Genomic DNA, 56,893 nt, shown 5'->3' on the forward strand with positions numbered 1-56,893 from the left:
TCTTAAGTGGTGCCGTGCTAAATGGGGACAATTGGAGCTGTTTAACCATGGTAGTCATGATCCTTATTACCCTAATTCTGTTTATGGTTCTTTGCAACACAAATACACTGCGAATTAGAATTCTAGGAGGTGTAATACTATGTCTAAGAAAAAAATGTATATTTCGCTAGGAACTTTACTTTTATTGGTTCTATTTGTATTTACTGGAATTTTTATTATTGGAAATAATCCAGCATCAAAGAATAGTGGGAATATAGCTAATAAATTGATGCCAGTAAACGTAGCTTATGCTGAAACGTTAGATGATATAAAGGGATCCATGAATAAGTTGATGGTGGAATTAGAAACTGAGACGAAGACTAATCCACAAGTGGCTATGCAGGCACATCCAGGAAAGTTTATTAGGAATTCTAAAAACTATCAAAGAATATTGAAACTGGGACTGAAGGCAATTAAACCTCTTTACGATGCTATTTATGATAGTAGAGATGCTGGATGCTATGAATATATTCTAGCTATGGCTATTGAAGACATAACTGGCGAAAAGTTTGTTTACAATTCTGACTATGGTTGGAAAAATTCGTTAGAGTTTAGGATGGCTTATGACGAAAAAGTAAACAATACAAGGTTTAATGTTGAAAGAATCAGTAATAATGAAACTTTGAATGATCATGACCGAACTCAGAAATTTAAGGAATTAGGGATTTTTGCAGTTTCTGATTTAATTAAAGAGTATAGGAAAAGTGATTCCAAAGTTTCTAAACCATCGATATTAGAAGCTGTTAAGGGAATTACTAGTAAGTATAAAGAACTTGCAATAACGGAAAGAACTCCAACTGAGAGTATTCTAGATGAAACACAATTATTTGATTCTCTAGTTTCCTTAAATGGAAGAGCATACAAGTAAGGTGGATTATCTAACTGTAAAGCTAGTTCTTTAGGTATTATATGAGTGTTATACGAACATGAAGCGACCAAGAAAATCTTGGTCGCTTCTTTATATAAGAGAGGAGGAAAAAGGTAATGAGGAAGTTTTGGCAGTGGAAAAACCAAAAGGAAAACAATGAGACTAATGAGAATAATGAGATTTTTGAGAGGACACTGTTTCTTAACGGTACGATTGCTGAAGAATCATGGTTTGATGATGATATTACACCACAACTTTTTAAAGACGAGTTAAACGCTGGTAGTGGAAATATTACCGTGTGGATTAACTCGCCTGGCGGCGATTGTGTGGCTGCGGCACAAATCTATAACATGCTCATGGATTACAAGGGTTGTGTGACGGTCAAGATTGATGGGATTGCAGCGTCGGCGGCATCGGTTATTGCGATGGCTGGCACAAAGGTTTATATGAGCCCGGTGTCAATGCTTATGATTCATAATCCTATGACTGTTGCTTTCGGCAACAGAGGCGAAATGGAAAAAGCAATATCAATGCTTGATGAGGTCAAAGAGTCCATTATTAACGCTTACGAGATTAAAACAGGGCTTAACCGTGTGAAACTGTCGCATTTAATGGATTCGGAAACATGGATGGATGCTAACAAGGCGGTAGAACTCGGGTTTGCGGACGGTGTTTTAACTAGAGGTGAAACCGCTGATATTGGCATACCACAGGTTTCAACATTGTATTCGAAAGCAAGCGTGCAAAACACGTTATTGGAAAAAATATGTAAAGCCTGCCGGATAAGCGGTAAGGAAACAAACAATATTAGTGCAGACGATCTTATGGATCGTCTTTTTTTAATCAAAAATTGGAGGTAAATATGATGAACAGTATTTCAAACATGGTTGAGAAACGTAATAAGGCTTGGCAGGGTGCGAAAGCTTTCCTTGAGTCTAAACGTGACAAGGACGGGCTTATTTCAGAAGAAGACGCGAAAACTTACGATGAGATGGAAGCGAAAGTGAAAGCTTACAGTATGGAAATTGATCGTTTAGAGCAGATGGAAGTAATGGATAAGGAGCTTTCAAAACCAACATCTGAGGCGATTGTTGCAAAACCTATGAAAACAGGTGTGAAACTTGAAAAACAAGGGCGTGCGCGTGACGAGTATAAGCAGGCAATGCTTACAGCTCTTAGAAGTAATTTTAAACGAGTCGATAACGTGTTGCAGGAAGGCGTGGACGCTGACGGCGGGTATCTTGTGCCGGAAGAATACGATAATCGTCTGATTGAAACGTTGAAAGAAGAAAACATTATTCGCTCTCTTGCTACCACTATTACTACTAGTGGAGAGCATAAGATTAATGTTGCGATGAGTGATCCTGCGGCGGCTTGGATTGAAGAAGGCGCAAGCCTTAACTTTGGGGATTCCAAGTTTGCTCAAATCCTGCTTGACGCTCATAAGCTTCACGTTGCGGTAAAAGTTACTGAAGAACTCTTGTATGATAATGCGTTTAACCTCGAGAATCATCTTCTCACATCCTTCGGCATGGCGTTGGCTAACGCTGAGGAAGACGCTTTTCTTAACGGGGATGGCGTGGGAAAACCGACTGGTATTTTCAACAAGAAAGACGGCGGCACGTTCCTTAAAGAAACTACCAGTATTAAAACTGATGATCTGATTGATCTTATTCACGCTTTGAGGCGACCATACCGTAAAAACGCGAGTTTTATTATGAACGATAAAACAGTCGCGAGCATACGAAAACTTAAAGACAATAACGGTGCGTACGTTTGGCAGCCTTCATACCAGGATGATGAGCCGAACAGGATTCTCGGATACCCGGTATACACGTCTGCTTACGCGCCTGAAAACATGGTGGCTTTTGGTGACTACTCGTACTACAACATTGGCGACCGTGGTTCACGCTCGTTTAAAGAGCTTACTGAGCTTTTCGCTGGAAACGGCATGATAGGTTTTGTTGCTAAAGAGCGTGTAGACGGCAAACTCGTGCTTAAAGAAGCAGTACAGATTCTGCCTGTTAAAACAAGCGTAGCAGCTTAAAAGACGGTTAAAAGTTAAGGAGGGGTGTTGATGATAGTTACAGTTGAGGAAGCAAAAAACTATCTTAGGGTGGATAGTCGAGAAGATGATGAGCTTATCAACACCCTTATTCGTTCTGCTGAAAAACTCTGCCAGGGAGTAGCTCGTAAAAACGATACTAGTTTGATTAGTGAAAACTTTGACGAGTATCGGCTCGCAGTCTTATACGCTACAGGCTACTTGTATGAGCATCGGGAAGAAGCCGACCACCACGCGCTTATGCTTACCTTACGTTCGATGCTTTTTACTGTTAGAAAAACGGGGTTTTAAATGAGAATAAGTTTATTAAATGAGCGTATTGTGCTGCTTAAAAACAGTGTTGAAGTTGATGAGGTTGGTAATCATAAGATTAAGTGGAGTAAATATTACGAGTGTTACGCTACGGTGAGTGCTGAAAGCCCAATGGAGCAGACTTCGGCAGGAAACGTGTGGGATGAGTCAAAAATAGATTTTACTATCCGCTATTCGAAAGAAACCGCCGTAGTCTCATCTCTTGGTTACAGGATTATTTTCCGTGATACGGTTTACGAGATTTTAGGTGTTGACCACATGAATTATAAGAAGAAAACCCTGAAACTTCACTGTAAGAGGTGTAAAAAGTGAGCAAAGTAAGTATTGGCAGCCTCTCTAAAGAAGTTATTAGAGAGCTTAAAACTTACGCGAAAGTTACAACCGGGAAAGTAAAAGAAGCAGTAAAAAACGCTGGTAAAACCGTTAAAGAAGATATAGAAAACACTGCTCCGAAACACACAGGTAAGTATGCGAAAAGTTGGACGCTGAAAACTGTTAAAGAAACAGAAAACGCTCTCACACTGGTAGTTCACTCAAAAAACAAGTATCAGCTTACACACTTGTTAGAGTACGGTCACGCTAAACGAGGCGGAGGACGTGTGGAAGCAAGAGCACACATTAAGCTTGCGGAAGAAAAAGCGGTTAAAAGCTTCGAAGAAAAAATAAGGGAGGCGATAGAACATGACTAAACTTTTAAACATTATGCAAGAGATAGGTTTTCCTTTCGCTTACCATCATTTTGCTGAAGGAGAATCACCTTCCCCACCGTTTCTTGTGTTTCTTACGCCTGCGAGCAGTAATTTTTCTGCAGACGGGAAAGTGTATTTTAAAGTAAACGAAGTTCATATTGAACTATACACAGATTATAAGAATCCTAGTGTGGAAGAAAAAGTTGAAGCCGTGCTTGATAGGCACGGCATTTTTTATAACAAAACAGAGACGTTCATAGAGTCGGAAAAGCTTTATGAAACACTCTACATTTTTGAAATGGAGGTAACAGAAAATGGGTAACAAGGTTAAATACAATCTTAAAAACGTGTACGCGGCAAAACTTAAAAAAGACGCAGGCGGAAGTTTTAACTATGATGCGCCTAAACCTATTCCGGGAGCTGTGAGCATAAGCCTTGATGCGGAAGGTGAATCCTCACCGTTTTACGCTGACGGGATTGTCTACTTCAGGTCGACTGCGAACAACGGTTACAGTGGCGACTTGGAAATGGCTCTTATACCTGAATGGTTTAGAACGGAAATATTAAAAGAAAAACTTGATAAAAACGGTGTGCTGGTAGAAAAAGCAACTACCGGTGAAGCAGAAAAGTTCGCGCTTCTTTTTGAGTTTGACGGTGATGTTAAAGCAATCCGCCACGTGCTTTATAACTGCTCGGCTTCCAGACCTTCTATCGCTTCGGAAACCAAGGAAGACACGATAGAACCGGGTACTGAAACACTCTCGCTCACGGCTGATCCTAGAGAAGATGGGCTTGTGAAATCCCGTAGCGGGGATACGACATCTGATGAAATTTACGCTAACTGGTATAAGAGCGTGTACGTTCCTCAAAACATGACAGAGGTTAAACCTAAGTAAAAGGAGTGGTGAATATGATTGAAAAAACAGTAAAAATCGGTGGCAAAGACGTGAAGTTTCGTTCTTCCGCCACTATTCCAAGACTGTATCGTATCAAATTCAAGCGTGATATTTTTCAGGATCTTTCTAAACTCGAAAAATCGTATAAGACTAAAAGCACCGGGTTTGAGATTGATGATCTGGAGATTTTTGAAAACGTAGCTTATATCATGGCCTACCATGCGGATAACACGATTCCTGAAACGATTGAAAAATGGCTCGATGAGTTTGAAATGTTTTCTATCTACGAGGTGCTGCCTGAAATTTTGGAGCTTTGGGGTGCGAATTTACAAACACAGGTTCAATCTAAAAAAAACTTACGTCAACTACAAGAGAAATGACAACCGCGTTATTTCTTCTTAGATGCACAGAGATTGGGATAAGTATTCGTGAGCTGGATCTTTTAACTATCGGCATGATTTTAGACATGTGGACGGAGAAAGCAAACGATAGTGTGAAATACGATAGGCTCGCAAGCCAGGCAGAATTCGACAGGTTCTAGACGAGAGCCAAGCATTCTTATGCAAGGCGTTAAAATACCTGAATTTTTTTATTCCTAAATTAAGAGAAAAGGAGGTGAAGTTATGGCAAACAGGATTAAAGGTATTACCGTTGAAATCGGTGGAGATACGACAGGCTTGGATAAGGCGTTAAAAGACGTGAATACGACTATCCGATCCACGCAAGCTCAGCTTCGTGACGTAAACAGGCTGTTAAAACTCGATCCGTCCAACGCTAAACTTTTAGCACAAAAACAGCAGTTGTTGCAGCAGGAAATAGCAAACACTTCCGAGAAACTTAACGCTTTAAAACAGGCGGATAAGCAAGCTAAAGTACAGCTTGAAAACGGGGATCTCGGTAAAGACAAGTATGATGCGCTGCAGCGTGAGATTATTGAAACCGAGCAGAATCTTAAAAATTTAGAACAGCAGGCAAAGAAAGTCCCTTCAGCATTAGCAGTTTCCATGAAAGAAACCGGGGATAAAATTAAAAGTGTCGGTGAGAAAACAGCCCAAGTCGGCACAAGCCTATCCACGCATGTTACCGCACCGATTGTGGGGCTTGGAGCTGCGTCTTTAGCCGCGTTTAACGAAGTTGATGCCGGCATGGACACAATTGTTACTAAAACAGGCGCAACAGGAAAAGCACTGGAGGGTATGCAAGATAGCATGAAAAATCTTGCTACCAGTATTCCTACTGATTTTCAAACCGCTGGTGCTGCTATCGGCGAGGTGAACACCCGATTCGGTTTAACAGGTAAAAGCCTTGAAGACCTGTCAGGCAGGTTTATTAAATTTGCTCAAATTAACAACATGGACGTTTCCACGGCTGTTGATAACACGCAGAAAGTTGTGGCTGCTTTTGGGCTTAAAGCACAAGACGCCGGAGCTTTACTTGATACGATGAACGCTGTAGGTCAGCGTACCGGTGTCAGCATGGATACGCTTGCTAAAACCATGGTGACTAACAGTGCCTCCTTACAGCAGCTTGGGTTTAGCGCATCGGATGCCGCTAATTTCTTAGGCAATGTTGAAATGTCGGGTGCTGACACGTCACAGGTTATGACTGCTCTAACTAAAGCACTAGCTGCTGCTACTGCTAAAGGCACGCCTATGAAACAGGCTTTAGAAGATATTCAAAACAGTATGGTGAATGCGAAAAGCGACACTGAAGGTTTAAAAGTAGCTTATGAGCTGTTTGGTAAGCGTGCAGGCGCGGCTATTTATCAGGCGTGTAAAAACGGTTCGCTGTCTTTTGCTGAGCTTGGTACTTCCCTTAAAGATAATGCTGGCAGCGTGGAGAAAACGTTTAACGAAACGCTTGATCCGATAGATAAGTTTAAGACTTCGATGAATAGTCTGAAAATCGTGGGAGCAGATCTTGGCAGTTCTCTTGCAACGGTTTTACAGCCTATGCTTGAAAAGTTCGCTTCCTGTATGAAATCTTTAAGTGAAGCTTGGAACGGATTGTCTCCGGGAATGAAGGATGCGATAGTAAAAATCACGCTTATTGCTGCAACAGTCGGTCCTGTGCTCATTGTGATCGGGAAAATTATTAGTGCTGTTGGAGCAATCACTTCTGCTCTGGGAGGTCTTATCGGACTTCTTGGAGGAACAGCCACAGCCACTACTGCGGTAGGTGTGGCAGGAGGAGCAAGTGCTGCAGGAACAGCGGCGGCAGGGACAGCAGCAGGAACAGCGGCTGTAGGGTTTGGAGCGTTAAACGTTTCACTTCTTCCTATTATCGGTATTATTGCGGCGATTATTGCCGCGGTTGTGGCGATTATTGCGATTATTAAAAACTGGGGTGCTATAAGCGAATGGTTTAAAAACCTGTGGCAGGGTGTTTGCCAGAGTGTGAGCAGTATTTGGCAAAACATCTCGGAGTTTTTCCAAAACGTGTGGCAAGGCTTAGTTCAGGTTTTTACCGGCGTGTGGGATACGATTAAAAACGTGCTCACGGTAGCTCTCATGTTTATCGTAGAGCTTATAAAAGGCTATTTTTCGCTTATCACACTACCGTTTAGGTTTATTTGGGAAAACTGTAAAGACGTGATTATAGGCGCATGGGATGCGATTAAAACCACGGTAAGTAGCGTGCTTGAAGCCATAAACAGTGTAATAACAAGTGTTATGAACACGATTATGTCGTTTATAACAAGCGTGCTAAACACTATAAGCAGTGTGTTTACGAGCGTGTTCAATGCGATTTTAAGTGTTGTAACCTCTGTTTTTAACAGTATAAAATCGGTGGCTGAAACGATATGGAATGGAATGTGCAGTGTTATAACCAACGTGGTAAACACGGTTAAAAATACGGTTTCTACGGTGTTTAACGCGGTGGCAGGGGTTGTAGGCAACGTTTTTAACGGTATTAAAAACACGGCCGTATCAATTTGGAATGGTATTAAAAACGCTATCATCACTCCGATTGAAGCGGCGAAAAACAAGGTTAAGGCAGTAGTTGACGCTATAACAGGCTTTTTTGCAGGTATTAGACTTAGTCTTCCTCATATTAAGCTTCCTCATTTTAGTATTAGAGGACACTTCTCACTCGCACCACCGTCTGTACCGTATCTTGCTATCGACTGGTATAAGAAGGCAATGGATAAGCCGATGCTGTTAAACGGGGCGACTATCTTCGGTGAGAAAAATGGGCATTTGCTTGGCGGCGGCGAAAAAGGGCCTGAGGTGATTATGGGGCTTGATGCTTTGCAGAATATGAGCGCGGGAGCAAACACGCAAATGCTTAGTGTTATGAACCAGATTCTAGCGATTATGGACTCGTATTTCCCACAGTTTTCCAACCAGAGTATTGTGCTTGACTCAGGCGAGCTTGTGGGCGGTATTGCAAACAAGATGGACAGTGAGCTTTTTAAGCTTCAAACAAGAAAAACAAGGGGGTGGTAAAAGTGTATGGCATGACAATAAACGGGTTGCATAGTTTTAAGGATTTAGGCTTAGTTCCAACACTTAAGCCACATGTTAATCTACCATCCCCAAGGTTTAGCTATCTGGAAGTGCCGGGAAGATTGGGAAGTTTTGATCTTACGGAAAGTTTAGCAGGTGAAGTTTTATACGAAATGCGTGAAGGCAGTTTTGAGTTCATTGTCGCAGATAAAGGCGTGTGGCAGAAAGCTTACGAGAGGCTTAAACGCGATGTTCACGGGCTTAAAACAACACTTGTGCTGGACGCCGAATCTTCCTTTTACTATCAGGGTCGAGTGTGGGTAAGTGATTTTAAATCGGATAAAAACTATGAAACGATTACGCTTAACTACAGGCTAAATCCTTATAAGCACAGTGTTTTAGACATTAAAACAGGTGGCGTGTACACGTTAAAAAACGTGCAGGTTAAAGACAAAAAAGAAATCAGGCTTACCCGTGATTTTGATATGACGCTTATACCTGAATTTACTAATAAAACACTAAATACACTAAGTGTTGATTTTAACGGAAAAACCTACAGTCTAAAACAAGGCATATCTCGTTTCCCTGAACTTAGAACACGCGAAAATAATATGACGCTTACGTTTCAAGGCACAGGCACGCTTGATATTTCCTACCTAAGGGGGTGGTTATAAATTGTACAGAATAACTCTTGATGAAACAGCCTTGTATTATCTGGGCGACACTAAGAATGTTCTTCTTGACGCGACGCTTAACGTGGAGCTTAACACTGCAGGCACGCTCGTGTTTACCTGCCCGAAAGAAAATCCCTGCTATGAGAAGTTTTTTAACAGAAAATCAGTAGTGAGCGTGTATCGCGATGAGAAAGAAATTTTTACCGGAGAGGTAAGAGAACAGGAGAAAGACTTAAATCAAAACAAGAAAGTAGTGTGCGTAGGTCTTTTAACGTATCTTGCAGACAGTATTCAGCCGCAGAGAGAATACCATGATCACACACCTTACCAACTGTTGGAAAAATTCCTAAACATTCATAACGAGCAGGTGGATGACAGGAAGAAGATTCATATCGGAAAAGTCAGCGTGACAGATCCCAATAATTCCCTGTACAGGTTCACCAATTTTGAAACAACGCTTGAAGCGATTATGGGAAAAATGGTTGATAAGCTGGGCGGATACTTAAAACTAAGACGAGAAAAAGACGGGATGTACCTTGATTATCTTCGCTTGGAAGAAATGGGTAAAATGGCGAAACAGCCGGTTGAGTTTGGTCTTAATATGCTTGATTATACTGAAAACTTATCGGCAGAAGATGTTACTACAGCACTTATCCCTTTAGGTAAAGAACTGGAAAGTGAAAACAGCAAAAACGAGGTTCTTAAAAAATACACGGATATTACAAGCGTTAATAATGGGAAAAATTATCTTGTTTCCACTCAGGCAAAGAGCGCGTTTGGTTGGGTTTGTAAAGTCGTTAGATGGGATGATGTCGCTGTTCCTGAAAATCTGTTACGTAAAGCCTCTCTTTGGCTTAAAGATAATCAGTTCGAACAGACAGAGCTTAACTTAAGCGCGGTTGACTTATCAGAGTTTGACCTTGATTTTGAAACTATTGAGTGTGGAGACAGAGTTAGGTGCATAGCATCGCCTTTTGGCATGGATCGGGTATTTCCCGTTATGAGACAGTCTATTCCATTGCAAAAACCCGGTGAGATGAAAGTCGTCCTGGGCAGTCAAACCAGACGAAGCTACGTGCAAAGCTCACATAATTCTGTGCAAAGCCTGCGTGAAGAAAGCCTTGCAACAAGAAAAATAGATAACGAGCGTGTGCAAAGTGAAATCAACAATATTAAAGCACAGATGAACATCACCTCAGGCGGTTACAAGGTAACAGAATATGATGATTCAGGCAGGTGGCTAAGAGACCTTTACATGGATACGCCTGATAAGAATACTGCTACAAAAGTATTACAGGTTAATATGAACGGGATTGGCGGAAGCCATAACGGTTTTGCAGGACCTTACAATACCGCGATGACTCTTGACGGCATGGTGTATGGTGACAGGATTATCGGACATTCGATTGATGCTGAGAAACTTTCAGTTTCTTACACTTCGCAGGTGGAAAAGCAGATTAGTAACGCAAAACAGGAAGCCATTTCTGATAGTGATGAGAAACTTAAAAGCTACTATACGATAAACGAGGTTAACACCAAGTTTTCTGTAACGGATCGAAAGATTGAATCAAGTGTTGAAACAGTTAATCAAAAACTGGAGCAGAAAAACGGCAACTATTACGGCACGTATACTCCCTACTCTTCTAATGCTCCGGCTAACTCTTGGACAAGCAGAAGTGAGAAGTTAAACCACGTGGGAGATTTTTTCTTCGACACTCAAACAGGCTACGCCTACAGGTATCGGGTTAAAAGAGACTGCTTAGAGATCAAGTTTAACAGTAATTGCCGTACGGAAAGCGCAAACTATGATTGGGTGGAAGTTTTCTATGAGTCTGAGGGTAAGATTCACGTTTTACCGAAACTCGGCGGTGCGGACATAGCAGGTAAAAGCATCTTTGTACCAAGTGATACGTTTTGGCTTTATTTTAGAAGCGATGGCTCAAGCCATGATTATTACGGTTTTAAGATTGATGCGATAAGAAAAAGCAGTTCAAGAAAAGAAGTTGAAGATAGTTTAGCGGTTTTACCTAACGATGCCGGAAACATAATAGAACTGTCAGGCAGCAATTATCCTGAGTCAGAGCATGATCCGTATCAGGATAATACGAGAAAACTATGGCGGTATACGTCAAATGAGAGTCTTGACAGCTACCTGGAGTTTGACTGGGTTAGAGTTAGTGATAAAGACATTCAGGCTGCTAAAGAAACAGCTGACAGAGCTATATCTAAAGTTTCTATTGTTGAAGACTCGATTACTTCCATGGTGAAAAAGGGTGAGTTCGGTTCGTTTATGCGGCAAAACTACAACAGTTTTCTGATTGGATTTAACGAGTCAAGCAACTATGTTCAAATCACTGCAGGACAAATAGGTCTTTACAACGGGTCGATTGACCAGTATCACAAGCGTGCAGTCTTTGATGAAAGCGGTAACCGTTTCTATCGTGAAGGCTCATATGTCGGCATGATCGGCACGAATCACAAACGTTACGTTGAAGAGTGTAAGGGTCTTGAGTTTGATTTGAGTTACGAGGGTCAATACATGGCTTTCGCACAACAAAAATCATCAAATCATGACGAGCTGAACACCATGCTTTGTTTTTCACGCTCAAACGGTATGTATGACGAGTATGGCTTGCATTTAGGCTGCAACTTTTATGCCCACGGTTTCAAGGTTATAAAACCGCAGTGGGAAGAAGGATTTGGAACTACAGCAACCATTCATTATGTGCAGGTGCTTGATGTGGATGAGTACGGCAAAGTAAGAAGATGGGGTGAAAACGGGCGCATGGTATTTAAAAACGGTATCCTCATGGACCTGACTTTCTACAGCTAAGGAGATGAATATGGCAGAACTTATTATTAACACAAACGAGGTTGTGATAAACAAAGGTACTAAAAACAGTGACATAAAAGTCGCTAAAACTGTTGATGAGAGTATGGAACTAGAGCAGTTTATCAGCAACAGTAAGTACGCAAAGATGATAGAAGACATCAATCACAAACTTGACATTCTAATCGAAGAAAAGGAGGTGGAAGATGGAAAAGCCGACCATTAACTATGCGATAGCTACACAAAAGTTTAGAGCGAAGTTAAGCGATGAGATAGTGTCTTTGCAAAAAAGTATCCCTATCCCGACCTACATGGTTGAAGGGATAATCGCATCAATTTTAGCTGACATACGCTCAGCAGTGATAGCTGAAAACACGATGGAACATGTTGCTTTTAGTGAGGAAAACACAAAGTATTACGAAGAACAGTTAGAAAAACTAAACGAGGAAATCCTAAAACTTAAAGCAGAAAAAGAAGAAAAACCATAAGGAGGAAAGCCTTATGTATAGAGGAACAACACCTACAAACGTGTTCAGGACAGATGTGGATTTAGAAAACGCATCTGTCCTTTTTGTTAGCTATAAGCAAAACGGAAAAGTTGTTTTAGAAAAAAGCTTAGAGGATGTGAGTGTTAAAAAGACACTTGTAACAGTCAATCTCACGCAGAAAGAAACACTTTTGTTTCAAGACGGTATTGTCACGATTCAAATCAGAGCCAAGTTTCCCGACAACACGGCTATCGCTTCAAATCTGATACGAACAACAGCTGAAGAAATAGTAAAGGACGGTGAGATTTAATGGCAGAACTACAGGCAAGTTTTAAACACAATACAGATATGAGCGCATCTTTTGAAAGCATCATAAAAGTAACAGACGAAGAAACAACAGATTACAACAGGCTTACTAACCTGCCGAAAATTAACCAAGTAAAGCTTATAGGCAATAAAACGCTTTTAGAGCTGGGACTTTGCTCTATCAGCAATATCGAACTCGAAGAACTACTTAAATAAGGAAGGAAATTATTATGCAAACCAAATTTTTAGACAACAACGGACTTTTATACGTTTGGAAGAAAATCAAGGAAAGCTTTGTGAAAAAAGAAGAGCTGACAAAAGCCTTGGAAACCGTGCCGAAGAAAGTCACGGATTTAAGCGATGCGGCAAACTATGCACAAGTATCTTCAGTACCAACCAAGGTGGAAAACCTGACAGATGCGTCAGAATACGCGAAGAAAACCGACATTGTGACAAACGTAGAAAATCTTCAAGGCATTGACGCGTATGCGAAAACAAGCGCATTACCGACAAAAGTAGAACAGCTGGAAGACGCAGCGAATTATGTGAAAAAGACAGACCTTACTGAAGAGGTAAAGCATCTTGTCGGCAACATTCAATCAATTGATTTTAAGGTGGTTGATAGCCTGCCTCAGACAGGTGATAAGGCAACAATCTATCTTATAAGCGATAACAAGGGCGAAAACGATGCGTATGATGAATACATTTATGTAAACGACAGGTTTGAAAAAATCGGTACAACATCAGTTGATTTAAGCGACTATGTGAAAAAAGAAGATGTTAAAAGTATCAGCAATGAAGAAATTGATGCACTGTTTGTGTAGGTGAAGCTTATGGCAGATAAGTTTTTAGGCAAAGAAGGTTTGTTTAGGCTGATAGAAAAATTGAAAGGAAAATTTGCCACACTGGACAGTCCTGCTTTTACGGGAAAACCGACTGTTCAAACACCAACCTATATACCGGACACCAGAGGAAAAGAAATCGTTAACCGTGAATACGTGGATTTTGTAACAAAGCTGCTGATACATCAGGACATGCCTAAGCTCCCTAAGCAGTTCAAATGGGTTATTACACCTGATTCTTGGCAGGAAGTACTAGATGGTTATGTGTATGGCTTTTTTTACGAAAAATATTACAAGCCACATAAAGAACAGTACCCCAACAATGCACAGGAACAGAATGTAGCACTTGATATAAAAATCGACTTTGAAAGACTTCCGTCTATGAGGTTTTATGGCACGGGAGATATTAAGGAGGTTTGCAAACTAACTATGGCAATCGGCAGTGATTGGAGGATTTACTGTTATGGGGATAAACCTTCAAACGAAATACCGGTAATTATTACATTTATGCAGGTAGAAGATGTAACTGATCTTATTAAGGAGGCGGTAGAATGAAAGAATTTTGGAATACACTACAGCTGGCTTTCACAGTAGTAGGCGGCTGGCTGGGATACTTTTTAGGCGGGTGCGATGGTTTAATCCTCGCACTTCTTTTATTTGTGGTAACTGATTACATCACAGGCGTGATGTGTGCGGCGATTGATAAAAAGCTTTCAAGCAGCGTGGGTTTTAAGGGCATCTTCAGAAAGGTGCTCATTTTTATGCTTGTTGGCATAGCAAACATTATAGATTTTCAGGTTATTAAGCAAGGAAGCGTGATTAGAACCGCGGTAATTTTCTTCTACCTATCTAACGAAGGACTTTCACTCATCGAAAACGCGGCTCACCTGGGGCTTCCCGTGCCTGAGAAATTAAAAAACGTTTTAGAACAATTACACGACAAAGACAGAAAGGACAATACTCATGAGTAAAAAAGGAATAGACGTATCAGTATGGCAGGGTGACATTGATTTCAACGCGGTGAAAGCATCCGGTGTTGAGTTTGTGATCATTCGAGCAGGATACGGTATCGGACACAAAGACAAGTGGTTTGAGGAAAACTATCGTAAAGCAAAAACAGCCGGTCTTGATGTTGGAGCTTACTGGTATTCGTACGCAAGCTCTGCAGGTGAGGCGGCTGAGGAAGCTCAAAGCTGCGTGAACATACTCTCAGGTAAGAGTTTTGAGTATCCTATTTACTTTGATTTAGAAGAAAAAAGCCAGCTTAACCGTGGACGAGCTTTCTGCGATTCGCTGATTACAAGTTTTTGTAATAAGCTTGAAACTTACGGGTATTATGCAGGTTTTTACACTTCGCTTTCAGTAGCTAATAACCTTGTGTCCGCTCATATTAGAGACCGTTACGCTTTGTGGATCGCACAGTGGAACACGCACTGTAGCTATGAGGGTTCGTATGGTCTTTGGCAATACTCGTCAAGTGGCAGTGTGGATGGAATAGCCGGCAGAGTTGACATGGATTATGCTTACGTTGATTATCCAAGCGTGATAAAAAACGCTGGGTTAAACGGATATAGAAATGGTGGCTCTTACACTGCTCCTCAAACATCAAGCATTGATGAAGTGGCAAGAGAAGTTATTAACGGTGATTGGGGTAACGGAAATGAGCGTAAAAACCGTTTAACTTCTGCCGGATACGATTATGCAAGCGTGCAAAATAAGGTTAATGAACTTCTTGGTGTTAAAGCCTATAGAAAGTCGGTTGATGAGCTTGCATGTGAAGTAATCCGAGGCACTTGGGGTAACGGCAACACACGAAAACAGCGTCTAACTCAAGCTGGATACGATTATGATACGGTACAAAAACGAGTAAACGAACTCTTGTAAAACAGTTTGAAACATGTAAAGCCCGAGGCTTGTTCCTACATTGGAGCAATCCTCGGGCTTTTTTTATTTTTGAAAACTTTTTTTAGAAAAACCGTCAGATTATCACCTTTCCCAAGGCTACCCCATAGAAGGGCACAAAGTCCTTTTAGAAAGGAGGCGGCACATGAAACAAAAACTTGTCGTAAGTGTTTCAAAAAAGCCTAAAGAAGATGGGCTTGCAAGTTGTAAACCTATCGGGCTGAGAGAAAAAATCATCCGATTCTTCCTTGGAAAGAAAGAAGACATTATGGTCTTTATTCCAAGTAACAGGATCGATGAGGTTGTGGTTCAAAACAAGAAAGGTGAATAAGAATGAACGAAAACACGGTAAAAAAGATAATTGGCGATCTTGAATCACTGATTGGTCACCTGAAAGAGATCACGGGTGAAACAACACATAAGACATTACCAAAACAAACGCCTGAAACTAAAAAGGTGAGTTTGGAGGATGTGCGAGCGGTTTTAGCAAAACTTAGCCAGCTGGGAAAGACAGCTGAGGTGAAGAAACTCATCGTAAAACATGGTGCGCAAAAGCTCTCGGATATCCCTGAAAGCGAGTATGCGAGCCTGTTGCATGAAGCGGAGGGAATTAAAGGTGACTAAGCATGCTTTACTTTCCCCATCTTCTGCTCACAGGTGGATTAAGTGTACTCCGAGTGCTGTTTTAGAAGAAAAGTTTGAAAACACTACTTCTGTGGCAGCTGAGGAAGGAACGGCGGCACACGCGTGGTGTGAGTACAAGCTAAATAAGCTTCTTAACCGTCCGTGCGAAAAACCGTCAACAGAGTATGACTCAAACGAGATGCAGGAATGCTCGGATGCTTACGTGGATTTCGTAATGGAAAAATACGAACAGGCAAAGCATGCTTGTGCTGATCCTATTCTTCTCATCGAGCAGAAGGTTGATTTTTCAGCTTACGTGCCGGACGGGTTTGGTACAGCGGACTGCATTATTGTAGGCGAAAAAACGCTGCAGGTTATCGACTTTAAGTACGGTCAAGGCGTGCTGGTGGACGCTTACGAGAATCCGCAGATGAAATGCTACGCTCTTGGAGCTTTAACGCTTTTCGACAGCTTGTACGAGATACAAAGCGTTGAGATGAGTATTTTTCAGCCAAGACGTGACAACGTATCCACTTTCACACTACCTGTCACGGATCTTATCTCTTGGGCTGAAAAAGTGCTTAAACCAAAAGCAGAGCTTGCTAACAAAGGCGAAGGCGAATTTGAAGCCGGAGACTGGTGCAGGTTTTGCAGAGCAAAAGCAGTATGCCGTAAACGAGCGGAAGAAAACCTTAAACTCGCAGAACTTGAGTTTAAACCGCCATCTGTTTTAACAGATAGTGAAATTGAAGAAATACTCACGCTTATCCCACAGTTAACAAAGTGGGCTGATGACGTTTTAGCGTACGCCACAGATTCCGCTATAAACCACGGTAAAGAGTGGAGCGGTTTCAAACTCGTAGAAGGACGTTCAGTTCGTAAGTTTAAGGATGAGACAGCGGTTATTGAGAAAGCGAAAGCCGCAGGCTTTACCGACATTTTCAAAACTAGTCTTATCGGTTTAACAGAAATGCAAAAGCTGATGGGCAAGAAAAAATTTGAGGATATTCTGGGCGACCTCATTATAAAACCGTCCGGAAAACTTACGCTCGTACCGGACTCGGATAAGCGGGCAAAAGTCAATGTTTCAAACGCAAATAACGAATTCAAAAAGGAGAATTAGTACTATGTCTAAATTAAATAACACGAAGGTTATCACCGGTAAAAACACGCGTCTTTCCTATTTCAACGGTTGGGAGCCAAAGTCTATTAACGGCGGCCCTGAAAAATACAGTGTTTCACTGCTTATCCCTAAAGATGATGTTGAAACAGTAAACGCTATTGAGAAAGCTATTGATGCTGCGATTGAGGAAGGTGTCGGCAAGTTCGGCGGTAAAAAACCAAACAAGCAAGCAATTAAACTCCCGCTCAGGGACGGTGACATTGAGCGTGATGATGAAGCGTATAAAGGACACTATTTCATTAACGCAAACTCTACTACTCCTCCGCAGATTGTAGACAAGCAGGTAAAACCAATCATGGACCGCAGTGAAGTGTATTCAGGCTGCTATGCGAGAGTTTCCATCAACTTCTACGCTTTTAACTCTAACGGTAATAAGGGTGTTGCTTGCGGTCTTGGCAATATTCAAAAAATTCGAGACGGTGAGCCACTCGGCGGACGTAGCCTCGCAACCGATGATTTTACGACCTTAGAAGATGATGACTTTCTAGCATAAGGAGCATATGAAGATGATTAGCTGGTTTGTTGGAATATTTGCTGGCGTATTGCTTCTTGATTTCGTGGTAAGAAAACTTGTCAGTCTTTATATCGAAGTCAAAAACATGCTGAACAGAAAGTAAGAAAGCCAAGGAGGTGGCAGGTTTTCTGTCACCTCTTTTATTAACTTGGAGGTGATGTAATTTGGAAAATTTGAGTATAGATTTAGAAACGTTTTCCTCCGTTGACCTTAAAAAATGTGGTGTGTACAAGTACGCAGAATCGGATGATTTTGAGATACTGCTCTTTGGCTACAGTGTGGACGGTAGTGAGGTTCAGGTCGTTGATTTAGCACAAGGTGAAACCATACCCGAGGTTGTGCTTTCCGCTTTAACAGATGAAACAGTAACCAAGTGGGCGTTTAACGCTCAGTTTGAAAGAGTCTGCTTATCACGCTACCTGCGAGATAAAGGCATCAATGTTAACCCTAGTCAGACAGTGAAAAGTGAAAGCTTGTTTTTAAACCCAAGATCCTGGCATTGCACAATGATCTGGTCAGCCACACTGGGACTTCCCATGTCTTTGGAAAGCGTGGGAGCAGTATTGGGGCTTGATAAGCAGAAACTCACTGAGGGTAAGAATCTTATTAAATATTTCTGCCTACCGTGTAATCCTACGAAAGTAAACGGTGGAAGAACAAGAAACAAGTATTTTCACGATAAGGAAAAGTGGGAGCTGTTTAAATCGTATAACAAGCGTGATGTGGAAGTTGAGATGAGTATTCAAGAAAAACTCTCACGCTTTCCCGTGCCAGACTTTTTATGGCAGGAGTTTTATCTCGACCAAACCATAAACGACCGTGGGATAGAAATAGATCCTCTTTTCGTTAAATCAGCCATAAAACTCGACCAGGAGGTGAAAACGCATCTCATGAGTGAGCTTAAGCATATTACCGGTTTAGAAAACCCGAACTCCGTGTTACAAATGCGCTCCTGGCTTAAAGAGCATGGTCTTGAAATGGAGTCGCTTGGTAAAAAAGAAGTCGCTAAAGAGCTTAAAACAGTGGGTAAAGAGTTGGCGGAAGTTTTACAGCTTCGACAGCAGCTTGCCAAATCATCGGTGAAAAAGTATACGGCGATGAAAAACGCTGCCTGCATGGATGACCGGGAGCGTGGCATGTTTCGCTTCTATGGTGCAAATCGAACAGGAAGATTCGCAGGAAGGCTCGTGCAATTACAAAACCTACCACAAAACCATCTGCCTGATCTAGCTGAGGCTAGAAGTCTTGTTAAACAAGGAAATGTTGAAGCTTTGGAAATGCTTTATGAGGATATTCCGGATACCTTATCCCAGCTTATCCGCACCTCTTTTATCCCACGCACGGGATTTAAGTTTATTGTCGCAGACTTTTCAGCAATCGAAGCGAGAGTCCTTGCCTGGCTTGCAGGTGAAAAATGGCGTATGCGAGTATTCGCGGAAGGTAAAGACATCTACTGCTCGTCAGCCTCTCAAATGTTTGGCGTACCTGTTGAAAAACACGGAGTAAACGGGCACCTGCGGCAGAAAGGTAAGATAGCGGAACTCGCTCTTGGATACGGCGGCTCTGTTGGAGCGTTAAAAGCCATGGGAGCACTCGACATGGGTCTTACCGAAGAGGAGCTTCAACCTCTTGTTGACGCGTGGAGATCATCTAACCCGATGGTGACAACACTGTGGTGGGATGTGGACAGAGCGGTAAAACAGTGCGTACACGAACACGCATCTGTTCGAACACACAATATCGTGTTCACTTACAAAAGTGGGTTTCTTATCATCAAACTGCCTTCGAAAAGATGCCTTTACTATGTAAAACCGCGTGTGGAAGAAAACAAGTACGGTGGCAAATCAGTCACCTATGAGGGTGTGGGAACTACTAAAAAATGGGAGCGGCTGGAAAGCTACGGGCCTAAATTCGTGGAAAACATTACGCAAGCTATAGCTCGTGACATTCTACTTTACGCCATGCAAACGCTGAAAGAATATCGCATCGTCGCTCACGTGCATGATGAAGCCATTATCGAAACCGATAAAAGCGTGAGTGTTCAAAGCGTGTGTGAACTCATGGGAAGAACACCACCTTGGGCAGAAGGGCTTCTTTTACGAGCTGACGGCTACGAGTGCGAGTTTTACAAAAAAGATTAAAAAACCGTCAGATTTTATTCTTTCCCAAGGCTACCTCATAGGAGGTGGCCTTTTTATGAATATGGAAGAACAACGCAAGGTCAAATTGCTAAGAGATGAAGGCCTTAGCTATACGCAGATTGCAAAGCGAATGGATATTTCCGTTAATACGATTAAAAGCTACTGCAAACGTAACAGCCTGGGCGTAATCCAGTCTACGAAAACACAGACGGAATTATGTGAATCTTGTTCAAAACCAATCAAACAAAACAAAGGAAGAAAAGTTAAACGTTTCTGCTCTGATGCGTGTAGAAACACGTGGTGGAACAAGCATACACAGTTGGTAAAAAGACAGGCAAACTATGAGTGCACTTGTCTTAACTGCAAAAATTCTTTTATCTCTTACGGTAATAAAACCAGAAAATACTGCTGCCACGCCTGCTATATAGAACATCGTTTTGGAGGTGAGCATCATGCAAATAAGTAATGATGCTCACGGGCTAACGGATGTTAAAGCGAGGGCTTGGACAAAAGAGAGTATGCAGGCGGATTTTCGTTTTGAAATAGCCGAAAAACTTACCGCTTCACTCTTTAAAAAAGGGCTTATCAACGAGCAAGAAAAAGGGGAAATAAGCCGTCTTAACAGGGAAAAATTTCACCCGTTTTACAAGGAATTATTGGGTTAAAAGCTTGATAAACACTGCTTTTAGAGTGATGTATATGACTGTAAGAAAGTGAGGTGAGACGATGAAAATGATAACAAAACTGGAAGCCAAACAGCCGGATAATTCTCTTAGCAAAATACGGGTTGCAGCGTATGCGAGAGTTTCTACCGACAGTGATGAACAGCTTCTCAGTCTAGAAGTGCAAAAGGAGCATTACGAAAACTATATTAAGTCTAATCCCTGCTGGGAGTATGCGGGGCTTTACTTTGACGAGGGTATTAGCGGCACGAAAATCGATAAGCGTGAAAGTCTTAAACAACTGCTTAAGGACTGTGAGAGTGGTCAGATAGACAGGGTTATTACAAAGTCTATTAGTAGGCTTGCAAGAAACACGGTTGACTGTCTTGAAATAGTTAGAAAACTTACCGGTCTTGGTATTTATTTGTATTTTGAGAAAGAAAACATTGATACCGAGCATATGAGTTCGGAGCTTATGCTTTCTATCTTAAGTTCCATCGCACAAAGCGAGTCAAGATCTATCTCAGAAAACAGCATGTGGTCAATTCAAAAAGGTTCGAAAACGGAAGCTATATCATTTCTTCCCCATCGTATGGCTATAAAAACGAGAACGGGAAAATGATTATCGTTCCAAAGGAAGCTGAGGTTATAAAAGACATCTTTAGTATGGCACTTTTAGGTAAAGGCGGGCATGTGATAGCTAATGAGCTGACTGCTAAAAAGATTCCTGCGAAAAGAGGAGCTAAATGGTCTTCGACTACCGTGAACGCTATTTTGAACAATAAAACATACACAGGGGATGTGATTTTTCAAAAGACATTTACAGACGATAATTTTAACCGCCATAAAAACTGTGGCGAGAAAAAACAGTATGTTATTGAAAACCATCACGAGGCTATCATCAGCCATGAAACTTTTAATCTTGTGCATGAGCTGAGACAGAAGAGAAAATTAAAACTAAATATTACCGGCGGTAGTAATAAATACCTTGCTAGATATGTGTTTTCAGGGAAACTTTACTGCGGTAATTGCCATAGTAGGTTAAAGAAACACGACCGGTATAAAAAAGATGGAGCCTATGTTGTTTGGTGTTGTACCAAGCATATACGTGAAATTAAATGCTGCCCTATGAAAGCTGTAAAAGAGGAGTATGTTAAATTAGCTTTTCTTCAAATGCTTAACAAGCTCAAAGCAACATACGCTCAAATATTAACGCCTTTCATAAAAAGCTTAAGAAACGTGAATAGTAAAGACGGTTTGAACAAAGTTATCGAACTCGAAGAAAAAATAGCTAAATTGCAAGAACAAGAGCAAGTACTCAGTAAGCTTTTCGCCGGTGGTTACATTGAGATGGATTCCTACTATCTGGAAAGTAATCAGCTTAAAACGGAAATGGATACTTGTCTTAAGGAAAAACTTCAGCTTTCTAACAGTTTAAACGGTAACTTAACGCACTTAAACGAGGCGCAAAAACTTCAACGGTTCGTAAGCGTCACAGAAGTATTTAGCGAGTTTAAGGATGAGGATTTTCTGGATTTTGTAGACGGCATAGTGGTAAAAAGCAGAACAAGATTTCTTTTTATTTTGAAATGCGGATTGGAATTAGAAGAAGAGGTGAAAGAAACATGGCACGCATCCCGTATGGTTACAGAATAGTAGACGGTAAAGCGGTTATAGATGAAGTAAAAGCTCAAGAAGTAAGAGAGTTTTTTCGTTTCTATCTTGAATTTAAAAATATTTCTCAAGCTGCTAAAAAATCAGGTATAAAAAGGGCTTGGCCAGTCACGGGCAAAATTCTTAGCAAGAAATTGTATTTAGGAACAGAGTTTTATCCTCAGATTATCGATGAGGATATGTTTAGACAAGTGCAACAAATAAGGCATGAGAATGCTATCAGGAATCATCGTTATAAAGAGCCTAAGCCAATAAAGGAAATTCGGCTTATTGCAAGCTACCAGTTAGAAAAGGTAGAAAAGAAATACGATGATCCTTATCGGCAAGCAGCATACGCGTACAGTCAAATCAAGGAGGTGTAAAATGAGTGCCAACGTTACAATTATTCCACCAAGAAAAATAGCGGGGAATACGGTAGATAAGCATAAAGATAAGCCGAAGTTAAGAGTAGTAGCGTATTGTCGTGTCAGTACTGACAGTGAAGAACAGGCAACAAGTTATGACACGCAAGTTCAGCATTATACGGATTATATTTCAAGAAATCCTCTCTGGGAGTTTGCCGGCATTTACGCTGATGACGGTATTTCAGGAACCAGCACGAAAAAACGTGTCGGTTTCAACGACATGATCCACGATTGCATGAGTGGCAAAGTAGACATGGTTATCACTAAGTCGATTAGCCGTTTTGCGAGAAACACTATCGACTGTTTAAAGTTTGTTAGACAGTTGAAAGACAAAAACATTCCGATCATTTTTGAAAAAGAAAACATCAACACCATGGAAGCAAGCGGAGAACTATTGCTTACTATCATGGCTTCTTTAGCTCAACAGGAATCCGCGTCGCTTTCTCAGAATGTGAAGCTTGGACTTAAGTTTCGCTACCAGGAAGGCAAAGTGCAAATCAACCATAACTGGTTTTTAGGATACACAAAAGACGATGAAGGGAATCTTGTAATTCTTGAACAGGAAGCAAAAGTCGTAAGAAGAATCTATAGAGAATATTTAGAAGGAGCAAGCCTTAGAGACATAGCGGAGGGCCTTGAAAAAGACAGTATTAAAAACGGTGCCGGGCATTTAAAATGGCACTTGTCTAATATTAAAACCATCTTGCAAAATGAAAAATATATTGGTGATGCTCTTTTACAAAAAACCATCACAACAGATTTTATCAACCATGTTCGTATAAAAAATGATGGAACAGAACCACAATATTATGTAAAAGATAGCCACACGCCTATTATTCCAAGAGATATTTTCTTTAAAGTTCAAGAAGAAATGGTAAGACGAGCCAACATGTTTAGCGGTGAGGAGAACAAAAAAAGGAGAGTTTATTCCAGTAAGTACGCTTTATCCAGCCTATGTGTTTGTGCTAAATGCGGTGATGTTTACAGAAGAATTGCTTGGAACAACCGAGGAGTGCATTCTGTTGTCTGGCGTTGTTGCACCAGAGTGGAAAACGGTCCTAGTGCTTGCGATGCTCCGACAGTACAAGAGAACGAACTGCAATCTGCCACAGTGAAAGCCATAAACAAGGTGTTTAGTATATCGGATGAAGTATTGGATACGTTGAATAACAATATTAGAGAAATTATCGCGGGCAACAACTTAAGTGAGCTTGAAACGGTTGATAAAAAAATTGCAGACAAACAAGCGATACTACTAACCTTGCTTAAAGCTAAAAAAGACTACACGAAAACTGCCAACGAGATTGATGAACTGAAGGGTAAGAAACAGCAGCTTCTTATAGAAAAAGCAGGTCAAGAAGATGCTAAAAGACGAATCAGAGAAATGGAAGATTTTCTGAAAAGTGAGCGTCACGATATTAGTGAGTATGATGAGAAGCTGGTAAGAAAGTACATCAAGAAAATAAAAGTTTACGAGGACAGGTTCAGCGTAACTTTTAAATCAGAGATTAGTGTTGATGTTCAAAGGGCATCGTAAAAGCCAAAAGAATGTGAGCATTTGAAATGTTACAAAACTCAGCCTAGGGGGGAATCCTCTCTAGGCTGTTTTTTGTTTTTATGCTCAAAAATCAAGCTATTAAGCCAATCTTAAACCTTTTAACGATAGCTTTTTCTATCGTTAAAAAGTGCACCCAATATCCATAGTGTGCACTCAAAAAAGTGTAGCTATACTACTTGTTCTCTCAATCCACGTCGAGACTGTCGTATTGATGTCTAGGGCTGATTAGGTGGGTGCAAATTTGCCCTTGTGTAGCAGTGTTTAGCGAGGGTTATCGTTAAAAGGTTTAATGCGAAGCAGCTTTAAGCTGCGTTCTCGTGGTTTTTGAGTGCGATTTTGCTGTATGAGGGAACATGTCGACGCTCTGGGGTCGAGTGCACAAGATGGATAACGTTAAAAAGTGCACCCACTTTGCACCCACCTTGTGGAGTGGGGAATGTCAATCAACGTTGAAACTCTAACCCTGCTATCGCGCGATTAGCAAAGCTAATCGATGCGAAGCAGAGGTAGGTCTCATGTCAAGAATCTCCAAGAGAAGCGACCGAATAGGAAGCTTCGATTGGAAAGATTCGACGGCGGAGGCTCTAGTATTGATGACAAGAATAAATTAGAGTTTGTGGAGGACTGGATTGAATATAAAAGTAAAAGAAATTGAGAATAAACTAGAAAAGGAATCTGTATCTAGAGAAGTATTGTATGATCTTCAAGAATGGTTTGGAATGCCAGAAAGTACAGAAGAATATATTCAAGATTCACAGGAAAAGCCTTTTCTTGCTTGTTATATTAATGATAAACTTGTTGGGTTTATTGTGTTAAACGCAACCAGCAAGGATTGTGCAGAGATTTTTGTGATGGGTATAAAAAAGAAATTCCATAGAATGGGAGTTGGCTCGGTACTTAACAAAGCATACGAAGCTATGGCAAGGAAGATGGGTTACACATACTCACAGGTAAAAACTGTTCAGATGGGACACTACAAAGAATATGATATTACAAATCATTTTTATATCGCGATGGGATATAAAGAATTGGAATGTTTTCCAACTTTATGGGATGAGTGGAATCCGTGTCAAATATATATTAAATATCTAGGAGTGTGAGAACTCTAAGTTTATTTGCTTGAAACCTTTTAACGATAGGCAGAGATAATTGTTAAAAGGTTCATGGATATGTTTCTGCATACGAACATGTCGATAAGACATACCTAGTGTTTACTCGTTTAATCTTGTAATTACAGTATTTCTATTAAGCTTAACCTTGCCTTTTCTCTTTATATATTCTTCAATATCAAACACATTCTTCTTGTCATAATCTTCTAAGAGCGCAGTTTGGCTGTATGAGGGAAGATGTCAACGCTCTAGGGTCGGGTGCACAGGATGTTAACGTTAAAAAGTGCACCCACTTTGTACCCCCTTGTCTAAAAAATTTAACATTTTGAAAGGAGGAATAATGGAAACAATAGTATCCGCTTTATTAGTTTTTGTTTCTACATCCATTGACTACTTAGTTGTTTTGACTATTTTATTCGCTAGTCAAGGAAAGAAAGGTTTGAAATCAATTTATGTAGGGCAGTATTTAGGTACAGGACTGCTTGTACTGGCTAGTCTTATTGCCGCTTACTTTTTAAATTTTATTCCACAAGATTGGATTATCGGACTCCTTGGTCTAATTCCGCTAGGTCTTGGTATAAGAGCAATTTTTGTGGATGAAGATATTGATGAAGAAGATATCGAGGGGAAAATTACCGGAAATGGATCAAAAATCTTAGCATTTACAAGTTTAACAGTGGCAATGGGTGGAGATAATTTAGGAATTTATATCCCTTATTTTACAGGAAAGAGTTTGATTGAGATTAGTATAAGTTTAGTAATATTTGCGTTAGGGATTTTGATTCTATGCAAATTATCTCAAAATCTCGCCTCAATTTCTGCTATCGGAGAGACTGTGGAAAAGTACGAAAAAGTAATTGTACCTGTCGTGTTTATTGGACTCGGTCTCTATATATTGATTGAAAATGGAACTATTAATTATTTCATAGGTCAAGTCCTAACTTTGGTGTAAATTCATTTCCTTCCCTTTATCTGCTATTTTTATGTTCAAACTCAAACGAGAAAAATAAGTGGTGCTTCCCACCGTCACGGCGCTTCACCGTGCTATAAGATGCAGGAGGCTGATTAGGTGGGTGCATTTTAGTCCTTGTGTAGCAGGGCTTAGCGAGGGCTATCGTTGAAAGGTTTAGTGAGTGGCGGCTTTAGGCTGAGTTCTTGTGGTTTTTGAGCGTGTTTTGGCTGTTTGAGGGAAGATATCAACGCTTTAGGGTCGAGTGCACAGGATGTTAACGTGCTTCGCTTGCGTTGAAAGCACACTGTGCTTTCAACTTTGAGCAAGCTCAGCGAATCGAAGTGCATTCGCGAATTATGTTATTCCTCACGGCTATTAGTAGCCGTTCGGCTGATTTGGCATGTAAAGTCCACTGGACTTTACATGCCAAATCACGCTTTGAAGGAGCTTGAAATGCGTTATGCAATTTCAAGCTCTGTCAAAGCGCCCATGCAAGTCGATTCGCCACTTTGCACCCACCCTGTGAAGTGAGGATATACAGTATAGTTTGCATAATTATTTATTACGCAAAAAACATGATAATAAAATTTATACAAGCAAAAAGAGATGTTACTCAAATGGCATAATTGTAAAAAGTTACTTTATAACATTCTCCTATATCGTGGGGCTTAAATCTAAGCCCCACTTTTTATATTCAAAACTATTTTTTCAAATAAATAAAAGTCAAAGACTTTACATATTTAACGCTTATTCTTAGCTAAAATACCTGTTTTTAATATCATTTGTAAGCATACGCTGAACAAAAAAATACAAAACAATATATTGCATATAAAAGGTGAAATACTGCGCGCAATTATTGCGCCTAAGTTTACAGTAAATGTCGCAAAAATACCGATAATAATTCCTTCAGTAAAATGAGTATAATGGTAACGAGCATTAGCAATACTACCACTTATAGCTGTAGGAAGCATGACAAGCAAAGCAGTTCCTCTTGCCATAAGGTCTCCCATGCCGAGCAAAAGTTGCACGCATGGCACTATAATTCCTCCGCCACCAACGCCTAAAATACCTGAAAAAATACCAGAAACAACGCCTATAAATATAAGACATATAGCTTTTAAAAAACTAACATTAAAATCTACATTTCTTAACGGAATCCAAATTTGACTAGAACATATAACTAGTAATACAAAAAGTATAAAACACCAAGGAAATATTTTTTTAGGCAAAATATGTGAAAAATATACCCCAATTTGTGATCCGAAAACTGAACCTATTATTAGAAAAAATGCTGATAAAAATGACACTTTGCCGTTTAAACCGTAAACAATGCTTCCACAAAGCGACGTTATAATTATGGCAACAAGAGAAGTAGCAGTAGCATGACGCTGATCAAATTTCATAAAAACAGTTAATGCAGGAACTATCACCATTCCTCCACCTACACCGAACAATCCTGATAAGAAACCTGCTAATAGTCCAATGAAAACGATTAAAACAATATTCTGGAAATTATATTTGATTTTAAAAATATTTCTCAACATATATCTTTTCTTCACAAATTACCTCCTCGTACTTTATTCACTACTTTTACTATATTATGTGAAAAATAGAATATTTCTATACTAGTTCAATTGTAATTTATGTATTTATTTATCTAATTAACGTAAGTAATGGATAATAAGAAGTTTATCGCAGAGACGAAAGATGTTCGTTTAACGGTGAAACGTGCTGATACTTTTGGTGTGAGCTTTGTTAACTGTGAACAAGATATATTGAGGGTTGAGGAAGCGCAAAATGTTATAAGGCTTATTCAAACTAAAAAAGTTTCAGCTTCGAATTGGCTGAGGTGGTTTACTCAGGGTATGCCTGAAATTGTTGTGAGTTTGCCACATGATGTGGAAGTTTGCGAGGTTGAATCTGATTCTAATCAAGTGCTCATCACGGATATTGAGATTGGTAAGCTTTATGTAGAAGTGAACAATGGCTTTGTATCCACTGGAGAAAGATAAAATTCATATTTAATGAAATTGACAATCAGGCCTTATGGAGGGTTTTATGGCTGAGATTTGGGATGCGTATGATAAAGAATTTAATAAATTAAAGAATATTACATTAGTGAGAGGAGAACCAATTCCTGACGGCATGTATCATTTGGTGGGCGAAGTAATTGTTAAACATATAGATGGGACTTACCTTATTATGCAAAGAGATTTTGAAAAGAAATTCGGTGGAATGTGGGAGTTGACAGCAGGTGGTTCTGCATTGCAATATGAAACACCATTAGAATGTGCAGTAAGAGAATTAAAAGAAGAAACAGGTATTGAAGCTTCAAATATTATGGAGATCGGAAGATTTGTGCAGGATGTTTACCACTCTCTTTATGTTGAATATCTATGCGTAACCGATTGTAAGAAAAATGCAATTGCTCTTCAAAAAGGAGAAACGGTTAATTATAAGTGGGTAGATAAAAAGAGCCTTTTGGAAATGAGCCAAGACGAGTTAGTATCATCAAGGGCAATCAAACTTATTAAAACAGTAGATATATAAATTCAAGTTTGGCTGTATGAGGGAACATGTCAACGCTCTAGGGTCGAGTGCACAGGATGTTAACGTACTTCGCTTGCGTTGAAAGCACACTGTGCTTTCAACTTTGAGCAAGCTCAGCGAATCGAAGTGCATTCGCGAATTATGTTTTAATCGCTCATGCAAGTCGATTCGCCACTTTGCACCCAGGTTGTGAGGTGGTAAAATATAGTTCAAAAGGTAAAATGAAACCTGATTATTAGTATGTGCACGAGGAGGTGTTTAAGGATAATGGACAAGCTCGTTCGTTTTTGCCGTGAAGTAGCGATGTTCGGCTTGACGGTTGCCTTAATCGCGATGCTGGTTGCCTTAATATGGGATGGCACACTTGCTATTAGAATTGGTTTTACCTCTTTTGTTATTGGTGTCACAGTGATCTCGCTTAAGACTGTCCTTCGAAAGACTGATTGAATTTTGTGAGGTTGAATCTGATTCTAATCAAGTGCTCATCACGGATATTGAGATTGGTAAGCTTTATGTAGAAGTGAACAATGGCAAGGTAGAAGTTGTTAATTTGAAGGCGGATGATGTCTTTCTTAAATGTTATAATGGGTTGGCTTCAGCAACAAACGTAGAAGTAACTCATGTTTGTACGCTTGATACGTTAAATGGCATGAGTATTTTAGAAGGAACAATCACCAAGGATGCAAGCCTTGAAGTAGATTGTGAGAATGGTGTCACCGAGGTTTCAGATAAGAAGAAGGTAAATTGTAAAAACGATGGATTTGCGCATTACATGGTGCACTGTCTTAATGGGAAAGCTATTGCGAAGTAGCAGACATATAGATCAAAAAAGAAGCAATAAAACTTGATATAAGTTGGAATTAGAGCGTATATAGACATACCGATAAAGGAGGAAGCCGTATATGCTCTATGTAAAATTTGATGATTTCGAAGATGTTAGCGTCATGGGAAATGAGAAAGATCATGGAATGTTTATTCCGATTAAGGATGGGAATGTGTATGCTGAGTGCGAACGGTGCGGTGTAGTTGAAAGGATCACCTCACCATGCGAATTCATTGCTAGCACATTTAGGTCAAGAGTGAACTTCAATGAAGGTTATGAACTTTGCGAGAAGTGCTTGCAAGAGGTTGAGTTTGTTACTGTCGCTTTGAGAACTGGAAAATTACCTAATCGAGAATTGAAATGACTGAAAAGCAAAGCAGTGATAACCGTAGTAATACATGAAAAACTAAACGTTAAAAGGTGCACACACTTTGCACCCGGGCGGTAAATGATAATTTAGGGAGGCGTTTTATGTCAGTAATTAAAATTGAAAACCTCACTTTCTCATATTATGGATATGTAAAACCCATATTTAAAAATGTATCGTTTTCCTTTGATACAAACTGGAAAACGGGATTGATAGGAAGAAATGGAATCGGTAAATCAACTCTATTTAAGTTACTTTTAAATCAAGAAACTTATCAAGGTAAAATAAGCAAGGATGTTGAATTTATTAAATTTCCACCAAATATAAGCGATACTTCAAAATTAGGAATTGAGTTATATAAAGAACTAATATCAGATGATGAAGAATGGAAGTTATTTAGAGAACTCAGTTTGCTAAATGTAGATGAGAACCTTGTTTACAGAGAGTTTGAAACGCTTTCTAAAGGGGAACAAACAAAAATCCTTTTAGCTATTTTGTTTACAAGAGAAGATGGCTTTTTACTTATTGATGAACCAACAAACCATTTAGATATGGACGGAAGAAAAATTGTAAGTGAATATCTGAAAAGTAAAAAAGGATTTTTGCTTATATCTCATGATAGAGATTTTTTAGATGGTTGTATCAATCATGTTATTTCTATTAACAGGAATTCTATTGATGTCCAATCGGGAAATTTTACATCATGGTATGAAAACAAAGTGATGAAAGACCAATTTGAAATTAGTCAAAATGAGAGATTAAGAAAAGATATTAAACGATTAAAAGAGTCTGCAAGACAAAGTCAAATTTGGTCTGATAAAATTGAAAATACTAAAAATGGTGTAAAAGTATCAGGTGTAAAACCAGACAAAGGACATATAGGTCATCAATCAGCCAAGATGATGAAAAAATCTAAGAATTTGGAGAATAGACAAAACAAGGCAATAGAAGAAAAACAGAGTTTACTAAAAGATATCGAAACAAAGGAAAGTCTATTATTGCATCCATTACATCATCATAAAAATCCTCTAATATCGGTTAGCAATTTATCATCATGCTATGGAGAGAGACAGATCCTAAATAATGTAAGTTTCGAGATAAAGCAAGGCGACATAGTGGCTATATATGGGGGTAATGGTAGCGGAAAATCAACCTTGATTAAAATTTTATTAGGTATAAATCACGAGTATACAGGTGAGATAAAATTAGCAGGTAATTTAAAAATCTCGTATATTCCTCAAGACACATCTAATTTAACAGGTAGCCTAAATGAATATATTCACAAGCAAGATGTTGATGAAACATTGTGTAAAACAATTCTAAGAAAATTAGATTTTTCAAGAGAATTATTTGAAATGGATATGAAGAATTATAGTGATGGACAAAAAAAGAAAGTTTTAATTGCTGTAAGTTTCTCAAAGCCAGCTCATATATTTGTTTGGGACGAACCACTGAATTATATAGATGTAATATCAAGAATACAGATTGAGGAAATTATAAAAGAAGCAAAGCCTACACTCATATTTGTGGAACACGATAAGCGATTTGTAGAAGATATCGCTAATAAAATAATACAATTTTAAGTAAAATCCAAATCCCAGTTTGTAGTGCCTTAGACTTTTATCATCATACGACATTCCCCTTGCCAGTTTCTCTCCTGCAATGAACGTTAAGGCTCTTTTATTGATGCATGGTTATCATAAGGGTAGTCTTGATACACGTGAGACTGTCGTATTGATGTCAAGGGCTTAATAGGTGGGTGCATTTTTGCCCTTGTGCAGCAAGGCTTAGTGAGGGCTATTGTTAAAAGGTTTAGCGTGTGGCTGCTTTAGGCTGGCTTGGCGTGATTTTTGAGTGTGTTTTGGTTGTTTGAGGGAACATGTCAACGCTCTAGGGTCGAGTGCAATAAGTTCAATGACTGTTGCTTGTGCACAATGTGATATACAAATGTATCAATCACTTGGATTTTCGATTAAGATTGGGAACTTGTTTGCATTTGAACCATAAGTCACAGTCATTAGATAAAAAATAAAGGAGTAAACTATGGAATATAATTGCGGATTTATTAACGATAAAAAAGCATTTAGATATAGAGCAGCAGCTATCATAGTCGAAGAAGGTTGTGTGCTATTTGCAAGAAATGATGAGGACGACTATTTCTACTCAGTTGGCGGAGCGGTTCACATGGGCGAGACATCAGAAGAAGCCGTTAAGAGAGAAGTATTTGAAGAGACAGGTCTTAATTATGAAGTCGATCATCTTGCTGTCATACACGAGAACTTCTTCATCGGCAGCTCTGGCTTAAAAGGAGTAGACTTCCATGAGCTGACATTCTACTACATGATGAAGCCCATGGGCAAAAGAGATTTTACGAGCCAAAGCACTACAGAGTCAGGTGCTAAAGAGACGATGCATTGGTTACCTATAGATGAGCTTGATAAGTGCAAGGCTTACCCGACATTTATGAAAGAATATCTTAAATCGGAGCACAGTGGAATAGAGCATATAATTTCAGATGAAAGATATTAATGAATCCCGCTATTATGGTAAGAGATCGTTACATAAACATTATTTCATTGAAATTGACAAATAACCACTAATAGTATATTACAATAATTAACAGTACCCGACGCGCCTCTTAGCAATGCGGACCAAGTCGGGTCTTTTGATTTTTGGTCTATAACTCGATATTTAACAAGGGAGTTGTTCAAGTGGCGAATAGTAGGAAGTTTGTAGCAAAAACGAAAGATGTTAGCTTAACGGTCAGAAGAGCTGAGTCTTTTAGTATTAGTTATGTTAATTGTGAAAAAGATATATTTTGTGTTGAAGAAAATTAAGACGGTATAAAGTTCGTTCAAACAGAAAAAGTGTCGGCTTTTTACTGGCTTAAGTGGCTTGCTAAAGGCAGTCCTGAGGTCATTGTTACGTTGCCGGAGAATGTTGATTTTTGTGAGATTGAAGCTGAGTCGAATCAAGTATTAGTAGCAGATATTAAAGCTGACAAGATTTATGCAGAAGTTCATAATGGCAGGGTGGAAGCAAGGAATGCTCAGGCGAATGGTGTTTTTCTAAAGTGTCTTAATGGTTCTGCTGTGGCGCATAATGTTAAGGTTGTTGTTTCTTGCATGGTGGATACGTTAAATGGTACGAGTGTTTTAGAAGGAGAAATTACCAAGGGTGCATGTCTTGAAGTAGTTTGTGAGAATGGTATGGCTGAAGTTTGTGATAAGCATAAAGCAGATCTTGGGCGCAAAACAAATGGATGTGCTCACTATGCTGTGCACTGCTTGAATGGAAAAGCTGTAGTGAAGTAATACTGTTGTGGTGTTTTATGTCCGCTACTTTGACTAGTCACACGAAATAGAGTTTGGCATATTCTAAAAATGTTTTTAAATGTCGGAGTATTAGGCTTGGTGATTTTTAATCCAAGTGTAAAAGTCATTTTCATTTGCCTTGCCTGATGCAACTTTGAGAATAATATCAATCAGTTCTTCATCTTTATAAGACAACATAATGTTGTTGAGTGCCAGAAAGATTAGCATGACATGTGTGCCAATACGCTTATTGCCATCAATAAAAGGGTGGTTCTTTATAAGACCAAAAGCTAGACGGGCTGCCTTATCTAAAACAGATGGGAAAAGTTCATTCTCGTCAAATGTTTGCAGTGGAGTCTTTAATGCAGAATCAAGCATTCCTACATCTCGGATACCTGAAGAACCACCGCTTGTTTCAATCAGAGCCTGGTGAAGTTTAATCACCTGTTCTCGTGTTAAATACTTCATTTGGCAAGTTCCTCATAAACTTTTTTGTTCTTTTTGATGAACATGTTGGATAAAGCCATAACTTCATCGTCCGCTGGAACAGTAACTTTTTCAGTTTTGGTTTTTGGGAATTCTAAAATTACATAGCGAGGAGCGTTGTTTTTCAAAATAACAGCTGATCCGTACGTGTCAACAAGTCGCGCAACTTTAGAAAAGTTTTGATTTGCTTCGGAAATAGAAACAAGTGTGTCTGTATTTACATTCATATGCATAACCTCCATTTTTAGGAGAATTATAGCATATATTTTAGGATAAATAAATCCTAAGTATTTTGAGAGTTATTTTATAAATGACATATAGCCTATGTGTGCCCTCGTTGCTTATGTTTTGTGGAACAAAATGGTATAAAAATCGTAAAAAAGTTCCGTATTGGAGATAAAGAATTTATGAAAGTTGGTTTTCTTGGTAATAAGTAGTAAATGGGTGTGTCAGATTGGATTGTAATATTTTTTGAAACATGTAGTTTTAAGTGATTCGGTAACATTCGATAATATTGTTTGCAAAGTTTCATAGTATTCAAGAGAGTAAGAAAAATAGAAGTATAATTTTCTTTCAGATAGTATTTCAGATAATATTGTTCTTATGGGTAATAGTAGTGAGCTTTCGGCAAGTAACAGTGAAAATGAATTAGTAGATTTTACTGAAAAACTTCTTGTGGATGTTAAAGATTTTAACAATAACAACAATAAAGTATTAAGTGTTCCCGTATCTGAATTATTGAATTTTGGATCTGGTTTATCGTCATTAATTCCTGCATGTAATACAGTTACTCAAACAATAACCATTCCTACGGATGGTCTTTATAAGATTGCTAATAAAGCTGCAGGTGATACTCTAAAATACGCAAAAAATGGTAATCTATGGGGATCGTTAAGAAAAGCTGACGGTGGTTCTAGAATGATGCAGATTTCAAAGATGGAGTCTTTGCAAGGTTCTATGAAAACAGTATCTGCGTTTAATCCTGCTCTTTTAATGATGGCTGTGGCTATTTATTCTATTGAAAAAGATATGAAAAAGATTAAAGAGACGCAGGAAAAGATACTTACCTTTATGGAAGTTGAGAATGAGTCACAGATTGAGGCAGATGTTGAGTCATTGATGGGGATTGCTTCTACTTATAAGTGCAGTTGGGATAATGAAATTTCTGTTACGAATAATCATAAGCTTGTTATCGATATTAAGAATCGTGCTAGAAAGAACATTATTGCTTATCAGAAAAAGATTACTGATATTCTTCTGATAAAGAAGTTTATTGTGTCTAAAAGTAACGTAAATTCGACGTTGTCTGATTTAGGGAAAAAGTTTAAGTATTACAGATTGTCGTTGTATATTTTCTCTCTATCATCTTTGATGGAAATAATGTTAAGTGGTAATTTTTCGGAAGAGTACATTAGTAATGCAGAAAATGAGATAAAGAAATTGTCTGATGACTACTGTGAGAAATTTGAAAAAAGCTCTTTATATTTAGAAAAACTTGGTAATTCGGAAGTAGAAGTCAACGTTGTGAAAGCTATAGGTACTGCTGGTACTACTGTTGGTAAGCTAATTGGTGGTATTCCTTTAGTTAAAGATGGTTCTGTTGATGAGTTTTTACAAGATAAAGGAAACGGATTACATGAAAATGCTAATGCAATGGGAATAAAGGCAGTGAATGAGTTTGCTGTTTTGCGTGATCCGAAAACAAAAGTGTTTGTGGAAAAAATGGAGGATATAATTCAAATTTACAATCGTACTTCGCAAATATGTGTTGATAAAGAAAAAATATATTTGTTGTAAAATCATATATTGTTTCATGTTGCATGTTGTTTCACGTTATGCTTTTGTGATTTATCTTTTAATATTACGGATAAGTGTAAATGCTGATGTTAATGCAATGACGTTGCAATGCCAATGCAATGTTATATAATCATTGTAAGAAACAAGGGGTGATTGTATGGCGAAAACAGCTAACTTGTATACTCGTATTGATCCGGAGTTAAAAGAGCAGGCAGAGTATATATTGAATTCTTTGGGTCTTCCTCCTTCGAGTGCTATTACCATGTTTTATAAGCAGGTTGTTTTACAGCAGGGGCTTCCTTTTGATGTGAAATTGGGTTATAGAGAGCCGCGTGATGTGAGTTCTATGACTCAAGGTGAGTTGAATGATGAGTTGGAAAAGGGTTATAAGTCGGTTTTATCTGGTGATGTGAAGCCTGCGGATAAGGTTTTTGAATCCTTGCATAAGGAATTTGATTTATGATTTACTCGGTTCACGTTTCGCATGAGGCTGAGGAAGATTTGCGTGGTATTTATGCTTATATTGCGTTTAATTTACTGTCTTTGAAAAACGCGCAGGGGCAGGTAAGTAGGTTGGAGAAAGCAATATTGAGTCTTGATGAGTTTCCTTTTGTGCATCGTTTAGTTAGTTTTGAGCCATGGAGAAGTAGAAGTTTAAGGTTCATGGCTTGTGATAATTTTCTTATTTTTTATTTTGTTTTTGAAGAAAAGCATGAGGTTATGGTTTCTCGTGTGCTTTATGGGAAAAGAGATATTGAGAAAGTTATAAATGGCAATTAACCTTTTTGCGATATTTTTCTATCGTTAAAATAGGAAATTTATTTCCGTAGGGGAATGTAGTTCCCCTGTATCAGCGTTAGCTGATATGACCTCTGCTAAAAGCGTTCGGAAAACGCACGCACCTGTTAAGGTATATATATGCGCCCTTGTAAACAAGTGACTATTCTTCTGTGTCGATTTCTTCTTCTGTCATTAAGATCTTTTCATCTATGTTTTTCATTTTCTGTTTTTCTCTCTTTCAAATTTTGAGTATAAGAAAAGACGATAGATGTTTTATTTTCTATCGCCCTATATCTTTAATATTCAGTTTTATTCAGTTCGACAAACTGGGATTTGTCTATCTTAAATCGAGATACATTATGTCGAAATCAATATATGAATCTGCAATTTTAAAATACGCTGGAGATGTTCCAATTTTACGAAAGCCAAATTTCTTATAAACATGGATTGCTCTCAAATTGTCGCTTCTCACTTCTAAGTTAATAATTTCTATGTCATTTGACTTGGCAAATTCAATCGCTTTTTGTAGAAGTTGACTTCCAAGTCCTTTGTTCCATTCTGATTTCAAAACGGTAAGCCCAAGTTCTGCTCGATGATTCATTCTCCTCGGCAATCCGCTTAAGCTCACATCTCCAACAATCTCTCCGTTTTTCCATGCAAAAAACGAACATGATTTTTCATCTTTCAAAATCGAACAAATGTATTCTGCTTCTCCATCGACAGAGATTGGAAAACCTTCTGCTCCAAATGACAAATTATCTGTTTCCGCTCCGATTTTCTTTGAGTATTCTATTCTCGCAAGTGCATCCTCAGGTACAGCTTCTTTTATAATTATATTATCCATTTCATCTCCAGAATGGTGTGGCTGTCTAAAAAAATGTCTGCACCCCCAATCTTAAACCTTTTAACGATAGCTTTTTTAATAATCGTTAACATAATAATGATAGTTATTAGGAATAGTTATTCCAGTAGTGCGTCAATATTTCGTTTTGAATATAGAAGTCTGCGCACTTCCATAGTGTCGTCGATGACAACGTAAAAAACAGAAAAGTTGCGTACGCTAATCCTGTAGTAGGGGTGTTCTCGTGTTGTTGATGATTGGTAAGGAGCAAATAAGAGGGGCGATTCAAGCCGTTTATCGATTGCTGATTCTATATCGTCAACAAGTCTGTGAGCAGCTTTTGGGTTTTGCAGTGTATTGGTTATATAGTCAACTGTTTCTAATAAATCTTCTTTGAATAGTGGTAGAAAGGTTAATTTATACGTGTTCTTGCTCATTAATCCTTCTCCTTACGTTATCAAAGACGTCAGCTTTAGAAAGACGCGTAGAAGTGTTTGCGGCAAAAGTATCTGCTTCATCGAGTTTTCTTTCAATGTCGTCAGTGAGGGCAGAGTATTGTTTGATGCTCATGAGAACCATAGTCCCATAACCATTTTTTGTAAGGAATACTGGTGTATTTGAATTTATAACTGTTTCTTCTACTTCTGGGAATTTATTTCTTAAATCGGAAACTGGACGAATATTAATCATAGTATCAACCTCCTTTTATCAAAAAAGTATCATAATATTATCAAGATTACAATAGTTAGCGCGCTATCGAATTTTTATTCCGACGTTTGGCGAGATATTAGTACGATGATTGGCTTTGTTTAGAAATGTGGTTGTAAAGACTAAATGTTAAAAGGTTTAGCGCACGGTAGATTTAAGATTGCTTCTCGAGATTCTAAATGTGATTTTGCTATTTTGCTGTCGAGTAGTTGTGCGATTTAGTTGCTTATGTTTTGGGGAACAAAATGGTATAAAAATTGTAAAAAAGTTCCCTACATTATTTGATTTCTCACAGTAAAGGCTTGCTGGTTATTCCAAAAAATAAGGTTTCTGAGTTTAAGAAGTTGTTTGTTGAGTATTATGAAGGTGAAGATTTGCAGGTGATTGCTTCGTTTATGAGGGAATATTGTTGGAAGCATTAAACGTGCATGATGATATTGATTCTTCTGGTTCTTCTGTTTCGTGAACCTTGCTGTTTATGAAGAGTATAGTTTGCTAGTAAATGAAGAGATTAGCGTTGATAATCTAGACAAATTAGTACGAAAAAGTAATATATTTATTAAGATTATTACAGTAATCAGAGTGAATGGTAGATCTTGTTTACTTAATAGTCTGTTTTATGATCATTTGATACAGAGTCGTGTTAACGAAAAGGAGGCTAGTAGTGTTATGAGAAGTAAAACTATTTTTTGTAAAAACATTTTTCAAAGTTGTCTTGTTATACTTCTGCTACTAGGCACTCTCTTTTTTCTTGCTGGATGCGCTGACGATGATGAGAAGGCGGAGCTTGCGTCGTATCATTGGGAGACGGTGGCGGTGTCTAGGGAAGAGTTTCGTATACCAGAAAACTATATGAATAAGGATGAGTTGTATCTCTTTGTGTCGCGGGATATTCTGGATTCTCATTATGATTTGTCTAAGGTCACCCTCGGAGATAAGCGTATTAAGTTAGTTGACTCATCGTTCAATTTACCTGCTCCAGGACTTAAAGCTTTATTTTTAGTTGGGAAATTTGATTTAAAAGACAAGTCAAGTTCTGATGTTCTTAAAGTACCAGGGATTAATAAAACAGGTAATGTTGCTGTAGGTTATAAGAAGAAATAGTAATATTTTGCACTTAATTTGAAGCGTTTCCCTGATGATGAATTAGTTAATGAAACTTGTAGATTAGAGGGTTTGGAATGAATATGTATGTTGGAGGTATATGTTAAATAGGGTTGTATCTCGTTATGATTCGTTCGTTGCGAATCATCAACGTGCAAAAGGTGCTTTAGTATATTTTATAGTTCTTATGCCGCAGGTGTTATCAGTTTTTATTACTGGTTTGATACAGCTTGCTGGAATGTTGTTGCTTATTTATACGATGGGATCGTTACATTCTGCTTCGACGCTTCTTGAAGGGTTTGTTGCGTTTAAGTTGGCGTTATCTTTCTTCTTACAATCATTGGGTTTTATTGCTAAAGATCGTTGTGAGATGCTTCTTATCGCTTTGTTTCGTCAGCTTACTTTCCATCGTTTTGTGCGTTTATCTGTTCAGAATAATGATGATGAAACATTGCAGTCTTCTGCATTAACATATCCAAATCAGATAAGTCAGATAGCTTATGGTGTTGATTTCGTGTTATCAATATTGCAGTTTATTATTCTTTTTGCTATCTGTGTTGTTCAATATCACGAGAATAGTATTGTAGCGGTTTTACTATTAGTCCTCTTATGTGTTGGTAATTTGTTCCTTATACGTTGGATTGGCGTATTGTGGAAGAACTATGTGGATTTAGAAGGTAAACGTCGTAATCTTCTCAGTAAAATTATTGATAAACTTCCTCACGCTTCAAGAGTGTATCGTTATAATGTTGGTATTACGGCGATTGAAGATGCGCGTAAAGCAGAAGAAAGAGTGTTGTATAAGCGCATATTTCCTCAACTATTGAGTAATATTGTTGAGCAAGGTGGGTTGACATTACTGCTTGCTGGTGTTGTTCTTGTTCATGTAACTATTTTTCCAAATGCGTTGTTTAATGTTGGAATTCTTTTTGCGATTAAATATTTGTATGGTGCCATGCAGAATAATATTGTGAATTATCGCGTGATTCGGCTTGCTCTTCCAATGGACAGGGATTTAGTGCAATTAGAGCAAAATGCTATGAAGAATACTCGTGCGGATGCTACTAATATTTCTGATTCTGTTGTGTTTGATAATAAGTTCGCTCTTTTGTCTAAAGAAGCTGGCTCGGCGTTGAATGCGTATGATTCTATTGTTAGCAGTAGTAAAATATTAGTGCCTTGTAATCCTATTATGTCGCAGGGGCTTATTGAAGCTTGGTTTGATATTGCGAGCGATGATACTCGTCAGAAGTACGAAAACTTCTTGCGTTTATTTAATGTGTCGCGTGAGGTTGCGGATAGGTTTTTGCATAATCCTGAAACGTTATCTGTTGGTGAGCGTCAACGCGTGGTGTTGGCTATGGCGTTTGCTCAAGACGTGGAATATTTGGTGCTTGATGACGTGTTTTCTGTGTTAAATCCAGAGCTTCGAGAAACAGTTTCACAAGCTATGCTAAGTTCTCAAGTTCATCATATTGTTTTATTTGCACGTAATCCAGAGTATATTCCTTGTGTGTTTTATGGTAACAACTCTAAGCAAGTCACGCATAGTGTGGTTGAAGAAAATCATTTGCAGAATACTGGTAGTGATAAAACTATGCAAGCGGATTGTGTGGAATCGAAAATTCCTACAGGTGCAGAATCACGTGGTAAGTTCATTAGAACTGTGCGCGAATTGTTCTCCGCTAGTATTATTTGTTTGCCGATAGCAACAGTACTTATAGTTCTTGCTGAGTTAATGTTTGTAGAGAATATTGCTACGAACACCAACTTAAATATGCTTCAGTCTTCTGCATTGTTTGCAAGCTTGCTTATTGTCGTTGGTATTATTGCTCTTAATTTTCCTGTATATGCTGTGCCAATTGTGCGGCTTACAAAACTGCATAATCGTTTGATTATGCGTTTGCATAAGTATTCAAATATTGATAATAAAGGTGATGTTTTAGGTAGGCTTGGGGATGATTTTTCTGACTTACAGATGAGTATTCCGAGTGCTATTGCACACGTTATTTTTATTATTGTTCAAACAGTAATAGTTCTTGCTATGACAATTGCTGCAGTACCGCAGTACGTATACATAATGATTATTATGGTGCCGTTATCTTGTCTAATATGGTATGCCGGTTCTCGATTACTTAATACGGCTGCGGATAAACAAGCACAATATCGCGATAAGTTCTTAGGAGCATTATCGTCGTTATTATCAACGCGAAGCTTACCACAAGGTGCTATTTTTGATAGTTCTCGCAAGTATCATTATGCTTCGTCAGAAAATAAGTATTGGCAGCGTATGCGTCGTTTTATCAATATTTACACAGTGAGAAATTGCATGATGCAAAGTCTCTCTTTAGTGTTGGAATTTTCAATACTTTATATGCTTACAGTATCATCAATGAATTTTGCTTCTGCTAGTGCTGTGTTGTATTTTGTGGTAATGCTGTCGTCAAGCTTGGAAAATGTGATTGAAACTTTGCAAGATTCAGGAGTTTTAACCCAGACTGCTCAACGAGTTTTCAGCTTGGAAAATTATGAGCGTAAGCAGCAAGCGTATAAGAGGAATGAATTAGCATACCAGAATCTTAGTAAGACTATTGCTGATAGTGGTATTTCTTCAGTTGCTATTATTGGCGCTAGTGGTGCTGGTAAATCAGTATTGTTGCGAGATTGGTTTGATCATAACAATACTCAGAATTGTCTGCTGATTGAAGATTACTTATTTGATGATGACGGTGCTATTGTTGCTCCAGATTTCACGTCGCTTACAAAATGTATTGGTGCTCAACAGCGAACTGTTATTATGTTGGATGAGACGTTCAAAAGTGTAACTGATGCTGATGGTTGTAGTGAACGTGAAATAATCATGCAAGCTATCAGATGTGCTAAAACGAGGAATAACAAGCTTGTAGTTGTGTTGCACGCGCAAACTAATTGTGATGTATTCGATAAGGTAATTAATTTTGATGAATATTATAAGAATCCAAAAGTACTGTGAGTTGCGTTCGTTGAGACGTTACTGATGGTGGATTGTTGGGCTTGAATTCATATTGTAATTGCATACTGTATACGTTTGTGAAGCAACAAGTGGAATGTGTTGCAATATGCGATACAGTATTTATGATTTGTGTATGGAGGTTGGTTGATATGGCAGTTACTAAAAGTGCGAATGTGAATGTGAGAATACAAGAAAATATTAAGCAGCAGGCTGAGCAGATTTTGGAAACGATTGGAATTTCTAGGGCTACGGCTATTGACATGTTTTACCGTCAAATCATTCTTAATAAGGGAATTCCGTTTCCGCTTACTATTCCAACGCCTCTTCCGGCACAAGATGATATGGATGAGAAAACGTTTAATGCTTTGATAGCTAAAGGCTATGATCAGGCGGTTCAAGGTGATAGTTATCCGATAGATGATGTTTTTGAGGAGCTTGAACGATGATAGGAAACCGTGAGGTAAGCTTGGTTTTAGAAAATTAAACTTTTTAACGATAGCTTTTTATATCGTTAAAAAGTTTAGTATGCGACGGCTTTAGGCTGGCTTGGAGCGGTTTTTTTGAGCGTGTTTTGGCTGTTTCTTACTCGAGTGCCTATTGATTTAGTTGCTTGTGTTTTGGGGAACAAACCGTCGCAATAGTCGTAAAAAAGTTCCCTACATTATTTGATTTCTTATGCTGTTACAGTTGGTAACTATAGTGTTTCATCTTGTTTCTTTTTCCGTTGTAAATTATTTGTTAGTTTGTAATTAGGCGGTATCTAAATCAAATGTTTCAATACTAATTTGGTTTCCGTCAAGTAATTTCATGATGTGTAATAAGTGATTTGAAAGGAGTTGTGTTATGAGTAGCGTTATATCTTTGGGAGAAAAAATTAGAAAGGCTCGTCTGGAAGCTGGGTTGACGCAGGAGGAGCTTTCGGAATTATTGATGGTATCTCGTGCTGCTGTAGCAAAATGGGAAACGAATCGGGGTTTGCCGGATATCGAGAATCTGAAATTTATTGCATCTGCTCTAAGCGTGAGCGTTGATTATCTTTTGGATGAGAACAATAGCGTTGATTTTTCTATTACTAAGAAGCCTATTAATCTCAATAAATATTGTTTCGACGGTAGGGTGAGCAGTTTTAAGAAGTCGAAAATTAAAGAGCAGATTGTCTTAGATGAATATCCTGACTCAGAAATCAATATGCTAACTGTTGTTAAAACTTATAACAGTTCATCTGAGAAGATAGTGGATAATTTTGTTGGATGGTTTTCTACTCTCCTTGGAGGATTGCCATTGTTTGGCATATATGATTTCAGTAAAGCTGTCTCCACTCTTGGGGCTGATCAGTATTATTTGGTGGATAAAAAAGATAAGCAGTATTTCGTGCTTATAACTGATGAGTATATTATTAGCAGAATTATGGGAGTGGCGTTTAATAGTAAAAAGTTCCGTATTGGAGATAAGGAATTTATGAAAGTTGGTTTTCTTCGTAATAAGTAGTAAATAGGTGGAAAGAAAAATTTTATGGATTCGAAAAGCCTGCACTTATTGGAAAAATAAAAAAATTTTTCTTTAATAAGGTTTGTATGTGTGGTTTTTTTTAAATAGTAATACTATTAAGGCTAAACAGCCTGGTATGGATTCTAATTTTAATAGAATCGTATTCTTATTAGAATTGCATATTAAGAATAAGGAGAACTTATGAAATTAATTAGACCAGATAGTAAATATATTCAAGGTTATATAGAAGCAAATGAAGAAGATGAAATTTTTAGGCCGAATGCAGAAAGACGTTTTAGAAATTATGACACAATTATAGAGAGTTCTTATAACTATGAACATGGTATAAATCTGCCTGAAAATTATGTTAGAGCTACTACATTTTGGCTGATAGATAATGAAAAATTTATTGGTGAAATTAATATTAGGCATGAATTAAATTCTTTTTTAATTAACTATGGTGGTCACATAGGGTACGAAATTAGGCAATCTGAATGTATGAAGGGTTATGGAACAAAAATGCTTTCTATGGCACTTACATATTGTAAAGAGACTCTGAATCTACATAAAGTTTTGATTACATGTGATGATGACAATATTGGATCGATAAAAGTTATAGAAAATAATGGTGGAATTTTGGAGAACAAAGTGAAAAATAGCTTATCAAGAGGAAATGTTACGACAAGAAGGTATTGGATTAATCTAGATTAATATATAGGAAAAATATTAAATTTTATCTATACTGACCACTCAATCGGGGCTTAGGACAATTTTTTATACATTTTGTATAATCAAAGCACGATATTCCGTAATTGCATTTTCTGGAGAAAGATGATGAGTGAGACGAATGTAAGGCCAGTGCTTTTCAAGCATGCTTTTTGGGGTCATGTGATTACAGAAACTGTTGCTAGCGTTTGCACGCTTATTATTGCGCTGCTTGTACAGCAGTTCGTAGGGCACCGCGTACTAGGTTGGGAAACTGTGGTCATACTCGCGTTGAGTGTTGTGGTGTTTTCCCTGCTAAGCACAGCGTATCTGCAGTGGGATAGGCATCGAAGACCGGATGACGGGTCTGGCGATTTGCTTATCGGAATCATCGATTTTGTTCTCAGGCTGCTGGTGACCTCTGGTATTGCTTTATTGCTTGTTTCCAATACTACGCTGCTAAGCATTATTATTGGCGCAGCGATTACTAGTGTATTGCTGTTTGTTTTTGAAAAGCCTTGGCAGCGTGGTATGACGGATGCGCAATTACAGGAAGCTTCAAAGAAAGCTGTTGAGCTTGGCGTTCAAATGCTTGAAGAAGAACGCGTAAAGCGCGAGAGGTAAGCAACATGATTGCATTACAGCATGCGAGCGCAGGTAAAACAGACACTCCTAGAGGCGTGTCTCTAACATTCTCCTCGTTAATCGTTGCGAATATGCTGATGGAAGCAGTATACGATGTCGTTATATTTGTGCTTGCATTGATGCTGCAATGGTGGATGCTGGGTACTATCGATGGCTGGAGCACGCTACTCGTCATATTCTTGGGCAATATGCTATTTTCTTGCGCGGCGGCTGCGGTTATGGTTCTGATGGGAGCATTGAAGGCTGGCCAACAGAAATGCCCAACAAAAAGTTGGTCTTTTTTGACTACTGCTGTATTGCTTAGACTGCTTATCTTCGGTGTTCTCGCTTGGCTTCTTACACCGAGTTTGGCATGGGTGAGCGTAGTTGTTGGCATTGTGCTTACCAATATTGTTCTCGTTATCAAGCAGCACCCTAAAAGGTGAATTTTTAATTTGTTTCGTTTATAATAGAAACAAATGTAAAAAATGATAAATTTATCGACTATAATCGAAAAAGACTTGCAGCTGAGAATTTGGTGTTTATCTATGCACCCAGGGTGGTTTATGCAAAAGTAACTATAAAAGTAATTACAATAGAAGTTCAAAAAAGTCCTAGTTTTTGCTGCAAAAATCTCCGTGAAAGGGACAGCATAACCCTATTTCTATTTGTTACAAGTAAAACTTAGAACACCTTATACATTTTATGTGTTATCAAAAATAACAACAACAATTGTATGGCAAAAAATTATTGGATAGAATGAGTATTAAACCTATTTGGTGTGCGACTCTGTGGAGTAAGTGAGGAGAATATTCTTATGTACAAGGTTCTTATGTTCGTGCTGAAGTTGGTTCTGTTTACAGCTGTGAATTTTATGTTCCTTTACTTGTCGATGGTGGTATTCGGCCATGATTTTGGTGTGATGTTCAAAACGTATGGGAATGCGCTCGGTCCGCTTATGTTCATGCTTGCTTTGATGACAACGATGTCGTTGCCTAATGAAGGAACCATTTTTGAGGATAAGCGGCAAAAAAGTGTGTCTAAAAACCCGAGTTATCGTTGAAATACCACGGAAAACTCGCTGTTATTAAGCTAAAAAAGCTTAACATTCAGCATTACTTGACATTGAAAACAAAAGGGGCTTAGGACAATTTTTAGACATTTTGTGCAACCATAGCACGATGTTCCATAATTGTCTTTTAAGCCCCATTTTAATTCTGTGATTGTTGTAAAAATCAATATAAGTATGAATAGCTTGACGTAATTCTTCTGTACTATCCCAGCTACTGCGACTTAGATAACAAATTGCGAAAAAGTTATGCAATGAGAACGTTATTTGCAATTTTTATATTGCGAGCATGCTGTTAGCGATTAAGCCCTCACTTTGGTGTAAATTCATTTCCTTCCCTTTATCTGCTATTTTTATGTTCAAACTCAAACGAGAAAATAAGCGGGGCTTCCTACCATCACGGTGCTTGATCGTGCTATCTGATGTAGTAATGCGAACATAAAAATCGTGTATGACAGTCAAAAAATCCCATTCGTGCAAATGTGTTGCAATATGCGATACAGTATTTTATGGTGTGTGTATGGAGGTTGGTTGATATGGCAGTTACTAAAAGTGCGAATGTGAATGTGAGAATATCATCCTCTAGTAAATAAACAAGTAACCAGTCTGCCTTGATGTGGCATTCGTGAACTTAACGTTGTACATCAGTCTTGCAACAACGCTTTCTTAAGGTCTTCCATAGAGGAATACGATGGTACGTTAGGGTCTCTGGAAATTCTTCTAGCTTCTTCCATAGCAGCCAGTGATTCAGTGTTATATTGTGGCTGCTTAATTATGAATGGGAAACCGCCTTCCATTATGGAAGTTCGTAAGAAAATATTGATAGCATCAGTGACGGAAATTCCGAAGCTGCCAAATAAGTCTTCAGCACTTTGTTTTACACTTGGTTCAATACGTATGTTGATGTTTGCAGTTTTAGACATATTATTGCTTCCAACTACTTATAATGTATTGCAAATGTTAAACAAATGTTTTGTGGTTGCTTATATTTGAGTTTTTGACGTAATGCTCATATAATTTTCCACGTAAAGCACATTTAAGTTTATGAGGTGTTGCGCTATGACTGCCCAAATGATCGCTAGTCTTAAGAACGGTTTGAAAGGCATATAAAAGCACATAAAACAGCTTAAGATACATATTCTTTAGCAGTATTAAACACGCATTGCACATGATGTTTGTCATTATGTTTGCACGTGCGCGTTGGTTTTTACACGTTTTTTGCATGTTTTTGCGCGTTCTTATCGTTTCTTGTAAGCAAGCGTTATCTTTTTATCTAACTGATTTTCATTGTTGAAATTTATTCAATAACAGTAAGAATTAAGCTTTAATAACAAGTAAGAACGAAGCAATAATAATGAATAATAATATAGAAAACGCAACTGATAGTCGCGATAACAATAATAAGCAGTCAACTAGCAACTTAATATTGCGTATTGATAATGTAACAAGATCTTATTCTCGTGGATTCGGTCATAAGAAAACAACTCGCCAAGTTTTACATAACGTATCTTTTGATATTCATTCTGGTGAAATATTTTGCTTGCTTGGTCCGAATGGTGCAGGTAAAACAACTACTGTGAAAATTGTTGGTACGTTGTTAGCTCCTGATAGTGGTAGTGTTCGTATTGCCAGTATTGATGCTGTGAGTAATCCTCGAGAAGCACGTAAGCACGTGTCGTTACTTCTTGGAGGTGAGCGAGGATTTTATCAAAGGTTAAGTGCATTAGATAATCTTCGTTATTTTGCGGATCTTTCCGCTGTTCCATATAGGGAGCAAGGTAAGCGTATTCATGATGCTCTTGAGCAAGTTGATTTACTTGATAAAGCTCATGATGCTGTTCAAACTTTTTCAAGGGGAATGTGGCAGCGATTGCATATTGCTCGATCGCTGGTTGCTAGAACGGATCTTATGCTTTTAGATGAGCCTACCACTGGTTTGGATCCTGAAAATGCTAGGAAAGTACGTGAAATTATTCATGCTTTACGAGATCAAGGAATAGCGATTTTGCTAACTACGCATGAGATGAGTGAGGCTGAAAAATTAGCTGATACTGTTGCTGTAATAAATCACGGTAATATTATCGCTCAGGGAAGTGTTCAGCAGTTGGCTTCTTTACAGCATATTGATCATGTAACAATGTACGCGTATGACGGTGAACTATCAAGCGGAACTCCTAGTGTTAAGGAAGAATTGCAAAAACTTGATGGAGTGTTGTGGTGTGATGTTTTTGAATCGCATGGAGTGTTAAATATTACTATCGCGTGGAGCAAAACAGTATCTCAAGAACGAAATATTAAAATTCCTGTTGATGGGATTACGCGTTTAGGTGATCGCGTTGCAAGTTTGGAAGAAACGTATCTTGCTATTGTGCAAAATGATAATATTTCTGCATCAAATACTTCTACTTCTACTTCTGCTGCTACGCCGTCTTCTTCGCCGTCCTCACTCCCATTAAGTAAGTAGGAGGCTTAATATGAATACTTCTACTCGTTCATACGCTTCTGTGATTCGTGGCATGTGGTTTCAGCTTAAAAGTTTAGCGAAAACAACGTTTTTCTTGCAAAATGCGATACTTGCTCCAGTATGTTTTGCGTTGATGAAAATTGTTGCCTACTATGGTTTTTCTCATAATTGTGCTAATTGTCTTAATAATATTTGGGTTGATTCTTCTATAGCTGGATTATGGTCTGCTACAACTACTGCTGTTGGAATTATTGGATACCAGCGTTATTTAGGAACATTACAATATTTAACTTTAAGTGTCATCTCACCTGCTGCAGTGTTTCTTCCCATTGTAGGATCCGCAGCTTTACTTGGGTGCATTGGTATGCCGCTTGCGATTATTACCGTGGCTGTTTTCTGCTATGGGTTCTTTATGATAACATTCACGCAGTTAGTTGGATACTTACTTTCTATGCTTGCTTGCGTAGCTTCTGCTGCATTATTATCTGGAATTTTTGTATTATGCCGTAAAGCTACAGTTTATGAAGGTTTGATTTTAATTCCTGTATGGATGCTTTGCGGAATAGTAATCCCTGTAGAATCAATGTCATTGCCAGTTCGCGTTATTGCGTTTATTCATCCGCTTACGTCTGCAGTGTGGGTGGCTCATGCGCAATCGTTTAATGCTACTACTGTGTTAGCGATTGTGTTATGTGTTGTATTATCTAGCGTTTTGCTTGTTATTGCAGGTTTTATGTTACGTCATGCTATTCGACTTGCAACGCTTAATGGAAGTTTGAACATAATATGATACGAAATAATAATCAGGTTGAAGCTATGCGAAATAAAATTATTCAAAATAGTAAGTACGCTAGATTGCATCAATATAATCAATATTCACAGTATGGTCACGTGAGCGTGTTATCTAGTATACGAACTGGTGCAAGAGTGAGTATACAGAGTATACCTAGCTTAAATAGTTGGAATACTGCTGTTATTCGTATGATTATTGAGCCTCTTTTATCCACGTTCTTATACGTTTTTCTAGCTGGAGCTGTAAGCGGAGGATTCAATGGAGCAGCTAGTGTAGCGACTAGCGCTGGTTTTAATCATAGTTTGATTGCTTCAACTCTTGCTGCTGTGATGGGTGCGTGTTCTATTTCCACAAGTATGACTGTGTCAGAAGCACTAGCATGGGATCGTTTTGAAGGCACAACACCATTCGTGCTTACAAGCGCGAAAGTTGCATTACCATTATGGTTCGGTCGTATTATTGCGCTCGTGACTATTTCTTTAGTGAGTGATGCTGTGACTTTGTTCATAACAATGCTTGTAGTAAGCCCGAGTGCTTTCTTGATGATTAATATGAGTGCGTTGATGCTGTTGTTCCTTATTGTTCCTGTTGCTTCTACGGGATTTGGTATCGCTATAGCTGCTATAAGCATGATGATGAATGATGTTTATACTATTTCTAACGCGCTTAGTGCAATACTTCCTATTGTTTGTGGTGTGATTGCTCCAATTAGCGTATTTCCTAAGATGATGCAATACGTGTTATACGTGATTCCAGTAACTCATGTTACTCAAGCATCTCGTAGCATAGTTGATGGTTCTGTAAATGTTGACGTATCGCTACTTGTGATTCTTATTGTTGGTGCGTTGTGGGCAATTGTCGGTGTGATCATATGGAATGTTGGTGTGGCGATTCAACGACGTAAAGGTACTTTAACAAATATAGGGTTTTAGCTGATAAATATGGGATTTAGTTAATTAAATAAGGATTTTATTAGCGGGTATAGGGGGTGGGTAATACTAGAGGCATATTGATTATTGAGTGAGGTTATCAAGCCAATCTTAAACCTTTTAACGATAGCCTTTCTATCGTTAAAAAGTGCACACACTTTGCACCCATCTGTTTATGTGCGGAAATGTTGTTTAAGAACAATTTTTATATTGCAATTCTGTCAAAATTGTTTTTATTGATTTTATTATCGCTTATTTGAATATATTCAAAGATGGTTCTTCTTAAATAAGATATGTTTTGAATCACAATACAAGAGTTTATATGTGTAAGTGAGCAGCGATATAGAAAAAGGAGCTGGGTTTGTGGCTCAGCTCCTTTTTCTAATTATTTTCAATTATTAGTTTACTTTTGTTTAATTTTGTAGGTGAACTTTTTTACTCGCGATTCTTCTTGCGAGAGAAGAATGCTGCTGCAGCTCCCAGTACACCAATCATTGCGCTGATCAATCCTACTCGTTCCACTTCAGTACCAGTCTTTACTAATTGGGACGAATGCTTTGCAGGAACCTTGTTGCCGGACTTAGTAGATGCGTTGGAACCTGAAGCGCCAGTGGATGTATTACCAGCTTTGCCGTTGCCAGCATTACCGGTTTCAGCGTTACCAGCGTTGTTAGCATTATCAGTGCTACTTGATTCATTGGTGCTATTTTGAGCGCCGGAATCTGTAGAGCTGCTACCACCAGTAGTAGATCCGCTATCTGAACCGCCATTATTAGACGTGGAATCGTTACCTGAATCAGAACCAGAACCGGAATCAGAACCAGAATTTCCGTTGTTGTTTCCGGCTTTACCAGTGGCTTCGTCGGAAGTGTTGTTACCCTTCTTATCTTTAGCTTTTACATCACTATTGTCTTTGATTTTGTTTGCTGGAATAGTGACTTTACCAGTGGTTTCGTCAACGGTTACGCCTTCTGGAGTGTTTCCATCAATCTTCCACTTGCCGTCATTGCCTTTCTTGACAGTGATGGTCTTCTCGTTGGTTTCACCTTCTGGCGTATAAGTGATTTCCAGAGTATCAGTACCGGCTGCTGGTGTGATCGTGGCTGAGCCTTGATCTTTTCCGCTTGTTGGGACAGTGACGGTTGGAGCAGCTGGTTTAGTTTCTGGAGTAGTTGGGTTGTTTCCGGCTTTACCAGTGGCTTCGTCGGAAGTGTTGTTACCCTTCTTATCTTTAGCTTTTACATCACTATTGTCTTTGATTTTGTTTGCTGGAATAGTGACTTTACCAGTGGTTTCGTCAACGGTTACGCCTTCTGGAGTGTTTCCATCAATCTTCCACTTGCCGTCATTGCCTTTCTTGACAGTGATGGTCTTCTCGTTGGTTTCACCTTCTGGCGTATAAGTGATTTCCAGAGTATCAGTACCGGCTGCTGGTGTGATCGTGGCTGAGCCTTGATCTTTTCCGCTTGTTGGGACAGTGACGGTTGGAGCAGCTGGTTTAGTTTCTGGAGTAGTTGGGTTGTTTCCGGCTTTACCAGTGGCTTCGTCGGAAGTGTTGTTACCCTTCTTATCTTTAGCTTTTACATCACTATTGTCTTTGATTTTGTTTGCTGGAATAGTGACTTTACCAGTGGTTTCGTCAACGGTTACGCCTTCTGGAGTGTTTCCATCAATCTTCCACTTGCCGTCATTGCCTTTCTTGACAGTGATGGTCTTCTCGTTGGTTTCACCTTCTGGCGTATAAGTGATTTCCAGAGTATCAGTACCGGCTGCTGGTGTGATCGTGGCTGAGCCTTGATCTTTTCCGCTTGTTGGGACAGTGACGGTTGGAGCAGCTGGTTTAGTTTCTGGAGTAGTTGGGTTGTTTCCGGCTTTACCAGTGGCTTCGTCGGAAGTGTTGTTACCCTTCTTATCTTTAGCTTTTACATCACTATTGTCTTTGATTTTGTTTGCTGGAATAGTGACTTTACCAGTGGTTTCGTCAACGGTTACGCCTTCTGGAGTGTTTCCATCAATCTTCCACTTGCCGTCATTGCCTTTCTTGACAGTGATGGTCTTCTCGTTGGTTTCACCTTCTGGCGTATAAGTGATTTCCAGAGTATCAGTACCGGCTGCTGGTGTGATCGTGGCTGAGCCTTGATCTTTTCCGCTTGTTGGGACAGTGACGGTTGGAGCAGCTGGTTTAGTTTCTGGAGTAGTTGGGTTGTTTCCGGCTTTACCAGTGGCTTCGTCGGAAGTGTTGTTACCCTTCTTATCTTTAGCTTTTACATCACTATTGTCTTTGATTTTGTTTGCTGGAATAGTGACTTTACCAGTGGTTTCGTCAACGGTTACGCCTTCTGGAGTGTTTCCATCAATCTTCCACTTGCCGTCATTGCCTTTCTTGACAGTGATGGTCTTCTCGTTGGTTTCACCTTCTGGCGTATAAGTGATTTCCAGAGTATCAGTACCGGCTGCTGGTGTGATCGTGGCTGAGCCTTGATCTTTTCCGCTTGTTGGGACAGTGACGGTTGGAGCAGCTGGTTTAGTTTCTGGAGTAGTTGGGTTGTTTCCGGCTTTACCAGTGGCTTCGTCGGAAGTGTTGTTACCCTTCTTATCTTTAGCTTTTACATCACTATTGTCTTTGATTTTGTTTGCTGGAATAGTGACTTTACCAGTGGTTTCGTCAACGGTTACGCCTTCTGGAGTGTTTCCATCAATCTTCCACTTGCCGTCATTGCCTTTCTTGACAGTGATGGTCTTCTCGTTGGTTTCACCTTCTGGCGTATAAGTGATTTCCAGAGTATCAGTACCGGCTGCTGGTGTGATCGTGGCTGAGCCTTGATCTTTTCCGCTTGTTGGGACAGTGACGGTTGGAGCAGCTGGTTTAGTTTCTGGAGTAGTTGGGTTGTTTCCGGCTTTACCAGTGGCTTCGTCGGAAGTGTTGTTACCCTTCTTATCTTTAGCTTTTACATCACTATTGTCTTTGATTTTGTTTGCTGGAATAGTGACTTTACCAGTGGTTTCGTCAACGGTTACGCCTTCTGGAGTGTTTCCATCAATCTTCCACTTGCCGTCATTGCCTTTCTTGACAGTGATGGTCTTCTCGTTGGTTTCACCTTCTGGCGTATAAGTGATTTCCAGAGTATCAGTACCGGCTGCTGGTGTGATCGTGGCTGAGCCTTGATCTTTTCCGCTTGTTGGGACAGTGACGGTTGGAGCAGCTGGTTTAGTTTCTGGAGTAGTTGGGTTGTTTCCGGCTTTACCAGTGGCTTCGTCGGAAGTGTTGTTACCCTTCTTATCTTTAGCTTTTACATCACTATTGTCTTTGATTTTGTTTGCTGGAATAGTGACTTTACCAGTGGTTTCGTCAACGGTTACGCCTTCTGGAGTGTTTCCATCAATCTTCCACTTGCCGTCATTGCCTTTCTTGACAGTGATGGTCTTCTCGTTGGTTTCACCTTCTGGCGTATAAGTGATTTCCAGAGTATCAGTACCGGCTGCTGGTGTTACGTCAACGGAACCATTGTCTTGAGGTTTGACGGTTGGAACAGCTGGTTTCACGGTTATGGTTAGCTTTGCGGTGCCGGTTTTTCCTGCCGAGTCTTTTACCGTGAAGGTTATAGTATGTGTGCCAACTTCCTTCGGTTGCATATTCTTAACTGTAAGATCAAAATCCTTTTCTTTATCAGTATTAGTTGTTTGACTTGATTTTATTCGAGATGAGAGTTCGTTAAGTTCAAGACCTAAACCTTGCATCAAAGCTTGTGCATTAGGTACTTCTTCAACCTTCACATCATCTTTAGCAACAATGTGAATCTTCAGATCTTGCCCAACTGCTACAGACAATGAATCGGCAGTAGCAGTAATTGTTGGGTTTTGAGTATCCTTAGGCGCAGTAGCTTGTTTTTTCTCACTTTTTTCTGAAGTTAGTTCAAATCCTTGAATTGTTACTTTAGGAGTCTGTTCATCAGGCTTCTTTACAGTCGTTGTTGCATATACGTCGCCCGCAGGAATTTCACCATCAACAGTAATCTCCGCTTTACCATTCTTAATTGTTGTAGTAGAGCCGATTTCCTTGTTATCTTTATCAAACAGTTTAACTGTTGTAGTAGTGCCCTCAGGAATGCCGCTTCCAACAGATACTGTTACTTTCTGCCCTTTCTTTCCAGCAAGATTAGTCAGATCAGTGTCGATAACTGGCTTCTGTGGTTTAACATTGATGGTTACTTTTGTTATACTCGTGGAATTATCGGAGTATGTTCCCTTAATACTAGAGGTAAATACGCCAACTGTCTTAGTGTTTGGAGCAGTGCCGTTCCACTTTAAGGATGGCTTCTCTTTAAGCTTGCCTCCGTCTGTAATGTCGACAAGTTTGTCGATTTCTGTCAATTGCGGTAATGTTCCACCAACGGTAGTATCAATGGTTTTACCGGTAAGAGGATGTTCTTTAGCAAGTTTTGTCTTTTTAGCAACTTTGACTTTAATCTTGCGCGTTGTGACGTTGCCAGAGCCATCCTCGGAAGTAATAATTACTTCCTTGCCACTCATTTTTTTAGTAACAGTGATGCTGTCTGATGAAAGCGGATTACTTTTGCTTCCAGCGCCTTGCTTGGTTATAGGAGTGTCCGTTAAACCAGAAATGCTAAACTTCTCAATATAACCCTTGTCATCGGTGGTAGTGAAGCTTAGTTTATCGCCTTCCTTGAGTTCAATGGTCTGGTTGTCAGTTATTTCAGTGCCATTGTAATAAATTTTTGGCGCTGTGCTGTCGGTTTTATTGCGCTTTAACTTATCATCTTTGTCTTCATCATTGTCTGGATCTCTACCAGAAATAACCGTGTATGCAGAACTTGTAGTTGCTCCCCAAGAACCGCTGTTTGCCCATGTCCATGCGTTTTGAATGTTTGCATACTTGTCGTTATAATTGTCTGCGTTTTTATTAATGGCTCCTGGACGAAGCTTTAATTCTGCATGCATATGATACGCAACATTGTCATACGGTTTAGCAACTGTTATACCCAAACCGTAATTTTTGTTATACTGCGAACCATTATAAAAAGCATACGTTGCTTGATCTCCAGCCATTCGACTAATAAGAGATTCATTTCCGTTTCCATGGAAGATTTGATCTAAATCGTCATAAAGTTTATTACCAGGATTAAGTCCTATACCTACCTGATAAAGAGCATAACCATCTTTGCCAAAATGCTGATCAGTTTGTCTCATGTTAGGTACAGAGAATGATAGGGAATTATCTTTCTCAAAAGCTTCTGGATCTTGCGACAGAATGTGACCTTTGGTTTTCGGTCTGTACGCATCGTATCTAAGATTAGTGACTGTATCAGATTTATATAGTCCATTTTGATCCAAGTCTGCAATTGCATATGGTACCTGCCATAAGTACCATTGCTTGTTAGATTTAGATACCATTGACTCAGCATTGTTGTTGAAGAAAACATCGAAAACAAGATAGTCAGAGTTGCCACGTGTTTCCACATGCGCATACATAGCTGTTTTATCATTAACGGTTTTCCAAGAAGAATCAGATCCTTCCTCGTCTGATTTTATTTCTGTTGCATTGCTGTTTCTACCGCGTAATCTTCTGAATTCAAGAATATTTGGATACTGCAACCAAGGTTCCTTGTCGCCTAGTGGAACATATTCACGATCTTGATACACAGAACCTGTGCTATTCGTAAGCTTTTTAGCTGTTGAAGTGTACGTTGGTGTAGGAATTGTGGTTGTTGGAACAGCCATGGCAGGTTGTCCGCCTAAGCAGGTTGCTGCTGTCAACAAAGCAGCCATTGTTGCTAACGGAAGTGTGTGTACTTTGTGTGCAGAACGCTTTCTAGAAGATTTTGATGATGATGTATGTTTTGAAGGATTAGCGGTAGTCATAACAATCTCCTTAATTTTCCCTAATCTTTAATGAATTTTTAAATAAATAGAACGAATTCTATGACAAATCTCTCCAATGCCAGTAATAAAACTCTCTATTTAAATGGGTCTATTTAAAATTCTATCATTTTTTGTTATTTTTCATGATATTTTTCAGTTTTAAATTAGTTTAGACTGTAAAATTTCCTACGGGGGGGGGGGTGCTCTAAAAGAAAATTTTTTGCTAAATGTTATAACAACATATATTTTTTCGAAAATTTCTTATTATTTTCGTAATCTGTAATACGTCTTATGGTGTGTCGCAAATTTGTGATTGGGTAATCGCTGAACAAATGTTGTAGTTCATTACCTCACTATAATTTTGATACTAAATTGTTTAGTACTTTGTCGAATTCAGACATTCTGTTTTCTTGATTAAAGAATGGAAGACCTATAATCTTGTATCCTCTTCCTAGAATATCGTTAATCTTGTAGTTGTTTTTAATCTGCCCTAAGAATTTTTCTTTCCACTCATCTTCAAATAAAAGTTGACTACCTTTAGGCTCAACATATGCTTGATATGTTTTAACATCCTCATACTCTTTCTCACGAATAAAGAGCAAGAAATCAGGCTCAAAACGTTCACCTGAATCAAATGAATAAATGGCAAGCTCAGGGATTCTCTCATTCCTAATAAGATAGTATTCAAGTCCTTTTGCTTTAAGCTTCGGCTCCGTAAAAGACGAAAGAATGTGAGCATTTGGAATGTTGAAAATCCAGCCTAGGGGTGCTTCTAAGATGTTTTTATGCTCAAAAATCAAGTTATCAAGCCAATCTTAAACCTTTTAACGATAGCCTTTCTATCGTTAAAAAGTGCACTTATTTTGCCTATGCATCTGTTTATGTATGGAAATAAGATCCTGTGGATTATCGGATGATTTTTAGCTACAATTATTTTGTAGATTGCATATATGCATTCTTTGTCCATAATTTACATCCCGTCAGTTTTATTAGACTCA

The 56,893-nt window shown here is 38.9% G+C and carries 62 protein-coding genes and 5 pseudogenes (1 of these 67 cut by a window edge); 55 read left to right on the forward strand and 12 right to left on the reverse strand.

All coding sequences use genetic code 11. From position 1 onward, the window contains the following. From HXT47_RS02745 to HXT47_RS02900, 32 genes and pseudogenes are all read left to right on the forward strand, one after another. A protein-coding gene (locus tag HXT47_RS02745) for a DUF7689 domain-containing protein (RefSeq protein ID WP_112928567.1) crosses the window boundary here: on the forward strand, window positions 1–118 show its final stretch. 365 nt of this gene lie to the left of the window's left edge; only the last 118 of its 483 coding nucleotides appear in the window; the start codon falls outside the window, past its left edge; its stop codon occupies window positions 116–118. Window positions 119–139: 21 nt separating this feature from the next. Then, on the forward strand, window positions 140–907 hold the full coding sequence (locus tag HXT47_RS02750) for a hypothetical protein (protein WP_103084278.1): 768 nt from the start codon (window positions 140–142) through the stop codon (window positions 905–907). Between the two features lie 116 nt (window positions 908–1,023). Then, window positions 1,024–1,767, forward strand: coding sequence for a head maturation protease, ClpP-related (locus HXT47_RS02755; protein ID WP_421789294.1), 744 nt, complete (start codon window positions 1,024–1,026; stop codon window positions 1,765–1,767). Between the two features lie 2 nt (window positions 1,768–1,769). Next, entirely contained in the window at window positions 1,770–2,954 is a 1,185-nt protein-coding gene (locus HXT47_RS02760) for a phage major capsid protein (RefSeq protein WP_421789296.1), read from the forward strand. 30 nt (window positions 2,955–2,984) lie between these two features. After that, entirely contained in the window at window positions 2,985–3,263 is a 279-nt protein-coding gene (locus tag HXT47_RS02765) for a head-tail connector protein (protein WP_004125785.1), read from the forward strand. Continuing rightward, a complete protein-coding gene (locus tag HXT47_RS02770; RefSeq protein WP_421789298.1) occupies window positions 3,264–3,596 on the forward strand; it encodes a phage head closure protein in 333 nt (110 codons plus the stop codon). It begins immediately after the preceding gene. Then, window positions 3,593–3,973 carry an HK97 gp10 family phage protein gene (locus HXT47_RS02775; RefSeq protein WP_421789300.1) on the forward strand — a complete coding sequence of 127 codons (381 nt, stop codon included), beginning with the start codon at window positions 3,593–3,595 and terminating at the stop codon, window positions 3,971–3,973. The genes HXT47_RS02770 and HXT47_RS02775 overlap by 4 nt, the downstream gene beginning before the upstream one ends. Next, complete coding sequence (locus tag HXT47_RS02780) at window positions 3,966–4,295, forward strand: hypothetical protein (protein ID WP_421789302.1); 330 nt, start codon at window positions 3,966–3,968, stop codon at window positions 4,293–4,295. Before HXT47_RS02775 ends, HXT47_RS02780 begins: the two co-directional genes overlap by 8 nt. Further along, on the forward strand, window positions 4,288–4,869 hold the full coding sequence (locus HXT47_RS02785; RefSeq protein WP_421784291.1) for a major tail protein: 582 nt from the start codon (window positions 4,288–4,290) through the stop codon (window positions 4,867–4,869). The genes HXT47_RS02780 and HXT47_RS02785 overlap by 8 nt, the downstream gene beginning before the upstream one ends. 14 nt (window positions 4,870–4,883) lie before the next feature. Then, a complete protein-coding gene (locus HXT47_RS02790; RefSeq protein WP_421789304.1) occupies window positions 4,884–5,249 on the forward strand; it encodes a hypothetical protein in 366 nt (121 codons plus the stop codon). A gap of 243 nt (window positions 5,250–5,492) precedes the next feature. Next, window positions 5,493–8,318 (forward strand): phage tail tape measure protein, encoded by a 2,826-nt coding sequence (locus HXT47_RS02795; protein ID WP_421789306.1) that lies wholly within the window; start codon window positions 5,493–5,495, stop codon window positions 8,316–8,318. 11 nt (window positions 8,319–8,329) lie between these two features. Next, entirely contained in the window at window positions 8,330–8,992 is a 663-nt protein-coding gene (locus HXT47_RS02800; RefSeq protein WP_415702150.1) for a hypothetical protein, read from the forward strand. Between the two features lies 1 nt (window position 8,993). Further along, on the forward strand, window positions 8,994–11,825 hold the full coding sequence (locus tag HXT47_RS02805) for a phage tail protein (protein ID WP_421789308.1): 2,832 nt from the start codon (window positions 8,994–8,996) through the stop codon (window positions 11,823–11,825). A 10-nt stretch (window positions 11,826–11,835) separates the two neighbouring features. Further along, window positions 11,836–12,048 (forward strand): hypothetical protein, encoded by a 213-nt coding sequence (locus HXT47_RS02810; protein WP_415702146.1) that lies wholly within the window; start codon window positions 11,836–11,838, stop codon window positions 12,046–12,048. Beyond that, entirely contained in the window at window positions 12,029–12,310 is a 282-nt protein-coding gene (locus tag HXT47_RS02815) for a hypothetical protein (RefSeq protein ID WP_020757765.1), read from the forward strand. Before HXT47_RS02810 ends, HXT47_RS02815 begins: the two co-directional genes overlap by 20 nt. 13 nt (window positions 12,311–12,323) lie before the next feature. Continuing rightward, the gene (locus tag HXT47_RS02820) at window positions 12,324–12,620 is read left to right on the forward strand and encodes a hypothetical protein (RefSeq protein WP_020757764.1); all 297 of its coding nucleotides are present in this window, start codon (window positions 12,324–12,326) and stop codon (window positions 12,618–12,620) included. Next, window positions 12,620–12,832 carry a hypothetical protein gene (locus tag HXT47_RS02825; protein ID WP_421789310.1) on the forward strand — a complete coding sequence of 71 codons (213 nt, stop codon included), beginning with the start codon at window positions 12,620–12,622 and terminating at the stop codon, window positions 12,830–12,832. Before HXT47_RS02820 ends, HXT47_RS02825 begins: the two co-directional genes overlap by 1 nt. Window positions 12,833–12,846: 14 nt before the next feature. Then, complete coding sequence (locus tag HXT47_RS02830) at window positions 12,847–13,440, forward strand: hypothetical protein (protein WP_020757762.1); 594 nt, start codon at window positions 12,847–12,849, stop codon at window positions 13,438–13,440. Window positions 13,441–13,449: 9 nt separating this feature from the next. Continuing rightward, entirely contained in the window at window positions 13,450–14,013 is a 564-nt protein-coding gene (locus HXT47_RS02835) for a hypothetical protein (protein ID WP_421789312.1), read from the forward strand. Then, window positions 14,010–14,429 (forward strand): phage holin family protein, encoded by a 420-nt coding sequence (locus HXT47_RS02840; protein WP_064340487.1) that lies wholly within the window; start codon window positions 14,010–14,012, stop codon window positions 14,427–14,429. The genes HXT47_RS02835 and HXT47_RS02840 overlap by 4 nt, the downstream gene beginning before the upstream one ends. After that, a complete protein-coding gene (locus HXT47_RS02845; RefSeq protein WP_421789314.1) occupies window positions 14,422–15,342 on the forward strand; it encodes a GH25 family lysozyme in 921 nt (306 codons plus the stop codon). Before HXT47_RS02840 ends, HXT47_RS02845 begins: the two co-directional genes overlap by 8 nt. A 163-nt stretch (window positions 15,343–15,505) precedes the next feature. Further along, window positions 15,506–15,691 carry a hypothetical protein gene (locus HXT47_RS02850; protein WP_020757758.1) on the forward strand — a complete coding sequence of 62 codons (186 nt, stop codon included), beginning with the start codon at window positions 15,506–15,508 and terminating at the stop codon, window positions 15,689–15,691. Window positions 15,692–15,693: 2 nt separating this feature from the next. Further along, window positions 15,694–15,984 (forward strand): hypothetical protein, encoded by a 291-nt coding sequence (locus tag HXT47_RS02855; protein WP_116439714.1) that lies wholly within the window; start codon window positions 15,694–15,696, stop codon window positions 15,982–15,984. After that, window positions 15,977–17,107 carry a DUF2800 domain-containing protein gene (locus HXT47_RS02860; RefSeq protein ID WP_421789317.1) on the forward strand — a complete coding sequence of 377 codons (1,131 nt, stop codon included), beginning with the start codon at window positions 15,977–15,979 and terminating at the stop codon, window positions 17,105–17,107. The genes HXT47_RS02855 and HXT47_RS02860 overlap by 8 nt, the downstream gene beginning before the upstream one ends. Before the next feature lie 4 nt (window positions 17,108–17,111). Continuing rightward, window positions 17,112–17,660, forward strand: a complete 549-nt coding sequence (locus HXT47_RS02865; RefSeq protein WP_116439716.1) for a DUF2815 family protein — start codon at window positions 17,112–17,114, stop codon at window positions 17,658–17,660. Window positions 17,661–17,845: 185 nt separating this feature from the next. After that, on the forward strand, window positions 17,846–19,822 hold the full coding sequence (locus tag HXT47_RS02870; RefSeq protein WP_421789319.1) for a DNA polymerase: 1,977 nt from the start codon (window positions 17,846–17,848) through the stop codon (window positions 19,820–19,822). Window positions 19,823–19,877: 55 nt separating this feature from the next. Then, complete coding sequence (locus HXT47_RS02875) at window positions 19,878–20,288, forward strand: sigma factor-like helix-turn-helix DNA-binding protein (protein ID WP_421789321.1); 411 nt, start codon at window positions 19,878–19,880, stop codon at window positions 20,286–20,288. After that, window positions 20,275–20,487 (forward strand): SHOCT domain-containing protein, encoded by a 213-nt coding sequence (locus HXT47_RS02880; protein WP_421789323.1) that lies wholly within the window; start codon window positions 20,275–20,277, stop codon window positions 20,485–20,487. Before HXT47_RS02875 ends, HXT47_RS02880 begins: the two co-directional genes overlap by 14 nt. 61 nt (window positions 20,488–20,548) lie before the next feature. Beyond that, window positions 20,549–22,140, forward strand: a pseudogene (locus HXT47_RS02885) (recombinase family protein). Continuing rightward, on the forward strand, window positions 22,110–22,520 hold the full coding sequence (locus tag HXT47_RS02890) for a DNA recombinase (RefSeq protein ID WP_421789325.1): 411 nt from the start codon (window positions 22,110–22,112) through the stop codon (window positions 22,518–22,520). The pseudogene HXT47_RS02885 and the gene HXT47_RS02890 overlap by 31 nt, the downstream one beginning before the upstream one ends. Before the next feature lies 1 nt (window position 22,521). Beyond that, window positions 22,522–24,099, forward strand: coding sequence for a recombinase family protein (locus tag HXT47_RS02895; protein WP_421789327.1), 1,578 nt, complete (start codon window positions 22,522–22,524; stop codon window positions 24,097–24,099). A gap of 650 nt (window positions 24,100–24,749) precedes the next feature. After that, the gene (locus HXT47_RS02900) at window positions 24,750–25,220 is read left to right on the forward strand and encodes a GNAT family N-acetyltransferase (RefSeq protein WP_004111719.1); all 471 of its coding nucleotides are present in this window, start codon (window positions 24,750–24,752) and stop codon (window positions 25,218–25,220) included. 111 nt (window positions 25,221–25,331) lie between these two features. Here HXT47_RS02900 and HXT47_RS02905 read toward each other — a convergent pair. After that, window positions 25,332–25,442, reverse strand: a pseudogene (locus HXT47_RS02905) (conjugal transfer protein TraG); the annotation flags it as partial. A gap of 127 nt (window positions 25,443–25,569) precedes the next feature. Here HXT47_RS02905 and HXT47_RS02910 point away from each other — a divergent pair. After that, window positions 25,570–26,181 (forward strand): CadD family cadmium resistance transporter, encoded by a 612-nt coding sequence (locus tag HXT47_RS02910; protein ID WP_297643873.1) that lies wholly within the window; start codon window positions 25,570–25,572, stop codon window positions 26,179–26,181. Window positions 26,182–26,921: 740 nt separating this feature from the next. On the opposite strand, the gene HXT47_RS02915 is transcribed toward HXT47_RS02910, so the two are convergent. Beyond that, window positions 26,922–27,725, reverse strand: a complete 804-nt coding sequence (locus HXT47_RS02915) for a sulfite exporter TauE/SafE family protein (RefSeq protein ID WP_421789387.1) — start codon at window positions 27,723–27,725, stop codon at window positions 26,922–26,924. A 129-nt stretch (window positions 27,726–27,854) separates the two neighbouring features. Between HXT47_RS02915 and HXT47_RS02920 the strand changes: the two genes are divergently transcribed. Continuing rightward, entirely contained in the window at window positions 27,855–28,193 is a 339-nt protein-coding gene (locus HXT47_RS02920) for a hypothetical protein (RefSeq protein ID WP_004573940.1), read from the forward strand. A gap of 46 nt (window positions 28,194–28,239) precedes the next feature. Continuing rightward, the gene (locus HXT47_RS02925; RefSeq protein WP_004573943.1) at window positions 28,240–28,731 is read left to right on the forward strand and encodes an NUDIX hydrolase; all 492 of its coding nucleotides are present in this window, start codon (window positions 28,240–28,242) and stop codon (window positions 28,729–28,731) included. Here HXT47_RS02925 and HXT47_RS02930 read toward each other — a convergent pair. Further along, entirely contained in the window at window positions 28,693–28,893 is a 201-nt protein-coding gene (locus HXT47_RS02930) for a hypothetical protein (protein ID WP_080550918.1), read from the reverse strand. The two genes, HXT47_RS02925 and HXT47_RS02930, sit on opposite strands and share 39 nt — an antisense overlap. Before the next feature lie 105 nt (window positions 28,894–28,998). On the opposite strand from HXT47_RS02930, the gene HXT47_RS02935 reads away from it, so the two are divergent. The 6 genes and pseudogenes from HXT47_RS02935 to HXT47_RS02960 all read left to right on the forward strand — a co-directional run bounded on the left by HXT47_RS02935 (window position 28,999) and on the right by HXT47_RS02960 (window position 33,235). Beyond that, window positions 28,999–29,178 carry a hypothetical protein gene (locus tag HXT47_RS02935; protein WP_004104935.1) on the forward strand — a complete coding sequence of 60 codons (180 nt, stop codon included), beginning with the start codon at window positions 28,999–29,001 and terminating at the stop codon, window positions 29,176–29,178. Further along, window positions 29,174–29,542: pseudogene (locus HXT47_RS02940) on the forward strand (hypothetical protein); the annotation flags it as partial. The gene HXT47_RS02935 and the pseudogene HXT47_RS02940, both read left to right, overlap by 5 nt. Window positions 29,543–29,633: 91 nt before the next feature. Further along, window positions 29,634–29,918: a hypothetical protein gene (locus HXT47_RS02945; protein ID WP_004114737.1), complete on the forward strand. Its 285-nt coding sequence runs from the start codon at window positions 29,634–29,636 to the stop codon at window positions 29,916–29,918. 107 nt (window positions 29,919–30,025) lie between these two features. After that, window positions 30,026–31,504, forward strand: a complete 1,479-nt coding sequence (locus tag HXT47_RS02950) for an Lsa family ABC-F type ribosomal protection protein (RefSeq protein ID WP_004113321.1) — start codon at window positions 30,026–30,028, stop codon at window positions 31,502–31,504. A 460-nt stretch (window positions 31,505–31,964) separates the two neighbouring features. Then, window positions 31,965–32,450, forward strand: a complete 486-nt coding sequence (locus tag HXT47_RS02955) for an NUDIX hydrolase (RefSeq protein ID WP_004104930.1) — start codon at window positions 31,965–31,967, stop codon at window positions 32,448–32,450. Window positions 32,451–32,632: 182 nt separating this feature from the next. Next, window positions 32,633–33,235 (forward strand): annotated as a pseudogene (locus HXT47_RS02960) (hypothetical protein). A gap of 90 nt (window positions 33,236–33,325) precedes the next feature. Here HXT47_RS02960 and HXT47_RS02965 read toward each other — a convergent pair. Next, complete coding sequence (locus HXT47_RS02965) at window positions 33,326–33,703, reverse strand: type II toxin-antitoxin system death-on-curing family toxin (protein ID WP_032842276.1); 378 nt, start codon at window positions 33,701–33,703, stop codon at window positions 33,326–33,328. Further along, complete coding sequence (locus HXT47_RS02970) at window positions 33,700–33,948, reverse strand: prevent-host-death protein (protein ID WP_032842275.1); 249 nt, start codon at window positions 33,946–33,948, stop codon at window positions 33,700–33,702. Before HXT47_RS02970 ends, HXT47_RS02965 begins: the two co-directional genes overlap by 4 nt. 376 nt (window positions 33,949–34,324) lie before the next feature. Between HXT47_RS02970 and HXT47_RS02975 the strand changes: the two genes are divergently transcribed. The 3 genes from HXT47_RS02975 (at window position 34,325) to HXT47_RS02985 (ending at window position 36,298) form a co-directional block, all read left to right on the forward strand. Beyond that, on the forward strand, window positions 34,325–35,518 hold the full coding sequence (locus HXT47_RS02975; RefSeq protein WP_004104925.1) for a hypothetical protein: 1,194 nt from the start codon (window positions 34,325–34,327) through the stop codon (window positions 35,516–35,518). Window positions 35,519–35,675: 157 nt separating this feature from the next. Further along, a complete protein-coding gene (locus HXT47_RS02980; RefSeq protein WP_004121026.1) occupies window positions 35,676–35,981 on the forward strand; it encodes a type II toxin-antitoxin system RelB/DinJ family antitoxin in 306 nt (101 codons plus the stop codon). Beyond that, window positions 35,978–36,298, forward strand: coding sequence for a type II toxin-antitoxin system RelE/ParE family toxin (locus HXT47_RS02985; RefSeq protein WP_101885966.1), 321 nt, complete (start codon window positions 35,978–35,980; stop codon window positions 36,296–36,298). The genes HXT47_RS02980 and HXT47_RS02985 overlap by 4 nt, the downstream gene beginning before the upstream one ends. Window positions 36,299–36,635: 337 nt before the next feature. Here HXT47_RS02985 and HXT47_RS02990 read toward each other — a convergent pair whose 3' ends face one another. The 3 genes from HXT47_RS02990 to HXT47_RS03000 form a co-directional block, all read right to left on the reverse strand. Beyond that, window positions 36,636–37,142 carry a GNAT family N-acetyltransferase gene (locus tag HXT47_RS02990; RefSeq protein WP_004104918.1) on the reverse strand — a complete coding sequence of 169 codons (507 nt, stop codon included), beginning with the start codon at window positions 37,140–37,142 and terminating at the stop codon, window positions 36,636–36,638. A gap of 116 nt (window positions 37,143–37,258) precedes the next feature. Continuing rightward, window positions 37,259–37,576, reverse strand: coding sequence for a type II toxin-antitoxin system RelE/ParE family toxin (locus HXT47_RS02995; protein ID WP_016635624.1), 318 nt, complete (start codon window positions 37,574–37,576; stop codon window positions 37,259–37,261). Further along, a complete protein-coding gene (locus tag HXT47_RS03000) occupies window positions 37,557–37,829 on the reverse strand; it encodes a type II toxin-antitoxin system Phd/YefM family antitoxin (protein WP_101885967.1) in 273 nt (90 codons plus the stop codon). The genes HXT47_RS02995 and HXT47_RS03000 overlap by 20 nt, the downstream gene beginning before the upstream one ends. 299 nt (window positions 37,830–38,128) lie before the next feature. Here HXT47_RS03000 and HXT47_RS03005 point away from each other — a divergent pair, with 299 nt between their 5' ends. From HXT47_RS03005 to HXT47_RS03040, 8 genes and pseudogenes are all read left to right on the forward strand, one after another. Beyond that, window positions 38,129–38,269 (forward strand): hypothetical protein, encoded by a 141-nt coding sequence (locus HXT47_RS03005; RefSeq protein WP_421789331.1) that lies wholly within the window; start codon window positions 38,129–38,131, stop codon window positions 38,267–38,269. Window positions 38,270–38,516: 247 nt separating this feature from the next. Continuing rightward, entirely contained in the window at window positions 38,517–38,951 is a 435-nt protein-coding gene (locus HXT47_RS03010) for a hypothetical protein (protein WP_421776900.1), read from the forward strand. Between the two features lie 100 nt (window positions 38,952–39,051). Then, window positions 39,052–41,943 (forward strand): ATP-binding cassette domain-containing protein, encoded by a 2,892-nt coding sequence (locus HXT47_RS03015; protein ID WP_421789333.1) that lies wholly within the window; start codon window positions 39,052–39,054, stop codon window positions 41,941–41,943. A gap of 149 nt (window positions 41,944–42,092) precedes the next feature. Then, the gene (locus tag HXT47_RS03020; protein WP_004104912.1) at window positions 42,093–42,389 is read left to right on the forward strand and encodes a type II toxin-antitoxin system RelB/DinJ family antitoxin; all 297 of its coding nucleotides are present in this window, start codon (window positions 42,093–42,095) and stop codon (window positions 42,387–42,389) included. A gap of 397 nt (window positions 42,390–42,786) precedes the next feature. After that, window positions 42,787–43,431: a helix-turn-helix transcriptional regulator gene (locus HXT47_RS03025; protein WP_004573989.1), complete on the forward strand. Its 645-nt coding sequence runs from the start codon at window positions 42,787–42,789 to the stop codon at window positions 43,429–43,431. Between the two features lie 201 nt (window positions 43,432–43,632). Then, window positions 43,633–44,142, forward strand: coding sequence for a GNAT family N-acetyltransferase (locus tag HXT47_RS03030; protein ID WP_116971426.1), 510 nt, complete (start codon window positions 43,633–43,635; stop codon window positions 44,140–44,142). Window positions 44,143–44,265: 123 nt separating this feature from the next. Continuing rightward, window positions 44,266–45,206: pseudogene (locus tag HXT47_RS03035) on the forward strand (hypothetical protein). Window positions 45,207–45,577: 371 nt separating this feature from the next. Continuing rightward, window positions 45,578–45,823: a hypothetical protein gene (locus HXT47_RS03040; RefSeq protein WP_004573997.1), complete on the forward strand. Its 246-nt coding sequence runs from the start codon at window positions 45,578–45,580 to the stop codon at window positions 45,821–45,823. 39 nt (window positions 45,824–45,862) lie between these two features. On the opposite strand, the gene HXT47_RS03045 is transcribed toward HXT47_RS03040, so the two are convergent. Then, window positions 45,863–46,102, reverse strand: coding sequence for an IS3 family transposase (locus HXT47_RS03045; RefSeq protein WP_407645748.1), 240 nt, complete (start codon window positions 46,100–46,102; stop codon window positions 45,863–45,865). 371 nt (window positions 46,103–46,473) lie between these two features. Then, entirely contained in the window at window positions 46,474–46,752 is a 279-nt protein-coding gene (locus tag HXT47_RS03050; protein ID WP_032842270.1) for a type II toxin-antitoxin system RelB/DinJ family antitoxin, read from the reverse strand. A gap of 431 nt (window positions 46,753–47,183) precedes the next feature. On the opposite strand from HXT47_RS03050, the gene HXT47_RS03055 reads away from it, so the two are divergent. The 3 genes from HXT47_RS03055 to HXT47_RS03065 are packed head-to-tail and all read left to right on the forward strand — an operon-like array spanning window position 47,184 to window position 50,018. Beyond that, complete coding sequence (locus tag HXT47_RS03055; protein WP_421789336.1) at window positions 47,184–48,293, forward strand: ABC transporter ATP-binding protein; 1,110 nt, start codon at window positions 47,184–47,186, stop codon at window positions 48,291–48,293. Between the two features lie 10 nt (window positions 48,294–48,303). Next, window positions 48,304–49,083 (forward strand): ABC transporter, encoded by a 780-nt coding sequence (locus HXT47_RS03060; protein ID WP_421776904.1) that lies wholly within the window; start codon window positions 48,304–48,306, stop codon window positions 49,081–49,083. Beyond that, the gene (locus HXT47_RS03065; RefSeq protein WP_421789338.1) at window positions 49,080–50,018 is read left to right on the forward strand and encodes an ABC transporter permease; all 939 of its coding nucleotides are present in this window, start codon (window positions 49,080–49,082) and stop codon (window positions 50,016–50,018) included. Before HXT47_RS03060 ends, HXT47_RS03065 begins: the two co-directional genes overlap by 4 nt. Window positions 50,019–50,450: 432 nt before the next feature. Here HXT47_RS03065 and HXT47_RS03070 read toward each other — a convergent pair whose 3' ends face one another. Together HXT47_RS03070 and HXT47_RS03075 are read right to left on the reverse strand one after the other, a co-directional pair. After that, window positions 50,451–55,895 (reverse strand): hypothetical protein, encoded by a 5,445-nt coding sequence (locus HXT47_RS03070; protein WP_421789340.1) that lies wholly within the window; start codon window positions 55,893–55,895, stop codon window positions 50,451–50,453. Window positions 55,896–56,248: 353 nt separating this feature from the next. Continuing rightward, a complete protein-coding gene (locus HXT47_RS03075) occupies window positions 56,249–56,695 on the reverse strand; it encodes a hypothetical protein (protein ID WP_064340707.1) in 447 nt (148 codons plus the stop codon). Window positions 56,696–56,893 lie beyond the last annotated feature (198 nt).

This window comes from Gardnerella sp. DNF01205 (assembly GCF_049244135.1).
Lineage (GTDB): Bacteria > Actinomycetota > Actinomycetes > Actinomycetales > Bifidobacteriaceae > Bifidobacterium > Bifidobacterium leopoldii.

Coding starts and splice junctions, on each gene's coding strand:
- HXT47_RS02750 (WP_103084278.1), top strand. CDS start 140: ATGTCTAAGAAAAAAATGTATATTTCGCTAGGAACTTTACTTTTATTG.
- HXT47_RS02755 (WP_421789294.1), top strand. CDS start 1,024: ATGAGGAAGTTTTGGCAGTGGAAAAACCAAAAGGAAAACAATGAGACT.
- HXT47_RS02760 (WP_421789296.1), top strand. CDS start 1,770: ATGATGAACAGTATTTCAAACATGGTTGAGAAACGTAATAAGGCTTGG.
- HXT47_RS02765 (WP_004125785.1), top strand. CDS start 2,985: ATGATAGTTACAGTTGAGGAAGCAAAAAACTATCTTAGGGTGGATAGT.
- HXT47_RS02770 (WP_421789298.1), top strand. CDS start 3,264: ATGAGAATAAGTTTATTAAATGAGCGTATTGTGCTGCTTAAAAACAGT.
- HXT47_RS02780 (WP_421789302.1), top strand. CDS start 3,966: ATGACTAAACTTTTAAACATTATGCAAGAGATAGGTTTTCCTTTCGCT.
- HXT47_RS02785 (WP_421784291.1), top strand. CDS start 4,288: ATGGGTAACAAGGTTAAATACAATCTTAAAAACGTGTACGCGGCAAAA.
- HXT47_RS02790 (WP_421789304.1), top strand. CDS start 4,884: ATGATTGAAAAAACAGTAAAAATCGGTGGCAAAGACGTGAAGTTTCGT.
- HXT47_RS02795 (WP_421789306.1), top strand. CDS start 5,493: ATGGCAAACAGGATTAAAGGTATTACCGTTGAAATCGGTGGAGATACG.
- HXT47_RS02800 (WP_415702150.1), top strand. CDS start 8,330: ATGACAATAAACGGGTTGCATAGTTTTAAGGATTTAGGCTTAGTTCCA.
- HXT47_RS02810 (WP_415702146.1), top strand. CDS start 11,836: ATGGCAGAACTTATTATTAACACAAACGAGGTTGTGATAAACAAAGGT.
- HXT47_RS02815 (WP_020757765.1), top strand. CDS start 12,029: ATGGAAAAGCCGACCATTAACTATGCGATAGCTACACAAAAGTTTAGA.
- HXT47_RS02820 (WP_020757764.1), top strand. CDS start 12,324: ATGTATAGAGGAACAACACCTACAAACGTGTTCAGGACAGATGTGGAT.
- HXT47_RS02825 (WP_421789310.1), top strand. CDS start 12,620: ATGGCAGAACTACAGGCAAGTTTTAAACACAATACAGATATGAGCGCA.
- HXT47_RS02830 (WP_020757762.1), top strand. CDS start 12,847: ATGCAAACCAAATTTTTAGACAACAACGGACTTTTATACGTTTGGAAG.
- HXT47_RS02835 (WP_421789312.1), top strand. CDS start 13,450: ATGGCAGATAAGTTTTTAGGCAAAGAAGGTTTGTTTAGGCTGATAGAA.
- HXT47_RS02840 (WP_064340487.1), top strand. CDS start 14,010: ATGAAAGAATTTTGGAATACACTACAGCTGGCTTTCACAGTAGTAGGC.
- HXT47_RS02845 (WP_421789314.1), top strand. CDS start 14,422: ATGAGTAAAAAAGGAATAGACGTATCAGTATGGCAGGGTGACATTGAT.
- HXT47_RS02850 (WP_020757758.1), top strand. CDS start 15,506: ATGAAACAAAAACTTGTCGTAAGTGTTTCAAAAAAGCCTAAAGAAGAT.
- HXT47_RS02855 (WP_116439714.1), top strand. CDS start 15,694: ATGAACGAAAACACGGTAAAAAAGATAATTGGCGATCTTGAATCACTG.
- HXT47_RS02865 (WP_116439716.1), top strand. CDS start 17,112: ATGTCTAAATTAAATAACACGAAGGTTATCACCGGTAAAAACACGCGT.
- HXT47_RS02875 (WP_421789321.1), top strand. CDS start 19,878: ATGAATATGGAAGAACAACGCAAGGTCAAATTGCTAAGAGATGAAGGC.
- HXT47_RS02880 (WP_421789323.1), top strand. CDS start 20,275: ATGCAAATAAGTAATGATGCTCACGGGCTAACGGATGTTAAAGCGAGG.
- HXT47_RS02890 (WP_421789325.1), top strand. CDS start 22,110: ATGGCACGCATCCCGTATGGTTACAGAATAGTAGACGGTAAAGCGGTT.
- HXT47_RS02895 (WP_421789327.1), top strand. CDS start 22,522: ATGAGTGCCAACGTTACAATTATTCCACCAAGAAAAATAGCGGGGAAT.
- HXT47_RS02910 (WP_297643873.1), top strand. CDS start 25,570: ATGGAAACAATAGTATCCGCTTTATTAGTTTTTGTTTCTACATCCATT.
- HXT47_RS02915 (WP_421789387.1), bottom strand. CDS start 27,725: ATGTTGAGAAATATTTTTAAAATCAAATATAATTTCCAGAATATTGTT.
- HXT47_RS02920 (WP_004573940.1), top strand. CDS start 27,855: ATGGATAATAAGAAGTTTATCGCAGAGACGAAAGATGTTCGTTTAACG.
- HXT47_RS02925 (WP_004573943.1), top strand. CDS start 28,240: ATGGCTGAGATTTGGGATGCGTATGATAAAGAATTTAATAAATTAAAG.
- HXT47_RS02935 (WP_004104935.1), top strand. CDS start 28,999: ATGGACAAGCTCGTTCGTTTTTGCCGTGAAGTAGCGATGTTCGGCTTG.
- HXT47_RS02945 (WP_004114737.1), top strand. CDS start 29,634: ATGCTCTATGTAAAATTTGATGATTTCGAAGATGTTAGCGTCATGGGA.
- HXT47_RS02950 (WP_004113321.1), top strand. CDS start 30,026: ATGTCAGTAATTAAAATTGAAAACCTCACTTTCTCATATTATGGATAT.
- HXT47_RS02955 (WP_004104930.1), top strand. CDS start 31,965: ATGGAATATAATTGCGGATTTATTAACGATAAAAAAGCATTTAGATAT.
- HXT47_RS02965 (WP_032842276.1), bottom strand. CDS start 33,703: ATGAAGTATTTAACACGAGAACAGGTGATTAAACTTCACCAGGCTCTG.
- HXT47_RS02970 (WP_032842275.1), bottom strand. CDS start 33,948: ATGAATGTAAATACAGACACACTTGTTTCTATTTCCGAAGCAAATCAA.
- HXT47_RS02975 (WP_004104925.1), top strand. CDS start 34,325: ATGGGTAATAGTAGTGAGCTTTCGGCAAGTAACAGTGAAAATGAATTA.
- HXT47_RS02980 (WP_004121026.1), top strand. CDS start 35,676: ATGGCGAAAACAGCTAACTTGTATACTCGTATTGATCCGGAGTTAAAA.
- HXT47_RS02985 (WP_101885966.1), top strand. CDS start 35,978: ATGATTTACTCGGTTCACGTTTCGCATGAGGCTGAGGAAGATTTGCGT.
- HXT47_RS02990 (WP_004104918.1), bottom strand. CDS start 37,142: ATGGATAATATAATTATAAAAGAAGCTGTACCTGAGGATGCACTTGCG.
- HXT47_RS02995 (WP_016635624.1), bottom strand. CDS start 37,576: ATGAGCAAGAACACGTATAAATTAACCTTTCTACCACTATTCAAAGAA.
- HXT47_RS03000 (WP_101885967.1), bottom strand. CDS start 37,829: ATGATTAATATTCGTCCAGTTTCCGATTTAAGAAATAAATTCCCAGAA.
- HXT47_RS03010 (WP_421776900.1), top strand. CDS start 38,517: ATGAGAAGTAAAACTATTTTTTGTAAAAACATTTTTCAAAGTTGTCTT.
- HXT47_RS03015 (WP_421789333.1), top strand. CDS start 39,052: ATGTTAAATAGGGTTGTATCTCGTTATGATTCGTTCGTTGCGAATCAT.
- HXT47_RS03020 (WP_004104912.1), top strand. CDS start 42,093: ATGGCAGTTACTAAAAGTGCGAATGTGAATGTGAGAATACAAGAAAAT.
- HXT47_RS03025 (WP_004573989.1), top strand. CDS start 42,787: ATGAGTAGCGTTATATCTTTGGGAGAAAAAATTAGAAAGGCTCGTCTG.
- HXT47_RS03030 (WP_116971426.1), top strand. CDS start 43,633: ATGAAATTAATTAGACCAGATAGTAAATATATTCAAGGTTATATAGAA.
- HXT47_RS03040 (WP_004573997.1), top strand. CDS start 45,578: ATGTACAAGGTTCTTATGTTCGTGCTGAAGTTGGTTCTGTTTACAGCT.
- HXT47_RS03050 (WP_032842270.1), bottom strand. CDS start 46,752: ATGTCTAAAACTGCAAACATCAACATACGTATTGAACCAAGTGTAAAA.
- HXT47_RS03055 (WP_421789336.1), top strand. CDS start 47,184: ATGAATAATAATATAGAAAACGCAACTGATAGTCGCGATAACAATAAT.
- HXT47_RS03060 (WP_421776904.1), top strand. CDS start 48,304: ATGAATACTTCTACTCGTTCATACGCTTCTGTGATTCGTGGCATGTGG.
- HXT47_RS03065 (WP_421789338.1), top strand. CDS start 49,080: ATGATACGAAATAATAATCAGGTTGAAGCTATGCGAAATAAAATTATT.
- HXT47_RS03070 (WP_421789340.1), bottom strand. CDS start 55,895: ATGACTACCGCTAATCCTTCAAAACATACATCATCATCAAAATCTTCT.